The sequence below is a fragment of the Streptomyces sp. NBC_00028 genome (assembly GCF_045041065.1).
Classification (GTDB): domain Bacteria; phylum Actinomycetota; class Actinomycetes; order Streptomycetales; family Streptomycetaceae; genus Streptomyces.
Map to the genome: position 1 here is coordinate 5025474 of NZ_CP108293.1, position 55626 is coordinate 5081099.

The 55626-nt window shown below is 70.6% G+C and carries 57 protein-coding genes and 1 tRNA gene (2 of these 58 running past the window's edge); 21 read left to right on the top strand and 37 right to left on the bottom strand.

Annotation, left to right across the window (positions count from 1 at the left end; genetic code table 11):
* On the top strand, positions 1-734 hold the 3' portion of the coding sequence (locus tag OG885_RS22550) for an ATP-binding cassette domain-containing protein (RefSeq protein WP_405734412.1). It extends 280 nt beyond the left edge of the window; 734 of the gene's 1014 nt are visible here — the last part of the coding sequence; its start codon lies beyond the left edge, outside the window; it ends in the stop codon at positions 732-734.
* Positions 731-1579: an ABC transporter permease gene (locus OG885_RS22555; RefSeq protein ID WP_405734414.1), complete on the top strand. Its 849-nt coding sequence runs from the start codon at positions 731-733 to the stop codon at positions 1577-1579. Before OG885_RS22550 ends, OG885_RS22555 begins: the two co-directional genes overlap by 4 nt.
* A gap of 6 nt (positions 1580-1585) precedes the next feature.
* On the opposite strand, the gene OG885_RS22560 is transcribed toward OG885_RS22555, so the two are convergent.
* From OG885_RS22560 to pdhA, 6 genes are all read right to left on the bottom strand, one after another.
* Complete coding sequence (locus tag OG885_RS22560) at positions 1586-2683, bottom strand: potassium channel family protein (protein WP_405734416.1); 1098 nt, start codon at positions 2681-2683, stop codon at positions 1586-1588.
* On the bottom strand, positions 2680-4086 hold the full coding sequence (locus OG885_RS22565) for a molybdopterin molybdotransferase MoeA (RefSeq protein WP_405734418.1): 1407 nt from the start codon (positions 4084-4086) through the stop codon (positions 2680-2682). Before OG885_RS22565 ends, OG885_RS22560 begins: the two co-directional genes overlap by 4 nt.
* Positions 4083-5000 (bottom strand): NTP transferase domain-containing protein, encoded by a 918-nt coding sequence (locus tag OG885_RS22570; protein WP_405734420.1) that lies wholly within the window; start codon positions 4998-5000, stop codon positions 4083-4085. Before OG885_RS22570 ends, OG885_RS22565 begins: the two co-directional genes overlap by 4 nt.
* Before the next feature lie 812 nt (positions 5001-5812).
* Positions 5813-7156, bottom strand: a complete 1344-nt coding sequence (locus OG885_RS22575; protein WP_405734422.1) for a dihydrolipoamide acetyltransferase family protein — start codon at positions 7154-7156, stop codon at positions 5813-5815.
* Complete coding sequence (locus OG885_RS22580; RefSeq protein WP_405734424.1) at positions 7156-8160, bottom strand: alpha-ketoacid dehydrogenase subunit beta; 1005 nt, start codon at positions 8158-8160, stop codon at positions 7156-7158. Before OG885_RS22580 ends, OG885_RS22575 begins: the two co-directional genes overlap by 1 nt.
* Positions 8157-9287 (bottom strand): pyruvate dehydrogenase (acetyl-transferring) E1 component subunit alpha, encoded by a 1131-nt coding sequence (pdhA, locus tag OG885_RS22585; protein ID WP_405734426.1) that lies wholly within the window; start codon positions 9285-9287, stop codon positions 8157-8159. Before pdhA ends, OG885_RS22580 begins: the two co-directional genes overlap by 4 nt.
* Positions 9288-9477: 190 nt before the next feature.
* Between pdhA and OG885_RS22590 the strand changes: the two genes are divergently transcribed.
* Complete coding sequence (locus OG885_RS22590) at positions 9478-9963, top strand: Lrp/AsnC family transcriptional regulator (RefSeq protein ID WP_387773914.1); 486 nt, start codon at positions 9478-9480, stop codon at positions 9961-9963.
* 17 nt (positions 9964-9980) lie between these two features.
* On the opposite strand, the gene OG885_RS22595 is transcribed toward OG885_RS22590, so the two are convergent.
* From OG885_RS22595 to OG885_RS22605, 3 genes are all read right to left on the bottom strand, one after another.
* Positions 9981-10187, bottom strand: a complete 207-nt coding sequence (locus OG885_RS22595) for a hypothetical protein (protein WP_405734428.1) — start codon at positions 10185-10187, stop codon at positions 9981-9983.
* Between the two features lie 70 nt (positions 10188-10257).
* Positions 10258-10848, bottom strand: coding sequence for a TetR/AcrR family transcriptional regulator (locus OG885_RS22600; RefSeq protein WP_399953158.1), 591 nt, complete (start codon positions 10846-10848; stop codon positions 10258-10260).
* Positions 10845-12362 (bottom strand): 3-hydroxyacyl-CoA dehydrogenase, encoded by a 1518-nt coding sequence (locus OG885_RS22605; RefSeq protein WP_405734430.1) that lies wholly within the window; start codon positions 12360-12362, stop codon positions 10845-10847. The genes OG885_RS22600 and OG885_RS22605 overlap by 4 nt, the downstream gene beginning before the upstream one ends.
* Positions 12363-12534: 172 nt before the next feature.
* Here OG885_RS22605 and paaN point away from each other — a divergent pair, with 172 nt between their 5' ends.
* Complete coding sequence (gene paaN / locus OG885_RS22610) at positions 12535-14226, top strand: phenylacetic acid degradation protein PaaN (RefSeq protein ID WP_405734432.1); 1692 nt, start codon at positions 12535-12537, stop codon at positions 14224-14226.
* On the opposite strand, the gene OG885_RS22615 is transcribed toward paaN, so the two are convergent.
* The 3 genes from OG885_RS22615 to OG885_RS22625 are packed head-to-tail and all read right to left on the bottom strand — an operon-like array spanning position 14223 to position 16956.
* Positions 14223-14996: a TrmH family RNA methyltransferase gene (locus OG885_RS22615; RefSeq protein WP_405734434.1), complete on the bottom strand. Its 774-nt coding sequence runs from the start codon at positions 14994-14996 to the stop codon at positions 14223-14225. The two genes, paaN and OG885_RS22615, sit on opposite strands and share 4 nt — an antisense overlap.
* Positions 14993-16189, bottom strand: a complete 1197-nt coding sequence (locus OG885_RS22620; RefSeq protein WP_405734436.1) for an HTTM domain-containing protein — start codon at positions 16187-16189, stop codon at positions 14993-14995. The genes OG885_RS22615 and OG885_RS22620 overlap by 4 nt, the downstream gene beginning before the upstream one ends.
* Positions 16186-16956 (bottom strand): DUF5819 family protein, encoded by a 771-nt coding sequence (locus OG885_RS22625; protein ID WP_405734438.1) that lies wholly within the window; start codon positions 16954-16956, stop codon positions 16186-16188. The genes OG885_RS22620 and OG885_RS22625 overlap by 4 nt, the downstream gene beginning before the upstream one ends.
* Before the next feature lie 269 nt (positions 16957-17225).
* Between OG885_RS22625 and paaA the strand changes: the two genes are divergently transcribed.
* The 6 genes from paaA (at position 17226) to OG885_RS22655 (ending at position 22040) form a co-directional block, all read left to right on the top strand.
* The gene (gene paaA / locus OG885_RS22630) at positions 17226-18212 is read left to right on the top strand and encodes a 1,2-phenylacetyl-CoA epoxidase subunit PaaA (RefSeq protein WP_405734440.1); all 987 of its coding nucleotides are present in this window, start codon (positions 17226-17228) and stop codon (positions 18210-18212) included.
* Complete coding sequence (paaB, locus tag OG885_RS22635; protein WP_329337005.1) at positions 18209-18496, top strand: 1,2-phenylacetyl-CoA epoxidase subunit PaaB; 288 nt, start codon at positions 18209-18211, stop codon at positions 18494-18496. The genes paaA and paaB overlap by 4 nt, the downstream gene beginning before the upstream one ends.
* A complete protein-coding gene (paaC, locus tag OG885_RS22640; protein ID WP_405734443.1) occupies positions 18493-19227 on the top strand; it encodes a 1,2-phenylacetyl-CoA epoxidase subunit PaaC in 735 nt (244 codons plus the stop codon). The genes paaB and paaC overlap by 4 nt, the downstream gene beginning before the upstream one ends.
* Positions 19221-19742, top strand: coding sequence for a 1,2-phenylacetyl-CoA epoxidase subunit PaaD (gene paaD, locus OG885_RS22645; protein WP_405734445.1), 522 nt, complete (start codon positions 19221-19223; stop codon positions 19740-19742). The genes paaC and paaD overlap by 7 nt, the downstream gene beginning before the upstream one ends.
* Positions 19742-20800: a 2Fe-2S iron-sulfur cluster-binding protein gene (locus OG885_RS22650; RefSeq protein ID WP_405734447.1), complete on the top strand. Its 1059-nt coding sequence runs from the start codon at positions 19742-19744 to the stop codon at positions 20798-20800. Before paaD ends, OG885_RS22650 begins: the two co-directional genes overlap by 1 nt.
* 106 nt (positions 20801-20906) lie before the next feature.
* Entirely contained in the window at positions 20907-22040 is a 1134-nt protein-coding gene (locus OG885_RS22655) for an acyl-CoA dehydrogenase family protein (protein ID WP_405734449.1), read from the top strand.
* Positions 22041-22063: 23 nt separating this feature from the next.
* Here the strand turns inward: OG885_RS22655 and OG885_RS22660 are convergent, their stop codons facing one another.
* The 5 genes from OG885_RS22660 to OG885_RS22680 all read right to left on the bottom strand — a co-directional run bounded on the left by OG885_RS22660 (position 22064) and on the right by OG885_RS22680 (position 25776).
* Positions 22064-22411 (bottom strand): rhodanese-like domain-containing protein, encoded by a 348-nt coding sequence (locus OG885_RS22660; protein WP_405734451.1) that lies wholly within the window; start codon positions 22409-22411, stop codon positions 22064-22066.
* Positions 22412-22458: 47 nt separating this feature from the next.
* Complete coding sequence (locus OG885_RS22665; RefSeq protein WP_399953196.1) at positions 22459-23304, bottom strand: J domain-containing protein; 846 nt, start codon at positions 23302-23304, stop codon at positions 22459-22461.
* A 49-nt stretch (positions 23305-23353) separates the two neighbouring features.
* A complete protein-coding gene (locus tag OG885_RS22670) occupies positions 23354-23827 on the bottom strand; it encodes a hypothetical protein (RefSeq protein WP_405734454.1) in 474 nt (157 codons plus the stop codon).
* Between the two features lie 19 nt (positions 23828-23846).
* Positions 23847-25253, bottom strand: coding sequence for a DUF2252 domain-containing protein (locus tag OG885_RS22675; protein WP_405734456.1), 1407 nt, complete (start codon positions 25251-25253; stop codon positions 23847-23849).
* 160 nt (positions 25254-25413) lie between these two features.
* Positions 25414-25776, bottom strand: a complete 363-nt coding sequence (locus tag OG885_RS22680; RefSeq protein ID WP_405734458.1) for a winged helix-turn-helix transcriptional regulator — start codon at positions 25774-25776, stop codon at positions 25414-25416.
* Positions 25777-25885: 109 nt separating this feature from the next.
* On the opposite strand from OG885_RS22680, the gene OG885_RS22685 reads away from it, so the two are divergent.
* Complete coding sequence (locus OG885_RS22685; RefSeq protein ID WP_405734460.1) at positions 25886-26539, top strand: FMN-dependent NADH-azoreductase; 654 nt, start codon at positions 25886-25888, stop codon at positions 26537-26539.
* A gap of 87 nt (positions 26540-26626) precedes the next feature.
* Here the strand turns inward: OG885_RS22685 and OG885_RS22690 are convergent.
* A tRNA-Leu gene (locus OG885_RS22690) sits at positions 26627-26713 on the bottom strand.
* 489 nt (positions 26714-27202) lie between these two features.
* Between OG885_RS22690 and OG885_RS22695 the strand changes: the two genes are divergently transcribed.
* The 6 genes from OG885_RS22695 to pknB all read left to right on the top strand — a co-directional run bounded on the left by OG885_RS22695 (position 27203) and on the right by pknB (position 35375).
* The gene (locus OG885_RS22695) at positions 27203-28081 is read left to right on the top strand and encodes an FhaA domain-containing protein (RefSeq protein ID WP_405734462.1); all 879 of its coding nucleotides are present in this window, start codon (positions 27203-27205) and stop codon (positions 28079-28081) included.
* 10 nt (positions 28082-28091) lie between these two features.
* On the top strand, positions 28092-28604 hold the full coding sequence (locus OG885_RS22700; RefSeq protein WP_405734464.1) for an FHA domain-containing protein: 513 nt from the start codon (positions 28092-28094) through the stop codon (positions 28602-28604).
* A gap of 95 nt (positions 28605-28699) precedes the next feature.
* Entirely contained in the window at positions 28700-30268 is a 1569-nt protein-coding gene (locus OG885_RS22705) for a Stp1/IreP family PP2C-type Ser/Thr phosphatase (RefSeq protein ID WP_405742822.1), read from the top strand.
* A 16-nt stretch (positions 30269-30284) separates the two neighbouring features.
* Positions 30285-31736 (top strand): FtsW/RodA/SpoVE family cell cycle protein, encoded by a 1452-nt coding sequence (locus OG885_RS22710; RefSeq protein WP_405734466.1) that lies wholly within the window; start codon positions 30285-30287, stop codon positions 31734-31736.
* Entirely contained in the window at positions 31733-33208 is a 1476-nt protein-coding gene (locus OG885_RS22715; RefSeq protein WP_405734468.1) for a peptidoglycan D,D-transpeptidase FtsI family protein, read from the top strand. Before OG885_RS22710 ends, OG885_RS22715 begins: the two co-directional genes overlap by 4 nt.
* Positions 33209-33377: 169 nt before the next feature.
* Positions 33378-35375: a Stk1 family PASTA domain-containing Ser/Thr kinase gene (pknB, locus tag OG885_RS22720; RefSeq protein WP_405734470.1), complete on the top strand. Its 1998-nt coding sequence runs from the start codon at positions 33378-33380 to the stop codon at positions 35373-35375.
* A 139-nt stretch (positions 35376-35514) separates the two neighbouring features.
* Here the strand turns inward: pknB and OG885_RS22725 are convergent, their stop codons facing one another.
* The gene (locus OG885_RS22725; RefSeq protein ID WP_194078696.1) at positions 35515-35808 is read right to left on the bottom strand and encodes a hypothetical protein; all 294 of its coding nucleotides are present in this window, start codon (positions 35806-35808) and stop codon (positions 35515-35517) included.
* A gap of 568 nt (positions 35809-36376) precedes the next feature.
* On the opposite strand from OG885_RS22725, the gene OG885_RS22730 reads away from it, so the two are divergent.
* Positions 36377-36637, top strand: a complete 261-nt coding sequence (locus OG885_RS22730; protein WP_405742824.1) for a restriction endonuclease — start codon at positions 36377-36379, stop codon at positions 36635-36637.
* Between the two features lie 29 nt (positions 36638-36666).
* Here the strand turns inward: OG885_RS22730 and OG885_RS22735 are convergent, their stop codons facing one another.
* From OG885_RS22735 to OG885_RS22760, 6 genes are read right to left on the bottom strand one after another with little or no spacing between them, the layout of a single operon-like run.
* On the bottom strand, positions 36667-37407 hold the full coding sequence (locus OG885_RS22735) for a class E sortase (RefSeq protein ID WP_405734473.1): 741 nt from the start codon (positions 37405-37407) through the stop codon (positions 36667-36669).
* Positions 37408-37421: 14 nt separating this feature from the next.
* Positions 37422-38444, bottom strand: coding sequence for a class E sortase (locus OG885_RS22740; RefSeq protein WP_405734475.1), 1023 nt, complete (start codon positions 38442-38444; stop codon positions 37422-37424).
* Positions 38441-39079, bottom strand: coding sequence for an aminodeoxychorismate/anthranilate synthase component II (locus OG885_RS22745; protein ID WP_329337028.1), 639 nt, complete (start codon positions 39077-39079; stop codon positions 38441-38443). The genes OG885_RS22740 and OG885_RS22745 overlap by 4 nt, the downstream gene beginning before the upstream one ends.
* Positions 39076-39273, bottom strand: coding sequence for a hypothetical protein (locus OG885_RS22750; RefSeq protein ID WP_165951216.1), 198 nt, complete (start codon positions 39271-39273; stop codon positions 39076-39078). Before OG885_RS22750 ends, OG885_RS22745 begins: the two co-directional genes overlap by 4 nt.
* A gap of 16 nt (positions 39274-39289) precedes the next feature.
* Positions 39290-39991, bottom strand: a complete 702-nt coding sequence (locus OG885_RS22755) for a class E sortase (protein ID WP_399953234.1) — start codon at positions 39989-39991, stop codon at positions 39290-39292.
* Between the two features lie 19 nt (positions 39992-40010).
* A complete protein-coding gene (locus OG885_RS22760; RefSeq protein ID WP_405734478.1) occupies positions 40011-40790 on the bottom strand; it encodes a DUF881 domain-containing protein in 780 nt (259 codons plus the stop codon).
* 141 nt (positions 40791-40931) lie between these two features.
* Here OG885_RS22760 and crgA point away from each other — a divergent pair, with 141 nt between their 5' ends.
* Positions 40932-41186 carry a cell division protein CrgA gene (gene crgA, locus OG885_RS22765; RefSeq protein WP_405734480.1) on the top strand — a complete coding sequence of 85 codons (255 nt, stop codon included), beginning with the start codon at positions 40932-40934 and terminating at the stop codon, positions 41184-41186.
* A 254-nt stretch (positions 41187-41440) separates the two neighbouring features.
* Here crgA and OG885_RS22770 read toward each other — a convergent pair whose 3' ends face one another.
* A complete protein-coding gene (locus OG885_RS22770) occupies positions 41441-42328 on the bottom strand; it encodes a rhomboid family intramembrane serine protease (RefSeq protein WP_405734482.1) in 888 nt (295 codons plus the stop codon).
* Between the two features lie 93 nt (positions 42329-42421).
* A complete protein-coding gene (locus tag OG885_RS22775) occupies positions 42422-42955 on the bottom strand; it encodes a peptidylprolyl isomerase (protein WP_405734483.1) in 534 nt (177 codons plus the stop codon).
* A 282-nt stretch (positions 42956-43237) separates the two neighbouring features.
* On the opposite strand from OG885_RS22775, the gene OG885_RS22780 reads away from it, so the two are divergent.
* Positions 43238-43939, top strand: a complete 702-nt coding sequence (locus OG885_RS22780) for a DUF5324 family protein (protein ID WP_405734484.1) — start codon at positions 43238-43240, stop codon at positions 43937-43939.
* A 99-nt stretch (positions 43940-44038) separates the two neighbouring features.
* On the opposite strand, the gene OG885_RS22785 is transcribed toward OG885_RS22780, so the two are convergent.
* From OG885_RS22785 to OG885_RS22825, 9 genes are all read right to left on the bottom strand, one after another.
* The gene (locus tag OG885_RS22785) at positions 44039-44839 is read right to left on the bottom strand and encodes a hypothetical protein (protein ID WP_405734485.1); all 801 of its coding nucleotides are present in this window, start codon (positions 44837-44839) and stop codon (positions 44039-44041) included.
* Complete coding sequence (locus OG885_RS22790) at positions 44839-46431, bottom strand: MFS transporter (RefSeq protein WP_405734487.1); 1593 nt, start codon at positions 46429-46431, stop codon at positions 44839-44841. Before OG885_RS22790 ends, OG885_RS22785 begins: the two co-directional genes overlap by 1 nt.
* 106 nt (positions 46432-46537) lie before the next feature.
* Positions 46538-47236 carry an HAD family hydrolase gene (locus OG885_RS22795; protein ID WP_405734489.1) on the bottom strand — a complete coding sequence of 233 codons (699 nt, stop codon included), beginning with the start codon at positions 47234-47236 and terminating at the stop codon, positions 46538-46540.
* Positions 47233-48201 carry a pseudouridine-5'-phosphate glycosidase gene (locus OG885_RS22800; RefSeq protein ID WP_405734491.1) on the bottom strand — a complete coding sequence of 323 codons (969 nt, stop codon included), beginning with the start codon at positions 48199-48201 and terminating at the stop codon, positions 47233-47235. Before OG885_RS22800 ends, OG885_RS22795 begins: the two co-directional genes overlap by 4 nt.
* 11 nt (positions 48202-48212) lie before the next feature.
* The gene (locus OG885_RS22805) at positions 48213-48917 is read right to left on the bottom strand and encodes a transglutaminase family protein (RefSeq protein WP_405734493.1); all 705 of its coding nucleotides are present in this window, start codon (positions 48915-48917) and stop codon (positions 48213-48215) included.
* A gap of 14 nt (positions 48918-48931) precedes the next feature.
* Positions 48932-50065 (bottom strand): acyl-CoA dehydrogenase family protein, encoded by a 1134-nt coding sequence (locus OG885_RS22810; protein WP_405734495.1) that lies wholly within the window; start codon positions 50063-50065, stop codon positions 48932-48934.
* 41 nt (positions 50066-50106) lie between these two features.
* Positions 50107-50481 carry an ectoine synthase gene (locus OG885_RS22815; RefSeq protein ID WP_194078710.1) on the bottom strand — a complete coding sequence of 125 codons (375 nt, stop codon included), beginning with the start codon at positions 50479-50481 and terminating at the stop codon, positions 50107-50109.
* 40 nt (positions 50482-50521) lie between these two features.
* Positions 50522-50866: an acyl carrier protein gene (locus OG885_RS22820; RefSeq protein WP_405734497.1), complete on the bottom strand. Its 345-nt coding sequence runs from the start codon at positions 50864-50866 to the stop codon at positions 50522-50524.
* Complete coding sequence (locus tag OG885_RS22825) at positions 50863-52335, bottom strand: AMP-binding protein (protein WP_405734499.1); 1473 nt, start codon at positions 52333-52335, stop codon at positions 50863-50865. The genes OG885_RS22820 and OG885_RS22825 overlap by 4 nt, the downstream gene beginning before the upstream one ends.
* A 384-nt stretch (positions 52336-52719) precedes the next feature.
* Between OG885_RS22825 and OG885_RS22830 the strand changes: the two genes are divergently transcribed.
* Positions 52720-54012, top strand: a complete 1293-nt coding sequence (locus OG885_RS22830; protein WP_405734501.1) for an IS701 family transposase — start codon at positions 52720-52722, stop codon at positions 54010-54012.
* Positions 54013-54073: 61 nt separating this feature from the next.
* On the opposite strand, the gene OG885_RS22835 is transcribed toward OG885_RS22830, so the two are convergent.
* Positions 54074-55626, bottom strand: partial view of a helix-turn-helix domain-containing protein gene (locus tag OG885_RS22835; protein WP_405734503.1) — the 3' portion only. 427 nt of this gene lie beyond the right edge of the window; the window shows 1553 of its 1980 coding nt (coding positions 428-1980); its start codon lies off the right edge, out of view — the gene reads right to left on this strand; it ends in the stop codon at positions 54074-54076.

Here is a 55626-nt window from a genome sequence, read left to right on the forward strand (position 1 = left end):
ACGCCTCCGTCGACGAGGACCTCACCGGCCTGGAGAACCTGATCCTGCTCGGCCGTCTCCTCGGCCACCACAAGAAGGCCGCGCGGGTGCGGGCCGGCCAGTTGCTGGAGGCCTTCGGTCTCACGGACGCGGCCGGAAAGCAGGTCAAGCACTACTCGGGCGGCATGCGACGCCGTATCGACATCGCCGCGTCCATCCTGAACACCCCCGACCTGCTGTTCCTCGACGAGCCGACGACCGGGCTCGACCCGCGCAGCCGCAACCAGGTGTGGGACATCGTGCGCGCGGTCGTCGCCCAGGGCACCACCGTGCTGCTGACCACGCAGTATCTGGACGAGGCCGACCAGCTGGCGTCGCGGATCGCCGTCATCGACCGCGGAAAGGTGATCGCCGAGGGGACCAAGGGCGAGCTGAAGGCGTCCGTGGGGGCCGGGTCCGTGCATCTGCGGCTGCGTGATCCGGCGCGGCGGCCGGAGGCGGAGCGGGTGCTGAGGCTCGCCCTCGACACGGACGTACAGCAGGAGCCGGACCCGGTGGCGCTCACGGCACGGCTGTCCGGGGCGGGCGACTCCGCGGCGGAGCAGGCTTCCCGCGCGCTCGCCGAACTGGCCCGGGCCGGCATCACCGTCGACAACTTCTCGCTGGGCCAGCCCAGCCTGGACGAGGTGTTCCTCGCCCTCACCGGACACGACACCCACGAAGTCCCCGACGCGAAGGAAGAGGCGGCGGCATGAGCACCGCGACCACCACCGAGGCCAAGGACCTCGCCCCCGTCAGCGCCGAGTCGCTGGCCGCGCTGCTGGTCGCCGGGGAGCGGCCGCCGCGGCCCAGCGCGCTGTCCGCCTCCCTCACCTTCGGCTGGCGGGCGATCCTGAAGATCAAGCACGTCCCCGAGCAGCTCTTCGACGTGACCGCGTTCCCGATCATGATGGTGCTGATGTACACGTACCTGTTCGGGGGCGCCCTGGCCGGCTCCCCGAAGGAGTACATCCAGTTCCTGCTGCCGGGGATCCTGGTGATGTCGGTCGTGATGATCACGATGTACACGGGTGTCTCCGTGAACACCGACATCGAGAAGGGCGTCTTCGACCGGTTCCGGTCGCTGCCCATCTGGCGGCCGTCGACGATGGTCGGCTATCTGCTGGGCGACGCCCTGCGCTACACGATCGCCTCGATCGTGATGCTCGTCGTCGGCATGATCATCGGCTACCGCCCGGACGGCGGGGTCGGCGGTGTGCTCGCCGGGATCGCCCTGCTGGTCGCGTTCTCCTTCGCGTTCTCGTGGATCTGGACCATGTTCGGGCTGATGCTGCGCACGGAGAAGTCGGTGATGGGCGTCAGCATGATGGTGATCTTCCCGCTGACCTTCCTGTCCAACGTCTTCGTGGACCCGAAGACCATGCCGGGCTGGCTCCAGGCGTTCGTCAACAACAGCCCGATCACCCATCTCTCCTCGGCCGTCCGAGGGCTGATGGCGGGTGACTGGCCGGCCGACGAGATCGCCTGGTCGCTGGGGTGGGCGGGCCTGTTCGTGCTGGTCTTCGGCCCGATCACCATGCGTCTCTACAACCGCAAATGAGGTGCCTCAGTCCTGCGGCAGCGGCCGGACGTCGGGTGCCACCTGCGCACCCGGCGACGCCCGCACGATGGTGATCAAACGGTCGGTCAGCTCCAGCGTCCCGATGGCCGGGTCGTCGTAACCGAGCACCCGATGTCCTCGTACGACACTCACCACCAGGTCGGTGGTCTCGCGCGGGCCCATGCCCACCTCGGCCTTTATGACCGGCCGTTCGATGATGTCGAGGCCGCTGCCCTGCTGGACGAGGTCCTCCATCACCATGCCGGCCGCGGGGCTCAGCACGGACAGCCCGAGCAGCCGTCCGGCCGCGCTCGCACTGGTGATGACGGCGTCCGCGCCGGACTGCTTGAGCAGCGGCGCGTTCTCCTCCTCGCGCACCGCGGCCACGATCTTGGCGCTCTTGTTGAGCTGCCGTGCGGTGAGGGTGACGAGGACGGCGGTGTCGTCCCGCTGCGTCGCGATGATGATCTTCCGCGCCTTGTGGACCTCGGCCCGCTTCAGCACATCGCTGCGCGTCGCGTCCCCGATGACCCCCGCGAAGCCCTCGGCGGTCGCGGCGTCGATCACCTTGGAGCTGGGGTCGACCACGACCACCTGCTCTTTCTTCAGTCCCGTGGCACAGACGGTCTGGATCGCCGACCGCCCCTTGGTCCCGAAGCCGACGACGACGGTGTGCTCACGCAAGGTGGACCTCCAGCGGTTGAGCCGCCATTCCTCCCGGGTGCGTTCGGTGAGGACTTCGAGCGTGGTGCCGACCAGGATGATCAGGAACAGCACGCGCAGGGGCGTGACAACGAAGATGTTGGTGAGCCGGGCGGCGTCGCTGACCGGGGTGATGTCGCCGTATCCGGTGGTGGAGAGGGTGACGGTCGCGTAGTACCAGGCGTCGAGGAAGTCGACCGAGCCGTCGGAGGTGTCGTTGTAGCCGTCGTGGTCGAAGTACACGAGCAGCGCGGTCGCCGAGAGCACCAGCAGCGCCATGAGGACCCGCTTGGCGACCTGCCGGAACGGGTGCTCCACCACCTTCTTCGGGAGCTTCACCCGATGGGTCACGAGATGCTCGTCCGCCTGGCGGGCGATCGCGTCATGGCCCGGAAGTTTCACGTGAAACACACCCCGATCCCGGCGGACGCCCAGGGCAGATCGAGAAGTTCCAGCTCCTGACCCGCCCGCGCACCACCGGGCGGTACGACGGCCAGGGCGTCGGCCGCCGCGATGCCGCGCAGCATGGCCGGACCGTTGTAGTGCAGCGGGACGGCACTGTCACCGCGCAGGACGACGGGGATGAGCCGGGTGTCGTGCGGGTGGCCGTGGACCTCGTCCCGCAGAGGAAGCCCGTACGCCTCCGGAGCGGGATGGGCGGCGAGCGTCCGCAGCAGCGGCTCGGCGAGGGTGAGCAGCCCGGAGACGGCGGCGAGGGGGTTGCCGGGCAGGCCGACGAGGTGCTGGTTCTCCTTGATACGGGCCAGCAGCATCGGATGCCCCGGGCGCACCTTCACGCCGTTGACGAGGAGTTCGGCGCCGATCCGCTGCAAGGTGGGGTGGACGTGGTCGACCGGACCGGAGGCGGTGCCGCCGGTGGTGACGATGAGGTCGGCGTCGGAGCCGGTGATCGCCTTGTGCAGGGCGCTCGCGTCGTCGCCGAGTCGGCGTACGGCGATGACCTCGGCGCCGAGTGCGCGCAGCCAGGGCGGCAGCATCGGACCGAGCGCGTCCCGGATGAGGCCTTCACGGGGCCGGCCCTCGGTGAGCAACTCGTCGCCCAGGACGAGGACTTCGACGCGGGGGCGGGGGACCGCGGTGAGGGTGTCGTACCCGGCGGCCGCGGCGAGCCCGAGGACGGCCGGGGTCACGAGGGTGCCCACGGGCAGGAGTTGGTCGCCGTCGCGGCACTCCTGGCCGCGCGGGCGGATGTCCTGGCCGTGCTTGGTCTCACGGATGGCGTGCAGTCGGCCCTGAGTGTCGGTACGGCCGTGCTCGCTGCGCAGCACCGCGGTGGTGTCCGGCGGGATCCGGGCGCCGGTCGCGATCCGGACGGCCTCACCGTCGCTGAGCGGCTGGGGCTCGGCGTGCCCGGCCAGGACACCCTCGTCCCGTACGTCCCATGGTCCCGGCCCGGCGACCGCCCAGCCGTCCATCGCCGAGGTGTCGAAGGAGGGCAGGTCGGTAAGGGCGTTGAGGGGCGCGGCCAGGGTGAGGCCGAGGGCGGCGTCGAGGGGCACGGAGACGGGGGGGCGGTGGGCGGTCCGACTGCCGGGGCGGGCGGCGCGGGCCGCTCGGGCGGCGATGGCGCGGGCCTCGGGCCAGGGGGTGGCGCGGTGGTGGGTGTCGGGCTTGCCGGGGGCGTCGCTCTGCGTCGGCGCGGTGGGCGGGGGCACCGGCGGGAGTGCCTCGCCCTGGGTGCGGCCCAAGTCTCGGCGGTCGTTCACGAGGGCGAGCACCTCCTCGACGTCCAGGTCCTCGGCGTCCTCGGTCTCGGCGCCGGTCCGGGCGGAGCGGGCGGTCATCCGGCGTCCGTGCCGGAGGCCGTGCTGGTGTCGCCGGGTTTGGGATCGGCTGTCTCCTCATCGGGCCAGGCGAGGGCGAGGGCGGTGGCCTTTCGGGCGGCTTCGGCGACCGCCTCGGGCCCTCCCCCGGCCTGCGCGGCGGCATAGCCGACGAGGAAGGTGGTCAGCGGCGCCCCGGGCCTGGCCACGTTGTGGGCGGCGTCGCGGGCGAGGTCGAGCAGGACGCCGGTGTCGACGTCGAGATCGATGCCCAGCTCGTCCTTGACTGCGGAGATCCATTCATCCAGCACGGGTCCATGCTCCCTGATACGTGCCCTGGCGGCGGCGATGTCGTCCCAGGTGTCGCAGTCGAAGGACGCGACGGGGTCCGGGACACGGGTGAGGTGGAGTCCTGCGGTGAGCCGGCGCAGGGGCAGCCCGGTGAGGCCGTCGTGCGCTTGCGTGAGCGTGGTGAGCTCGCGGCGCAGTGCGGAGGCGCGGTAGGCGGCGACGAGGGGTTGGTCGCGGCCGTCGGCGTCGGTGAGCAGCGCTCCCTCGGTGCCGGCCGCGCGCAGGGCGGTCAGCAGCCGGCGGACGGTGTCCGTCGTGAGGAACGGCAGGTCGGCGGAGAGGACGACGACGTCCCGCGCCGTGGCGTGACGCAACCCGGCGCCTAGCGCGGCGAGGGGGCCGCCGCCGGGTGGCTCCTCGCGCGCCCAGATGACGGGCCGGGCGGTGGGCCGGGGATCGGCGACGACGACGGTGGTGCGGGCGTCGGCACAGGCGGCCAACACTCGTTCCAGCAACGCCCGCCCGCCCACACGCACCCCGGGCTTGTCCACGCCCCCGAGCCGCCGAGCGGCACCCCCGGCAAGCACGACGACGTCGTACCCGAGGTCGGCACCGGGGGAGCCCACGGGCTCGTACGAGGTCACCCTCCGAGTATGCGGTCCGCAGCGATCACAGGGAACGCACGGGGGCTCCGCAATCACAGGGTGCACCGGGGTCGCCTCGCGACCACGGGGTGGGTGTGGGGGCGCCGTGAACCGGAGTGCAGGTGGGGCGCCTCGCGCCCGGGGCGGGAACGGGGTGCCCCGCGAACCGCAGTGCAGGTGGGGCGCCCCGCGCCCCGGGGCGGGAACGGGGTGCCCCGCGAACCGGAGTGCACGTGGGGCGCCTCGCGGCGCGGGGTGCGCGTGGGGCCTCTCGGGGTCCTGAGTGGGCGGGGGGGTGCCTCGCGACCCCGTGTGGGCGTCGGGTGCCTCGCGACCCCATGTGGGCGTCGGGTGCCTCGCGACCCCATGTGGGCGTCGGGTGCCTCGCAACCCCATGTGGGCGTCGGGTGCCTCGCAACCCCATGTGGGCGTCGGGTGCCTCGCAACCCCATGTGGGCGTCGGGTGCCTCGCAACCCCATGTGGGCGTCGGGTGCCTCGCAACCCCATGTGGGCGTGGAGCGGCCCCGTGGCTCCCTGGGGCGCGCGTGGGGCTCCTCGGGGGCCTGAGTGGGCGTAGGTGACTCTTCACCCGGGGTTCGCGTGGGTGACCCCGCACCCCGGGTGCGCTCGGGGCGCGCCTCGCGACGAGGGGTGGCGGGGCGCGCCTCGCGACAAGGGATGGCGGGGGTCGCCTGGCGATGCGGGGCGGGTCAGGGGGCGCCTCGCAGCTGTGGGTGGGTGTGGGGCCGCCCCATGGCCCTGAGCACGCCGGGTCACCGCGCATCGCGGGTGTGCGCGTGGGGCGCCCCGGTCAGAGCGTGCGCAGGAGCACCGCCGGTTGTTCGACGCAGTCCGCCACGTAGCGCAGGAAGCCGCCCGCCGTGCCGCCGTCGCAGACGCGGTGGTCGAAGGTGAGCGACAGCTGGACGACCTGTCGTACCGCCAGCTCTCCCTCGTGCACCCACGGCTTGGGGATGATGCGGCCGACGCCGAGCATGGCGGCCTCGGGGTGGTTGATGATCGGCGTGGAACCGTCGACGCCGAAGACGCCGTAGTTGTTCAACGTGAAGGTCCCGCCGGTGAGTTCCCCGGGCGTGAGACTCCCCGTGCGGGCGGCCTCGGTCAGCCGGGCGAACTCCGCGGACAGCGACTCGGCGTCCCGCGCGTGCGCGTCCCGGACGACGGGCACGACCAGGCCGCGCTCGGTCTGGGCGGCGAACCCGAGGTGCACCTCGTCGAACTGGACGACCTCCCTGGCCGCCATGTCGACCGTGGAGTTGAGCTCGGGGTGGCGGGCGAGGGCCGCCGTGCAGATGCGGGCCAGCAGGGCGAGCAAGGAGATCTTCGGTCCCCCGGCCGCGTTCATCGCGGCACGCGCGCGCATGAGTTCGGTCGCGTCGGCGTCCACCCAGCAGGTGGCGTCCGGGATCTCGCGCCGGCTGCGGGACAGCTTGTCGGCGACGGCACCGCGGATGCCCTTGAGGGGGGTGCGGATGCCTCCGGCGGCGGGGCCGGTGAGGGCCGTCGGCGTGGGCGTCGGTTCCGGGGCGTGCGCCACGGCCGTCGGCTGGGAGGCGGGACGCCCTTGGGTCGTGGCCGCCTTCAGCGCGTACTCCACGTCCGCCCGCAGGATCAGCCCCTCGGGTCCTGACCCGGTCAACTCCCGCAGATCGAGGCCGTTCTCCCGGGCGAGCCTGCGCACCAGCGGCGAGATCACCGGAACCGGCCCCTCCACCACGTCGGGAACCGCAGGGCGCCCGTTCGCCGCCTTGGGCGCCGCAGGCGTCCGTACCCTTCTGCGCCGCGCCGGTGCCTCCGAGGTGCCGTATCCCACCAGCACGTTGCCGGACCCCTCGGTCTTCACGCCGGCGTCGGCTTCCTCCGCCGAACCGCCGGAGGCGGAGGCAGGCGCCCCCACCGCGACCGTGATCAGCGGCGCCCCGACGGGCAGTTCCGTGCCCTCCTCGCCGAAGCGGGCCGTGACGACACCGCCGTAGGGGCAGGGCACGTCGACCAGCGCCTTGGCGGTCTCGACCTCGACGACCGGCTGGTCGACGGCGACGACGTCACCGACCTCCACCAGCCAGCGGACGATCTCCGCCTCGGTGAGCCCCTCCCCGAGGTCGGGGAGCTTGAACTCCAACACCTGTGCCATCAGCTCTCGGCCTCCCACTGCAGACGCCCCACCGCGTCCAGGATCCGGTCCACGCCGGGCAGGTGGTGACGCTCCAGCATCGGCGGCGGGTAGGGAATGTCGAACCCGGCCACGCGCAGCACCGGCGCCTCCAGATGGTGGAAGCAGCGCTCCGTGACACGGGCCGCGATCTCCCCGCCCGGGCCGCCGAACCCGCCCGACTCGTGTACGACGACCGCTCGTCCGGTCCGCCGTACCGAGGCGCAGACCGTCTCGTCGTCGAACGGCACCAGGGAGCGCAGGTCGACGACTTCGAGGTCCCACCCCTCGGCCCGGGCCGCCTCGGCGGCTTCGAGGCAGACGGGTACGGACGGCCCGTACGTGATGAGTGTGGCGCTCCGGCCCGAGCGCCGCACCACCGCGCGGCCTATCGGCTCAACGCTCTGCGGCTCGTCCGGGTTCCAGGAGTCCTTCGACCAGTACAGGCGCTTGGGTTCGAGGAAGACGACCGGGTCGTCGGAGGCGATCGAGGCGCGCAGCAGGCCGTAGGCGTCGGCGACCGTGGCGGGCGTGACGACATGGAGTCCCGGGGTCGCCAGGTAGTACGCCTCGGAGGAGTCGCTGTGGTGCTCGACACCGCCGATGCCGCCGCCGTAGGGCACCCGGATGGTGATCGGCAGGGGCATCGCGCCGCGCGTGCGGTTGCGCATCCGGGCGACATGGCTGATCAGCTGCTCGAACGCGGGGTAGGCGAACGCGTCGAACTGCATCTCCACGACCGGCCTGAGCCCGTACATCGCCATGCCGACGGCCGTGCCGAGGATGCCGGCCTCGGCGAGCGGGGTGTCGGTGCAGCGGTCCTCGCCGAACTCCTTGGCGAGGCCGTCGGTGACGCGGAAGACACCGCCGAGGGTGCCGACGTCCTCGCCCATGACATGGACGGTGGGGTCGGCGGCCATCGCGTCGCGCATCGCGCGCGTGAGGGCCTGCGCCATGGTGGCGGGCTTCACCGCGACGGTGGTCATGGAGTCTCCCCCTCTGCTTCGAGCTCGGCCTGCAACTGGGCCCGCTGCTCGCGAAGTTGCTGGGTCTGCTCGGCGTAGACGTGGTCGAACAGGTCCATGGGGTCGAGCGCCGGGTCCTGGTTCATGCGCTCGCGCAGGTCGGCGGCCATGGTCTCGGCGGCGTCGCGGGCGGCCTGTATGCCGGCGTCGTCGAGGAGCCCGCGCGTGGTCAGCTCGTGCTCCAGGAGCTTGATCGGGTCGTGGTCGCGCCAGGCGTCGACCTCCGTGTCACCGCGGTAGCGGGTCGCGTCGTCGGCGTTGGTGTGGGCCTCCACGCGGTACGTGATGGCCTCGACGAGGGTGGGTCCGCCGCCCTCACGCGCGCGGCGTACGGCGTCGGCGAGGACCTCGTGCACGGCCGCCGCGTCGTTGCCGTCGACCAGCCGGCCGGGCATGCCGTAGCCGACGGCCTTGTGGGCCAGCGACGGGGCCGCGGTCTGCTTGGCGAGCGGGACGGAGATGGCGAAGCCGTTGTTCTGGACGAGGAAGACGACCGGCGCCTGCCAGACGGCGGCGAAGTTCAGCGCCTCGTGGAAGTCGCCCTCGCTGGTGCCGCCGTCGCCGACCATGGCGAGCGCGACCACGTCGTCGCCCTTGAGGCGGGCGGCGTGCGCGAGGCCCACCGCGTGCGGGAGCTGGGTGGCCAGCGGGGTGCACAGGGGCGCCACACGGTGCTCGTGCGGGTCGTAGCCGGTGTGCCAGTCGCCGCGCAGCAGCGTCAGCGCCTGCACGGGGTCGAGGCCCCGGGCGACGGCGGCGAGGGTGTCCCGGTAACTGGGGAAGAGCCAGTCACGGTCCTGAAGGACCAGCGCGGCGGCGACCTCGCAGGCCTCCTGGCCGGTGCTGGAGGGGTAGACGGCGAGGCGGCCCTGCTTGGTGAGGGCGGTCGCCTGCGCGTTGTACCGACGGCCGCGCACCAGTTCTCCGTAGAGGCGGCGCAGCAGGCCGGGATCGGCCTTCCCGGCGGCCTCTGTGCCGAGGACGCGGTACGGCTCCGCGTCGGGCAGCAGCGGCGCGGGGTCGGTACGGGGCTGCCAGGCGGGCGGCGGTGATGGCCGGTACGCGCCCCGCTGCTCCATGACCGTCATGACGGCACCTCCTCGTGGGAGCGGCTTCAGACGCGTCACGGGTTGTGATGCGCCTCACCTACCGATTGTTCGGTCGTCGGCACATTTTGGCTACAGGCACCCTCAGGCTGTGGACAAACGGTTCTCCACAGCCTGCAATGAACGCAGTACGTCCATGGTAGGGAGGCGGGGGGACATGGCACCTGAACAAATGGCCGAAGGCCCGGAGGGCGGCACCCCCCTGCCACCGCCGCGCCCCCTCGACGCCATCGACCAGGACATCCTGCAGATGCTCCAGGTCGACGGCCGCGCGTCGATAAGGTCGGTCGCCGAACGGGTCCACGTCTCCCGCGCCAACGCCTACGCGCGTATCAACCGCCTCATCGAGGACGGCGTCATCCGTGGCTTCGGCGCCCGCGTCGACCACGAACGCGCGGGTCAGGGCACGTCGGCGTACATCACCCTGAAGATCGTCCAGAACACCTGGCGCACGGTCCGCGAACAGCTGCGCCAACTCCCCGGCGCCTCCCACATCGCTCTGGTGGGCGGCGACTTCGACGTGCTGCTCCTGGTGCACACGCCGGACAACAGATCCCTGCGCGAGCTGGTCCTCACCCGTCTCCAGGCCATCCCGGAGGTCCTCAGCACACGCACCCTGCTGGTCTTCGAGGAGGAGGACCTGGAGCCGCAGGGCTGAGCGGCCGGGCCGAGCGGTCAGGCCCCGGACGTCGCCCCGATGGCGAGCATCACCCACAGCATCGGCAGGAGCGCGCCCGCCCAGTAGAGGACGCCTCCGAAGGCGCCGGTCTCGTGATGGGACGCGAACCAGCGGTACTCCAGGACGAGGAAGGGCAGGCCGAGCAGGGAGGCGACGAGCGGCGCCTTCCACCAGGTGAGGTGGCGATGAGCGGTCCGGATCATGTGCCCAGCTCATCAGCTGAGGCCCAGCCCGGCATCCGGAGCCGTACTCACCCCGCGCACGCGCAGGTACTCAGGCGCCCCGCCGCAGCCCCCCGAACACCAACTGCACCACCGCGTCGGCCACTTCCCGCTCGTTCATCCCCCGCCCGTCCGGCCGGTACCACTCCACGATGGAGTTGATCATCCCGAAGACGAGCCGGGTCGCGAGGCGTACCTCCACGTCGGCGCGTACGTCGCCTTCCGCGGCCGCCGCCTTCAGCAGTTCGGCGACCCGGTGGTCGAAGTCGCGGCGGCGCTCCAGGGCCCAGCGCTCGGTGCCGGTGTTGCCGCGGACGCGCAGCAGCAGGGTGACGTAGGGGAGTTCGGCGATGAGGACCTCGACCATGCGCCGGACCACGTACTCCAGGCGCTCGGCGGCGTGGCCCTCGCGCGCGTGCTCCTCGTCGAGGATGCCGAACAGACCGTCCAGCGCGCGGCTGACCGCCCTGCGCAGCAGTTCCTCCTTGCCCGCCACATGGTGATAGATCGAGGACTTGGAGATCCCGGCCGCCTTGGAGAGGTGCTCCATGGAGGTGCCGTCGTAGCCGCGCTCGTTGAAGACCTGCACGGCGACGGACAGCAGCGTCTCGGGGGTGTACGTGTCGCGCTTGGCGGTGGTCATGACGTACTGCCCTCCCTCTTGTCGGTGGCGTACGCGTGGCGGTACAGCGCGAGGGACGGGGCGTAGCGGCCGCTGGGGTCGCGCAGGTGCAGGTCGTCGAGGAGGGCGTAGGCCCAGTTGCGGCCGAGCCTGCGGCTCCATTCGAAGGGGCCCAGCGGGTAGTTGACGCCGAGTCGCATCGCCGTGTCGATGTCCTCCTCCGTGGCCACGCCCTTGGCGACCGCGTCGTGCGCGAGGTCGACGATCCGGGCGACCGTGCGGGCGACGATCATGCCGGGGACGTCGCCGATGACGCTGACGTCCTTGCCGAGCGCCTGGAAGAGGCCGATGGCCTCGGCGAGGGTCTTCGGGGCGGTGTCCTGGGAGGCGGACAGGGCGATGCGGGTGGCGCGGCGGTAGTCGAGGGCGAGGTCGAAGTAGACGACGTCCCGGAACTCCACCGACGTCTGCCCGTCGGCGAGCGCCAGCTGGCCGCCGCTGGGCAGCACCAGCCGCGTCCCGTGGTCCTCCTCGTCCTCGCGGACCTGGATGCCGGCCTCGCGGATCAGCGCGAGCAGTTCGGAGGCGGGACCCAGGTCGCCCTCGGCGACGACGTACGCGGGTGCCTGGGCCGGTTCGGCGGTGTGCGGCTCGGCCGGCTCGGCCTCGGGGCCGTGGTCGTACCAGCCCTGCCCGCTCTTGCGGCCGAGGCGGCCCGACTCGACCAGTCGGCGCTGGGCGAGGGACGGCGTGAAGCGGACGTCCTGGAAGAAGGACTGCCAGACCGAGTGGGTGACGGACTCGTTGACGTCCTGCCCGATGAGGTCGGTGAGCTCGAAGGCGCCCATCTTGAAGCCGCCCGACTCGCGCAGCACCGCGTCGATGGTGGCGGGGTCGGCGCCCTGGGCCTCGTAGACCGCGAAGGCCTCGGCGTAGTACGGCCGGGCGATGCGGTTGACGATGAAGCCGGGGGTGTCGGCGCAGGCGACCGGCGTCTTGCCCCACGCGCGTGCCGTCTCGTACGCGCGCGTGGCCGACGTGACGTCGGTGGCGAAGCCGGAGACCACCTCGACGAGCGGCAGCAGCGGGGCCGGGTTGAAGAAGTGCAGGCCCACGAGGCGGCCGGGGTTGCGCAGGGCGCCGCCGATGGCGGTGACCGACAGGGACGAGGTGTTGGTGGCGAGCAGACAGTCCTCGCCGACCACGTCCTCCAGCGCGCGGAACAGCTCCTGCTTGACGTCGAGCCGCTCCAGGACCGCCTCGACCACCAGGGAGCAGTCGGCGAGGTCGGAGAGCTCGGCCGCGGCCGACAGACGCGCGCGAGCGGCATCGCGGTCGGCGGCGGAGAGACGGTCCTTCTCGACGAGCCGGTCGAGGCGGGCGCCGATCGCGTCGGCCGCGTCCTGGGCCCGCCCTGGGGCGGCGTCGTACAGCCGTACGAGGTGGCCGGCGACCAACGCGACCTGGGCGATGCCCTGGCCCATGGTGCCGGTGCCGACGACGGCCACGGGGCTGCTGAGGTCGAGTGCTGTCATGTGCGCGATCCTCCCGCACGGGGTTTTCCACAGATGCGGCGGACCCCCTTGTCCCGACCGATCGTTCGGTTACTCTAACTCTGACTGGCCGTTCCTGCCCATGGTTCCGACCATGGTTGTGCCCAGGTCATGAGCTCGACGAAGAGTTCTCCAGACGAGGAGTTGGTCCCGCATGGCCGCCGAACTGACCGCCCACGAGCTGATCGCCCAGCACCGGCCCACCCTCGACCAGGCGCTGGAAGCGATCCGCACGCGCGCGTACTGGTCCCCGCACCCGGAGCACCCCAAGGCCTACGGCGAGAACGGCAGCCTGGACGCGGCGGCGGGCAAGGCGGCCTTCGACGCGCTCCTCGGCACCCGCCTGGACCTCGGCCAGCCCGGCACGGACGGCTGGGTGGGCGGCGAGGTCTCCCCGTACGGCCCACAGCTGGACGTCGAGTACCCGCACGCGGACGTGGACGTGCTGCTGCCCGCCATGAAGGCGGGCCAGAAGGCCTGGCGGGAAGCCGGTGCGGAGATCCGCGCGGTGGTCTGTCTGGAGATCCTCAAGCGCATCAGCGACCGGACGCACGAGTTCGCGCACGCGGTCATGCACACCTCCGGCCAGGCCTTCATGATGGCGTTCCAGGCGGGCGGCCCGCACGCGCAGGACCGCGGCCTGGAGGCGGTGGCGTACGCGTACGTGGAGCAGGTCCGCACCCCCGACACCGCGGAGTGGAGCAAGCCCCAGGGCAAGCGCGACCCGCTCGCGCTGACCAAGCAGTTCACGCCGGTCGCGCGCGGGATCGCCCTGATGATCGGCTGCAACACCTTCCCGACGTGGAACGGCTACCCGGGCCTGTTCGCGTCCCTGGCCACCGGCAACGCGGTCCTGGTCAAGCCCCACCCGCGCGCGGTGCTGCCGCTCGCGCTCACGGTCCAGGTCGCGCGCGAGGTGCTGGCCGGCGCCGGCTTCGACCCGAACCTGGTGGCGCTGGCCGCCGAGCGGCCGGGTGAGGGCATCGCCAAGACCCTCGCCACGCGCCCGGAGATCCGGATCATCGACTACACCGGCTCGACGTCGTTCGGCGACTGGCTGGAGTCCAACGCCCGCCAGGCGCAGGTCTACACGGAGAAGGCCGGCGTCAACACGGTGCTCGTGGACTCCACGGCGAACTACAAGGGCATGCTCTCCAACCTGGCCTTCTCGCTGTCCCTCTACAGCGGCCAGATGTGCACCACCCCGCAGAACTTCCTGATCCCGCGCGACGGCATCCGCACCGACGAGGGCCCCAAGACCTTCGACGAGGTCGCCGCCGACCTGGCCCGCTCGGTCGACGGCCTGCTCGGCGACGACGCGCGCGCCAACGCCCTGCTCGGCGCGATCGTCAACCCGGACGTCAAGGCCCGCCTGGAGGCCGCGGCCGGGCTCGGCGAAGTCGCCCTCGCCTCCCGGGAGATCGCCAACCCGGAGTTCCCGGACGCGGTCGTGCGCACGCCGGTCATCGTCAAGCTGGACGGCGCCAAGCCGGACGACGAGGCCGCCTACATGAGCGAGTGCTTCGGCCCGGTCTCCTTCGCCGTCGCGGTCGACTCGGCGGCGGACGCGGTGGAGCTGCTGCGGCGCACGATCCGGGAGAAGGGCGCGATGACGGTCGGGGCGTACACGACCGACGACGAGGTCGAGCAGGCGGTCCAGGAGGTCTGCTTCGAGGAGGCCGCGCAGCTGTCCCTGAACCTCACGGGCGGGGTGTACGTCAACCAGACGGCCGCGTTCTCCGACTTCCACGGCTCGGGCGGCAACCCTGCGGCCAACGCGGCCCTCACGGACGGCGCGTTCGTCGCCAACCGCTTCCGGGTCGTGGAGGTACGCCGGGAGGCCTAGATCCCGCGCTGGAAGTCCGCCGTGAGGCTCCAGTGGTACAGCGTCATCCCCACGCTCGTCGCGAGGTTGTAGCTGGAGACCTGGGGCCTCATGGGCAGGGCCACCAGATGGTCGGTGCGCGCGCGCAGCTCGGCGGAGAGCCCGCTGCGCTCCGAGCCGAACGCGAGGACGGCGTCGTCCGGAAGCTTCACGCCCCGGATGTCGTCGCCCTCCGGATCGAGGGCGAAGAGCGGGCCCGGGGGCAGCTCCTCGACCGCCACCCGCTCCACCGCCGTCGCGAAGTGCAGCCCCGCGCCCCCGCGCACGACCGTCGGATGCCAGGGGTCGAGCGTGCCCGTGGTGACCACACCGGTCGCCCCGAATCCCGCCGCGAGCCGGATCACGGCTCCCGCGTTGCCGAGGTTGCGCGGGTTGTCGAGAACCACCACGGGCGCGGGGCGGGGAACGCGCGCCAGCGCCGCCAGGTTCGCCGCGCGGGACGGCCGTACCGCCAGGGCGGCCACGCCGGTCGGATGCGGGCGCGGCACGAGCCTCTCGTACGTCCCCTGCGCCACCTCCGTCAGCAGCGCCTCCAGCGTCTCGCGCACGTCGGCGGCCAGGTCGGCGGCGAGGGCGAGCGTGGCCGCACGGTCGGTGGTGACCGCCACCGGCACCTCGGCCCCGAAGCGCACCGCGTGCTTGAGGGCGTGGAAGCCGTCGAGCAGGACGGCGGAGTCGGCGAGCCGGTGCCAGACGGCCACAGGGCCTGCGGGGTCGGCGGGGTCGGTCATGCCGTGAAGCCTACGTGCGTCTCCTCGGCGCTCTCGGGGGCGCGGGGCTGCGGCAGCGTCGTACGGCCCCGCCCGGCCTGGACGCGCTTACGCGCGCGTGCCGCCCAGCCGCCCAGCCGGCGCAGGAACGGCGTCGGCAGGAACACCGCGTCGGCGGCGATCATCGCGAGCGAGAAGAACGGCAGCCCGAGGACGACGGCGATCACCGCGTGCTCGGTCATCATGGCCGCCAGCAGGACGTTCTTGACCCGCCGGTTGAACAGCGTGAACGGGAAGGCGACCTGCACGGCGACGGTGCCGTACGTGATGAGCAGCACCATCGTGGAGCTGGCGGCCAGCGCGTCGGCGAGGCCGGGCCAGGGGGAGAAGTAGTCCAGGTGCAGCGGGTAGTAGACGGCGGTGCCGTCCTGCCAGCGGGAGCCCTGGATCTTGTACCAGCCCGCGGTGGCGTAGATCAGACAGGCCTCGGCCATGATCACGAGCAGGGCGCCGTTGTGCACGAGGTTGCTGACGACCTCCAGCAGGATGCGCGGCTGCTCGGTCCGCGCCAGCCGGCCGACCGCCCACCACACGCCCAGCGACAGCCAGAGCGCCCACAGCAGCGAGGGGACGAACGGGTCGCCCTCGAAGAGCCTGCCCGCGCCCGTCGCCGCGATCAGCACCAGCCCGAGCACCACCCACAGGACGGGCCCGACCCGGTCCGGGACGTGCTCGCCACGCGTGCGTGCCCGGCGCTCGTCCAGCGACCACACCTGGCCGCAGCGGGTGAACACCAGGTAGAGGCACATCAGGTGCAGGACGTTGTCGCCGCCGTCGCCCATGAAGATGCTGCGGTTCTGCAGCGAGAGCACGCCGACCATGAAGAGCACGGACATCGTGCGGGTGCGCCAGCCCACCAGCAGCAGGGCGCTGGAGAGCACGGCGAGGGCGTAGACGAGCTCGAACCAGACCTGCCCGTCGGACCACATCAGCGCGGTGAACGCGCCGTTGCCCGCGATCAGCTGCTCGGCGAGGTCCCAGCTCCAGGGGCCGTCGGGGCCGTACAGCTCACCGCGGTGCGGCAGCTCGCGCAGCAGGAAGAGCAGCCAGGTGGCGCTGAAGCCGATGCGGACCACGGCGGCCTGGTACGGGCCGAGGGCCGACTCGGTGACCCGGGCGATGGCCCGGGAGAGTGCCAGGGAGAGCCGGTTCACCGCTCGCCTCCCACCTGGTCGGCCCGCGTGACCGACCACCAGGGCAGTTCGCGGTGGGCGGGCTTGTCGGAGACCTGTTCCTGGCTCCACTCGGGGGGTCGCACGTTCGTGGACACGGACCGGACCTGCACCCGCTCGACGCTTTCGCCGGGCCCCGCCGCGTCGTCCCGGTCGAGGCGCATGACCACGATCCGGCGCAGATACGTCTCCGACAGCGCGCCGCGCAGCCCCACGGGCCGGTTGTCGGCGCCGTGGGTGGCGGAGAAGAAGTCCCAGGCCCGGCGCAGCTCGTTCTGCTGGGTGTGGCTGGGCAGCGGATTGCCGTCGATGGCCCGGCCGTCCTCGGCGGACAGGTCGTACCAGCCGGTGGTCCGGACGGTGCCGTCCGCGGCCAGGATCTGGGCGCGCACCTGGACGGCGATGTTCTGCTGGAGCGGGTTCGGCGCGAACAGCTTCCAGTTCTGCTCGAACTCCGGGTAGATCCAGTCGTCGATCGCCCTGCCGTGCTGCTTGGTGACCGCGTTCGCGGGCGCGACGTGCAGGAACGTCATCCCGAGGTGCACGCAGACGGTGATCGCCACGATCGCCAGGGCCAGCGCGGCCCCGATCTGGTAGCGGAGGGACAGCGCGGCGACGCCGGTCCGGGGGTCGGCCGGCGCGGGCGGGGGGTGCGGCAGCAGCAAGGGGACCGGTTCGGCGGGAGGCACGGGGGCACGCGGCTCGTCGGCCCCCTGCCGGGCCTCCGAGCCTGTGTCGAACGCGTCCATTCCGCCCCGTTTCCCGATGTCCGGTCCCTGCCCCGGCCGCCCGCGCTCGCCGCGCAGCACGGCACTCGCAGGCGAACGGTACTCAGGCCCGCCCGTCGGGCACAGCCCATCGGCCGACCCGTGTCGCTCGGCCCCTGTCGTCCACAGGGACCCCGGCAGGTTATCCACAGCGGTTGACACCTTACGGCGCCCGGCACACCATGGATGCGACGAACCGAACGATCGGTCGGGAGCAGGTTCCGGGCAGCGACCGGGGTCGAGGGGGCCACATGGCAACAGCAGCACAGGCGTACGACAGGACGGACGCCGCCGGTCAGGACGGATACGAGCGCGCCTTCGACGCCGCCGTGGCCGCCGACGAGCGCATCGAGCCGCGCGACTGGATGCCGGACGCCTACCGCGCGACGCTGGTCCGCCAGATCGCCCAGCACGCCCACTCCGAGATCATCGGCATGCAGCCGGAGGCCAACTGGATCACCCGCGCGCCGAGCCTGCGCCGCAAGGCCATCCTGATGGCCAAGGTCCAGGACGAGGCCGGGCACGGCCTGTACCTCTACAGCGCCGCCGAGACCCTCGGCACCGGCCGTGACGAGCTGCTCGACAAGCTCCACTCCGGCCGCCAGAAGTACTCCTCGATCTTCAACTACCCCACCCTGACCTGGGCGGACGTCGGCGCGATCGGCTGGCTCGTGGACGGCGCCGCGATCACCAACCAGGTCCCCCTGTGCCGCTGCTCCTACGGCCCCTACGCGCGCGCGATGGTCCGTATCTGCAAGGAGGAGTCCTTCCACCAGCGCCAGGGCTACGAGCTGCTGCTGGCTCTCAGCAAGGGCACCCCCGAGCAGCACGCGATGGCGCAGGACGCGGTGGACCGCTGGTGGTGGCCGTCGCTGATGATGTTCGGCCCGCCCGACGACGAGTCGGCGCACTCCGCGCAGTCGATGGCCTGGAAGATCAAGCGGCACTCCAACGACGAACTGCGCCAGCGCTTCGTCGACATCTGCGTCCCGCAGGCCGAGTCGCTCGGCCTGACCCTCCCCGACCCGGACCTGAAGTGGAACGAGGAACGGGGACAGCACGACTTCGGCCCGATCGACTGGACCGAGTTCAAGAACGTCCTCAAGGGCAACGGCCCCTGCAACGAACAACGGATCACCCAGCGCAGGCAGGCCCACGAAGAGGGCGCCTGGGTACGGGAGGCGGCAGCGGCCTACGCCGCCAAGCACGGCACCGGGACGGGAGAGCAGCAGGCATGACGAACACCGACTGGCCCCTGTGGGAGGTCTTCGTGCGCTCGCGCCGCGGCCTCTCGCACACCCACGCCGGCAGCCTGCACGCCCCGGACGCGGAACTCGCCCTGCGCAACGCCCGCGACCTGTACACCCGGCGCGGCGAGGGCGTCTCGATCTGGGTCGTCCCGTCGACCGCGATCACCGCGTCCTCCCCGGACGAGAAGGACCCCTTCTTCGAGCCGGCCGCCGACAAGCCGTACCGCCATCCCACGTTCTACGAGATCCCGGACGGGGTGAAGCACCTGTGACCGCCGATGTGACCCTCGACGCGACCACGCACGCCGCCGCCCTGGCCCTCGGTGACGACGCGCTGATCCTCTCCCACCGCCTCGGCGAATGGGCCGGCCACGCGCCCGTGCTGGAGGAGGAGGTCGCCCTCGCCAACATCGCCCTGGACCTGCTCGGCCAGGCCCGCGTGCTGCTGTCGATGGCCGGCGACGAGGACGAACTGGCGTATCTGCGCGAGGAGCGTGCCTTCCGCAACCTCCAGCTGGTGGAGCAGCCGAACGGCGACTTCGCCCACACCATCGCCCGCCAGCTGTACTTCTCCACCTACCAGCACCTGCTGTACGCCGAACTGGCCGCTGGAGAGGGCCCGTTCGCACCGCTCGCGGCGAAGGCCGTCAAGGAGGTCGCCTACCACCGCGACCACGCCGAGCAGTGGACCCTGCGGCTCGGCGACGGCACCGAGGAGAGCCGGGAGCGCATGCGGCGGGCGTGCGACGCGCTGTGGCGGTTCACCGGCGAGATGTTCCGGCCCCTGGAAGGCCTCGACGTCGACGGGACGGCCCTCGACGCGGCGTGGACCGCCTCCGTCACGGCCGTCCTCGGCCGCGCCGGTCTGACGGTCCCCGACGGACCGCGCACGGGCGCGTGGACGGCCGGAGCGGGCCGGCAGGGCCTGCACACCGAGTCCTTCGGGCGGATGCTCGCCGAGATGCAGCATCTGCACCGCAGCCACCCGGGGGCGTCATGGTGACCGCGACCCCGCTGGAGGCGGAACTTTTGGAGATCGCCGGCGCGGTCCCCGACCCCGAACTGCCGGTGCTCACCCTCCAGGAACTCGGCGTCGTCCGCGCGGTGCACGCCCGCGGCACCGACTCCGTCGAGGTCGAACTCACCCCCACCTACACCGGCTGCCCGGCCATCGAGGCCATGTCCCTCGACATAGAGCGCGCCCTGCACGCCCACGGCATCCAGGACGTCACCGTCCGCACGGTGCTCGCGCCCGCCTGGTCGACGGACGACATCACCCCCGAAGGCCGCCGCAAACTCCAGGAGTTCGGCATAGCGCCCCCGCGCGTGCAGCGGGCCCCGGGCCCGGTGCCCCTGTCCCTGGGCACCACCCGCACCCTCACCGCGCCGCCCGTCAACTGCCCGCACTGCGGCTCGGCCGACACCGAACTGCTCAGCCGCTTCTCCTCCACCGCGTGCAAGGCGCTGCGCCGCTGCCTCGCCTGCCGTGAACCGTTCGACCACTTCAAGGAGTTGTGATGGCCCGCTTCCACGCGCTCCCGGTGGCGGCGGTCGACCGGCTCACCGACGACTCCGTGGCCCTCACCTTCACCGTGCCGCCGGAACTCGCCGAGGAGTACCGCCACGCCGCGGGCCAGCACCTCGCCCTGCGGCGCCGGGCCGACGGCACGGAGATCCGCCGCACCTACTCGATCTGCTCCCCGGCCCCGGCCGACGAGGCTCCCCGTCAACTCCGGGTCGGCGTGCGGCTGGTGGAGGGCGGCGCGTTCTCGACGTACGCGCTCAAGGAGATCAACGTCGGCGACGAGGTGGAGGTGATGACCCCGGCGGGCCGCTTCACGCTCGCCCCCGCGCCCGGCCTGTACGCCGCGGTCGTCGGCGGCAGCGGCATCACCCCGGTGCTGTCGATCGTCGCGACGCTGCTGGCGCGCGAGCCGAAGGCCCGGTTCTGTCTGATCCGCAGCGATCGCACGGCCGCCTCGACAATGTTCCTGGACGAGGTCGCCGACCTGAAGGACCGCTACCCCGAGCGGCTCCAGTTGGTGACGGTGCTGTCCCGGGAGGAGCAGCAGGCCGGCCTGCCATCCGGGCGGCTCGACCGGGAGCGGCTGACCGGACTGCTGCCCGCGCTGCTGCCGGTGGCCGATGTGGCCGGCTGGTTCCTGTGCGGGCCGTTCGGTCTGGTGCAGGGCGCGGAGCGGGCCCTCAAGGAGCTCGGTGTCCCGCGCGCCCGCATCCACGAGGAGATCTTCCACGTCGACGCGGGCGCCCCCGCCGCGCCGACGACTCCCGCGCCCGCGCACAGCACGGTCACCGCCCGCCTCGACGGCCGCGGCGGCACCTGGCCCGTCCAGGACGGCGAGTCCCTCCTGGAGACGGTCCTGCGCAACCGCCCCGACGCCCCCTACGCCTGCAAGGGCGGGGTGTGCGGCACCTGCCGGGCCTTCCTCGTCGCCGGTGAGGTCCGTATGGACCGCAACTTCGCGCTGGAGCCGGAGGAGACGGAGGCCGGCTATGTGCTGGCCTGCCAGTCCCACCCGGCGACGGAGAAGGTGGAGCTGGACTTCGACCGGTAACCGTAAGGCCGGTAACCGTAAGGGCGGCGCCGCCCCGTTCCCTTCTTCTAGAACCTGTTCTATCTTGACGCACCGTCAGACCAGTGGCCGTCGGGAGGACAGGACCGTGGACTTCACCTTCACCGAGGAGCAGCAGGCGGCGGCCGAGGCGGCACGCGGGGTGTTCGCCGGGGTCGCGCCGGACGCGGTCCCCAGCCCCGCGCTCGCCGTGGGCGCCGTCGCCGACACCTTCGACCGCGCGCTGTGGAAGAAGCTCGCGGACGCGGACCTGCTCAGCCTGCTGCCGGACGCCGAGCACGGTGGGGCGGGCCTGGACGCCGTCGCCCTGTGCCTGGTGCTGAGCGAGTCGGCGAGGGTGCTGGCCCGGGTGCCGCTGCTGGAGAGCAGCGCCGCCATGGCCGCCGTACAGGCGTACGGCAGCGAGGAGTTGAAGTCCGCCCTGCTGGAGCGGGCGGGCCGCGGTGAAGTGGTCCTCACGGTCGCCGCGAGCGGCCGCACCGGCCACGACCCGGCCGAACTCGCCGTGACCGCACGGCAGGAGGGCGCCGAGTGGATCCTCGACGGACTCCAGACGGCGGTGCCATGGGCGTACGACGCCGACCTTGTCGCCATACCCGCCCACACCGCGTCCGGTCACACGGTGCTCGCACTGGTGGAGCCGGGGGGTGAGGGGGTGGCCCTCGCCGAGCAGTTCTCCACGACGGGGGAGCGGCTGGGCGAACTGCGCCTGGACTCGGCGCGGATCCCGGCGCGGGACGTCCTCGACGCGGACGGCGCGTGGGAGTCGCTACGCCGGCTGCTGACCGTCGGCACGTGTGCGCTGGCGCTCGGGCTCGGTCGCCAGGTGCTGCGAATGACCAGCGCATACACGGGCAAGCGGGAGCAGTTCGGGTTCCCGGTCGCCACGTTCCAGGCGGTCGCCGTGCAGGCCGCCGACCGCTACATCGACCTGAAGGCCATGGAGGCCGCCCTGTGGCAGGCCGCCTGGCGGCTGGGCTCCGGCACGCACGGGACGCTGCCCGTCTCCGCCGAGGTGGCCGTCGCCAAGATCTGGGCCGCTGACGGCGTACGACGGGTCGTGCAGACGGCACAGCATCTGCACGGCGGCTTCGGCGCCGACGTCGACTACCCGCTGCACCGCTACCACGCCTGGGCCAAGCATCTGGAGCTGTCCCTCGGCTCGGCCGCGGCCCACGAGGACACCCTCGGTGACCTGCTGGCGGCCCACCCGCTGGGCTGACGCGCCCTCGGGGCCCGGGTCGGTTACAGGACGAAGGCGGGCGAGCCGTTGTCCGTCACCATCGGCCGGCCCGCGCCTTCCCAGGCCAGCATGCCGCCGTCGATGTTCACCGCGTCGATGCCCTGCTGCACCAGATACTGCGTGACCTGCGCGGAACGGCCGCCGACGCGGCACATCACATAGGCGCGCCGCCCCTCGGCCACCGCCTCGGTGACCTCGCCGAAGCGGGCCACGAAGCCGCTCATGGGTACGTGCAGTGCGCCCTCGACATGCCCGGCGGCCCATTCGTCGGCCTCACGGACGTCCAGGACGAGAGCGTCGGCCGGCACACCGGCGACGTCGACCGAGGGCAAAGCAGCTCCGAAACTCATGAGCCCGAGGCTACCTGAGCGCTCCCGTCCCCCAGCCGCCCCGCCGGCTACTGCCCCCGCAGCTCCACCAGCTCCCGCTCCCGGTCGGCGACCTGCGTCAACAGCTGCTCGGCGATCTCCTCCAGGAGGCGGTCGGGGTCGTCCGGGGCGAGACGCAGCATCGCGCCGATCGCGCTCTCCTCCAGTTCCCTGGCGACGACGGTCAGCAGCTCCTTGCGCTGCGCGAGCCATTCGAGGCGGGCGTAGAGCTCCTCGCTCTCCGACGGCTGCTGCTCCGGCGGCTTGGGGCCGGCCGCCCACTCCTCGGCGAGCTCGCGCAGCAGCGGCTCGTCGCCTCGCCCGTAGGCGGCGTTGACGCGGGTGATGAACTCCTCGCGCCGGGCCCGCTCGGTCTCGTCCTGGGCCAGGTCGGGGTGGGCCTTGCGGGCCAGCTCGCGGTAGAGCTTGCGGGCCTCGTCGCTGGGGCGCACCCGCTGCGGGGGCCGCACCTGCTGGTCCGTGAGCATCGCCGCGGCCTCCGGGAACAGCCCGTCGCCGTCCATCCAGCCGTGGAACAGCTCCTCAACGGCCGGCATCGGCATCACCCGCGCCCGGGCCTCGTCCGCCTTGCGCCGGTCCTCGGGGTCACCGCTGCGGGCGGCCCTGATCTCGGCGATCTCCGCGTCCAGCTCATCGAGCCGGGTGTACATCGGCCCGAGCTTCTGGTGGTGCAGCCGGGAGAAGTTCTCGACCTCGATCCGGAAGGTCTCCACCGCGATCTCGAACTCGATCAGCGCCTGCTCGGCGGCCCGCACGGCCCGCTCCAGCCGCTCCTCGGGCCGCGCCGCACCATCCTCGGGCACCGCCCGCGTCCCGCCGGCGACACCACCCTGCTCAGCTTCCGGGGTCGTCACCCGACCAGCGTAGGCCACGCCCACAGCGACACCCCCGCCACGGTGTACGTCAGCCCCTGCACGCGTCCGGACAGTCCGCCGGCACCCACCGCGCCACCAGATCCCGGCACACGACGACCAGCGTCCCCGGCCGGCACGCCATCTCGTGCGTGCAGCCGTTCTCGTGCGGCAGCACCTCGTCGAGGATCACGTCGCCCAGCGCGGCCACGTCACAGACGTCCAGGACGTCCACCTGGAACCGCGAGACGCCCACGTACCGCACGAGCAGGTCCTCGTCGTGTTTCCAGCAGTTGTGCCGGAAGCGGATCTCGATCTCCTCGTCCCCGACGCGCCGCACCCGCTGCGGCTCGAGGTCCTTCACGCACCGCTTGCCGGTGAAGTCGTAGTGCCCCGGGTCGGTGGCGAAGGCGCGGGCTCCCGGCGGCAGGTCATCCGCCAGCTCGGGCAGCCGCGCGAGGTAGGGCCGCGGATCGATGATGCCGGTGACGTCCCCGTCCCGCCCGTCGAGATCGACGTACTTCATCACCGGCCCCCGAAGCCCCTCAGACCCCCATCTCCGCGGCGATCCGCCCCGACCGCACCGCCGCCACCAGCTCCGCGTGGTCCGCCTCCGTGCGGTCGGCGTAGGTGACGGCGAAGGTCGCCATCGCCTCGTCCAGTTCCTCGTTCTTGCCGCAGTACCCGGCGACGAGGCGCGGGTCGGCGCTGTGGGAGTGGGCGCGGGCCAGGAGGGCGCCGGTCATCCGCCCGTAGTCGTCTATCTGGTCGGCGGCGAGCGCGGCGGGGTCGACGCTGCCCTTGCGGTTGCGGAACTGCCGTACCTGGAAGGGATGGCCCCCGACCGTCGTCCAGCCCAGCAGGATGTCGCTGACGACCTGCATGCGCCTCTGCCCGAGCACCACCCGGCGGCCCTCGTGCCCCTCGGCGGGCGTCTCGAAGCCGGCGGTCACCAGGTGCGGCAGCAGCGCCGAGGGGCGGGCCTCCTTCACCTGGAGGACCAGCGGTTCGCCGCGGTGGTCGAGGAGCAGGACGACGTAGGAGCGGGTGCCCACACTGCCCGTGCCGACGACGCGGAACGCCACGTCGTGCACCGCGTGCCGGGCGAGCAGTGGCAGGCGGTCCTCGGAGAGCGTGTCCAGGTACTCCTCCAGGGCGCCGGCGACAGCCGCGGCCTCCGCGTCCGGCACCCGCCGCAGCACCGGCGCGGCGTCCACGAAGCGGCGCCCGCCGTCCTCGGTCGGCTCGGTCGACTTCGCCGCGAACCGCCCGCTGGTGTTGGCCCGCGCTTTCTCCGAGACCCGTTCCAGCGTGCCGACCAGGTCGTGGGCGTCGCTGTGGGAGACCAGCTCCTCGTCCGCGATGGCGTTCCACGCGTCCAGCGCCGGGAGCTTGGCCAGCAGCCGCATGGTGCGGCGGTAGGAGCCCACCGCGCCGTGCGCCGCCTGACGGCAGGTGTCCTCGTCGGCGCCCGCCTCCCGGCCCGCGAGCACCAGCGAGGCGGCGAGCCGCTTGAGGTCCCACTCCCAGGGGCCCGGCACCGTCTCGTCGAAGTCGTTGAGGTCGATGACGAGGTCGCCGCGCGCGTCCCCGTACAGACCGAAGTTGGCCGCGTGGGCGTCGCCGCAGATCTGGGCGACGATCCGGGTCATGGGGGTGCGTGCCAGGTCGTACGCCATGAGACCGGCCGAGCCGCGCAGGAAGGCGAAGGGCGTGGCCGCCATCCGTCCGACCCGTATCGGGGTGAGTTCGGGCAGGCGTCCGCGGCTGGACTCCTCGACCGCGCTCACCGCGTCGGGACGCGAGCCGTCCAGGTCGAGCGCGGCGTGCGCGCCGCGCGGGATCCTCGCCCGCAGCGACTTGCCCTCGTCCTTGGGCGACCCCTGCGCGGGCCAGGCGGCGAAGCCTCGCGCGAGAGGCAGCCTGCGCCCCGTCTCCGAGGAAACCTCCACAGCAGCTTCCGTACCGACCTCGGTCACACCGACCGCCTCCCCCGAACACGCACGCGCCCGAACATCAACTCGTGCAGACCGTACAGCCGGTGGCCGAAACGCGTCAGACCCTGTGGACAAGTCCACAGCTGTGGAAAATCCACCCGGCTTCGACTGCCGCTCAGCAACGGCCCCCTGGCTCCCACTCCGGCAGATGGCGCTTCGCCCACCGCCGCAGCTCCGCGAACGCCGGCTCCAGCGCCGCCCCCGCCTCCGTCAGCCGGTACGACACCCGCAGCGGCGGCCCCTCGTCGACCTCGCGCACGACGAGCCCCGCGGCGGCGAGCTCGGTGAGGCGGTCGGACAGCATCCGTTCGCTGATGCCGGGGATCGCCCGGCGCAGATCGACGAAGTACGCCGGCCCCGGGGTGAGGACGGCCACGATCGGCCCGGTCCAGCGCTTTCCCAGGAGTTGGAAGACGCGGGTGATCCCGTCGTCGACCTTCCTGCACGCCTCGGTGCCGTGACTCTCCTCGACCGTCATGCCCTTCAGGTTACTGCGCCCCCGTACAGGGATGAAAAAAAGTAAGCTCCTGTGTTATTACTAGTCGAGTACGAAATATTAGCCACGCACTACCGCTCAGGAGCTCCCCATGGCCACGCTGCTGCACATCGACTCCTCCGTGTTCCCGCACGGCGCCTCCGCCTCCCGCACCGTCACGGACGCCTTCCGCCGAACCTGGGAGGAGCAGCACCCGCAGGGCACGGTCATCTACCGCGACCTCTCCGCGGACCCCGTGCCGCACATCACCGCCGACGCCCACAGCGCCGGCTTCTCCGATCCGGCGTCGCACACCCCCGAGCAGGCCGCCGCCTTCGCCGCGCGCGTGCGGCTGATCGAGGAGCTGGAGGGGGCGGACGCGGTGCTGATAGGCGCCCCGATGTACAACTTCGCGATCCCCTCGACCCTGAAGGCCTGGCTGGACAACGTGATGCTGGCGGGCCGCACGTTCATGGCGGAGGACTCGAAGATCAAGGGCACCCCCGTCACCGTCGTGGCCAGCCGCGGCGGCTCCTACGCGCCCGGCACCCCGCGCGAGGACTACGAGTACGTGCAGAACTACCTTCAGGCGGTGCTCGCCGACTCCCTCGCCCTGGACCTCGACTTCATCGTCCCGGAGCTGACCATGGCTCCGCAGAACCCGGCGATGACCGAACTGGTCCCCCTCTACGAGACCTCCCGCGAGCGCGCCCTCCAGGACGCCGAGACCAAGGCGAAGGCCGTCGCCGAACGCCTGGCCGCCTAGGTTCACATCGTGTGATTGTCCTCACCACGAGGCGCACGTCGGGGACAACGAGAAAGCCCCCAGGTCCGAGACCTGGGGGCTTTCATCTGGTGCGCGAGGGGGGAGTTGAACCCCCACGCCCTTGCGGGCACTGGAACCTGAATCCAGCGCGTCTGCCTATTCCGCCACCCGCGCATTGGGTGTGTCCTCGGGCCCTGCTCCCTTTCGGGCCTGGCGCCTTCCGACACCCAGAACATTAGCACGCTGGCAGAGGTGGATTCACATCCCTTTCCCCAGGGCAGCAGCCGACCAGGAGCTTCACCGAACGGCACCGAACCCCCGCCCCTCCGGCTACGTATCAACGTCGACCGGTTCACGTATCAACCTCGTACCGGTCCCGTCCGTCTCCCCAGGAGCCGGTCGGGGTCCACAGTCAGGTGCGGGACACTGGTCCACGGCCGCCTCTACGATCCTTGACAAGGAGGAGTCGGCCGCGGGAGTTCGAAGAGGAGCTCCACAGGGAACTTCGGAGGCGTCGACACCCGTCGACGGTGCCGACAGGGGGAACCAGCCGATTCACCGGCGCGTGGATACGATCAGTAAGCAGTACCAGGTGCAGTACCAGGTAAGGCAGTACCCGCTCTGCGGGGTGCAGGACGGCAGCAACTACGGAGGAGGTGCCCCATGGGAGTCCTGAAGAAGTTCGAGCAGCGTCTCGAAGGTCTGGTCAACGGCACCTTCGCCAAAGTGTTCAAGTCCGAGGTCCAGCCCGTGGAGATCGCCGGCGCGCTCCAGCGCGAGTGCGACAACAACGCCACGATCTGGAACCGCGACCGCACCGTCGTACCCAACGACTTCATCGTCGAGCTGAGCACACCGGACTTCGAGCGGCTCAGCCCCTACTCCGGCCAGCTCGGCGACGAGCTCGCCGGCATGGTGCGCGACTACGCCAAGCAGCAGCGCTACACCTTCATGGGCCCGATCAAGGTCCACCTGGAGAAGGCCGACGACCTCGACACCGGCCTGTACCGCGTGCGCAGCCGAACGCTCGCCTCCTCCACCGACCAGCAGGCCCCCGGAACACCGGGAGCGCCCGCCGCACCGGCCGCCCGGCCCGCGGCGCCGAGCGGCTACGGCTACCCGCAGTCCGCCGCGCCCGCGAGCGCCCCGCCCATGCCGGCCGCACCGCCCCCCGGCGGACGCCCCGGAGGCTACGGCTACCCGCAGCCCGCCCAGGCCGCGCGCTCCGGCGGACCCGTCGGCGCTCCGGCGCCCGGCAGCCGTACCCGCCACTGGATCGAGATCAACGGCGCCCGCCACCAGATCTCCCGCGCCACCCTCGTGCTGGGCCGCAGCACCGAGGCCGACGTGCGGATCGACGACCCCGGCGTCTCCCGCCGGCACTGCGAGATCCGAACCGGAACGCCCTCGACCGTCCAGGATCTCGGATCCACCAACGGCATCGTGGTGGACGGACAGCACACCACCCGCGCTACGCTCCGCGACGGCTCGCGGATCGTCGTGGGCAGCACCACCGTTATCTATAGGCAAGCCGAAGGGTGAAGCGGGGGCAATGTCAGAGCTGACCCTCACGGTCATGCGGCTGGGTTTCCTGGCCGTACTGTGGCTGTTCGTGATCGTGGCCGTGCAGGTCATCCGCAGCGACCTGTTCGGTACGCGCGTCACCCAGCGCGGCTCCCGGCGCGAGGCCAACCGGCCCCAGCAGGCCCAGCGGCAGCAGGCGCCGCCGCCGCAGCGCCAGCAGAGCGCCGGCGGCCGACGGGGCCGTAACGCCCCCACCAAGCTGGTCGTGTCCGAGGGCATCCTCACCGGCACCACCGTCGCGCTCCAGGGCCAGACCATCACGCTCGGCCGGGCGCACGACAGCACCATCGTGCTGGACGACGACTACGCCTCCAGCCGTCACGCGCGGATCTACCCGGACCGGGACGGCCAGTGGATCGTCGAGGACCTCGGCTCCACCAACGGCACATACCTGGACCGGAGCCGGCTGACGACCCCCACACCGATTCCGCTGGGCGCGCCGATCCGCATCGGCAAGACCGTCATCGAGCTGCGGAAGTAGTGCTACATCATGAATAGGCGCGAGCGGAGCGAGCACGCAGCGGCCCCCACCCCGGGCCCCGGCGCGCTCCCGACCGGAGGGTGGGCACCGTGCGGATGTATCCGGAGCCGACGGGCGAGGTGCGCATGAGTCTGTCACTGCGCTTCGCCGCCGGATCGCACAAAGGCATGATCCGGGAGGGCAACGAGGACTCCGGATACGCCGGACCCCGACTGCTCGCCATCGCCGACGGCATGGGCGGCGCCGCCGCCGGTGAGGTCGCCTCCTCCGAGGCCATCTCCACCATCGTCGCCCTCGACGACGACGTCCCCGGCTCCGACGTCCTCACCTCCCTCGGCATCGCCGTGCAGCGCGCCAACGACCAGCTGCGCTCCATGGTGGAAGAGGACCCGCAGCTGGAGGGCATGGGTACGACGCTCACGGCCCTCCTCTGGACGGGCCAGCGCCTCGGACTCGTCCACGTCGGAGACTCCCGCGCCTACCTGCTGCGCGACGGCGTCCTCACCCAGATCACCCAGGACCACACCTGGGTGCAGCGCCTGGTCGACGAGGGCCGCATCACCGAGGAAGAGGCCACCACCCACCCCCAGCGCTCCCTCCTCATGCGGGCACTGGGCAGCGGCGAGCACGTCGAGCCCGACCTCTCCATCCGCGAGGTCCGCGCCGGCGACCGCTACCTCATCTGCTCCGACGGCCTCTCCGGCGTCGTCTCCCACCAGACGCTGGAAGACACCCTCGCCAGCTACCAGGGCCCGCAGGAGACCGTGCAGGAGCTGATCCAGCTCGCCCTGCGCGGCGGCGGCCCCGACAACATCACCGTCATCGTCGCCGACGTCCTCGACCTCGACACCGGCGACACCCTCGCCGGCCAGCTCTCCGACACCCCCGTCGTGGTCGGCGCCGTCGCCGAGAACCAGCTCCAGCTGCACGACAACGGCATCATGCAGACCCCCGCCGGACGCGCCTCCGGGCTCGGCCGCCAGGTGCCGGGACAAGGCGGCGGAGGCGGCGAGTTCGGCCCGCCCGGCTCCGGCGACGTGACCGGTTTCATCTCCACCGACGGCTTCGGCGGCTACTCCGACGACGACTTCGTCAAGCCCCGCAAGGGCCGCAAGTGGCTGAAGAGATCCCTCTACATCGCACTCGCCCTCGGCGTCATCGGCGGCGGCCTCTACGGCGGCTACCGCTGGACCCAGACCCAGTACTACGTGGCCGCCAACGGCGACCACGTCGCTCTCTACCGCGGCATCAGCCAGGATCTCGCCTGGGTCTCGTTGTCGAAGGTGGAGAAGGACTACCCGAAGATCGAACTCAAGTACCTGCAGCCGTACCAGCAGGAGCTCGTCGAGAACACCATCGCGGAGGGCGGTCTGAAGACCGCTCAGAAGAAAATCGACGAACTCTCCGTGCAGGCCTCCGCGTGCCGCAAGGTGGCCGAGGCGCAGGCGACCGAGAGCGAGAAGAACTCCAAGACCGGTGAGGGCGAGGCCGGCGGGACCACGGGAACCACCCGCTCCTCCCTGACGTCCAAGGCGTCGCCCAGTCCGACCACCTCGACCTCACCGTCCCCGAACGCGTCCGCAACCCCGACCGCGCCCACTCCCACCCCCGGCCCCACGCTCTCCGACGAGGAGAAGCAGGTCGCGGGCAAGTGCGGTACGTGAGAGGCCCCGTCACACGATGAGCAGTACCACCAACTCGCCGACGCACCACACGTCCACGATCGGCTCGATCGGCACGCCGAGCCGGCGCAACACCGAGCTCGCGCTGCTGGTGTTCGCCGTCGTCATCCCGGTGTTCGCCTACGCCAACGTAGGCCTCGCCATCAACGACGAACTCCCCGCCGGTCTGCTGGGCTACGGCCTGGGTCTCGGCCTGCTGGCCGGCGTCGGCCATCTCGTCGTACGCAAGTTCGCACCGTATGCGGACCCGCTGCTGCTGCCGTTGGCGACGCTGCTGAACGGGCTGGGCCTGGTGGCCATCTGGCGACTGGACCAGTCGAAGCTGCTGCAGCAGATCGGACAGGCCGGCGGCAAGGCGACCAACCAGCTCATCTACACCGCGCTGGGTATCGCCCTCTTCATCGCCGTGCTGGTCTTCCTCAAGGACCACCGGACCCTGCAGCGCTACACCTACATCTCCATGGTGGGCGCGCTGTTCCTGCTGCTGCTTCCGCTCGTCCCGGGCCTCGGCGCGGACATCACCTACGGCGCCAAGATCTGGATCCAGGTCGGCAGCTTCACCATCCAGCCCGGTGAGTTCGCCAAGATCGTGCTGGCGATCTTCTTCGCCGGCTATCTGATGGTCAAGCGCGACGCCCTGGCCCTGGCCAGCCGCCGCTTCATGGGCCTGTACCTGCCTCGCGGACGCGACCTCGGCCCGATCATCGTCGTCTGGATGATCTCGATCCTCATCCTGGTCTTCGAGACCGACCTCGGTACATCCCTGCTGTTCTTCGGGATGTTCATCATCATGCTGTACGTCGCCACCGAGCGGACCAGCTGGATCGTCTTCGGCCTGCTGATGTCCGCGGCCGGCGCCGTCGGCGTGGCCAGCTTCGAACCACATGTCCAGACCCGTGTCCAGGCCTGGCTCGACCCGATGCACGAGTACCTCCTCAGCCGCAACGGCAGCAACGACGGCATCGTCCACTCCGAGCAGGCCATGCAGGCTCTGTGGGCTTTCGGCTCCGGCGGCACCCTCGGCACCGGCTGGGGCCAGGGGCACTCCGAGCTCATCCGCTTCGCCGCCAACTCCGACTTCATCCTCGCCACGTTCGGCGAGGAACTGGGCCTGGCCGGCGTCATGGCGATCCTGCTGATCTACGGCCTGATCGTGGAGCGTGGCGTCCGTACCGCCCTCGCCGCCCGCGACCCCTTCGGCAAGCTGCTCGCCGTCGGTCTGTCCGGTGCCTTCGCGCTCCAGGTCTTCGTCGTCGCCGGCGGTGTGATGGGCCTCATCCCGCTGACCGGTATGACGATGCCGTTCCTGGCGTACGGCGGATCCTCCGTCATCGCCAACTGGGCGCTCATCGGCATTTTGATCCGCATCAGCGACACCGCTCGTCGCCCGGCTCCCGCCCCCGCTCCGAACCCCGACGCCGAGATGACCCAGGTGGTCCGCCCGTCATGAACAAGCCCCTGCGCCGGATCGCACTCTTCTGCGGGCTCCTGGTCCTCGCCCTGCTCGTCCGCGACAACTGGCTCCAGTACGTCAAGGCCGACGACCTGCGGACCGACACCGACAACCGCCGTGTGGCCATCGAGCGGTACGCCACCCCGCGCGGCGACATCATCGTCGACGGCAAGGCCATCACTGGTCACGCCGAGACCACCACCGGCGACTTCAAGTACAAGCGGACCTACAAGAACGGCGCCATGTGGGCACCGGTCACCGGCTTCGTCTCGCAGTCCTACGGCGCCAACCAGCTCGAGTACATCGAGGACGGCATCCTCACCGGCAACGACGACCGGCTCTTCTTCCGCAACACCCTCGACATGATCACGGGCAAGCCGAAGGAGGGCGGCAACGTCGTCACCACCCTCAACGCCGCCGCCCAGAAGGCCGCCTACGAGGGTCTCGCCAAGCGCGGCAAGGGCGCGGTCGTCGCCCTGGAGCCGTCCACCGGCAAGATCCTGGCGCTGGCCTCCTACCCGTCGTACGACCCGGGAACGATCGCCGGCGGCGGCGACTCGGACGCGGCGGCCTGGAAGAAGCTCGACAAGAAGAACAACCCCGACGACCCGATGCTCAACCGGGCCCTGCGCGAGGTCTACCCGCCCGGCTCCACCTTCAAGGTCGTCACCGCGGCGGCGGCCCTGGAGAACGGCCTGTACGGCGACGCCGACGAGAAGACGAAGTCCCCGCTGCCCTGGGTCATGACGGGCACCCGGACCGAACTGAAGAACGAGGGCAACATCCCCTGCGAGAACGCCACCATGCGTGTCGCCCTGCAGTGGTCCTGCAACACCGTCTTCGGCAAGATCGGCGCCGACCTCGGCAACGACAAGATGCTGGACGAGGCCAAGAAGTTCGGCTTCGACGAGGAGCAGTTCACCCCCGTCCGCTCCAGCGCCTCCGTCTTCTCCGACGACATGGAGCCCTCGCAGGTCGCCCTGTCCTCCATCGGCCAGTACAACACCGCCGCCACCCCGCTCCAGATGGCCATGGTCGCCTCCGCGGTCGCCAACGACGGCAAGCTCATGAAGCCGTACATGGTCGACGAGCTCCAGGCCCCGAACCTGGACACCATCGCGAAGAACGACCCGGCCGAGCTCAGCCAGCCGCTGTCGCCGGAGAACGCGCAGGTCCTGCAGTCGATGATGGAGACCGTGGTCGAGAAGGGCACCGGCACCACCGCCCAGATCGGGAACGGCGTCACCGTCGGCGGCAAGACCGGTACCGCCCAGCACGGCGAGAACAACAGCAAGAACCCGTACGCCTGGTTCATCTCGTACGCCAAGCTCGCCGACGGCAGCAAGCCGGTCGCCGTGGCCGTGGTCGTCGAGGACGAGAGCGCGGTCCGCGAGAACATCTCCGGCAGCGGTCTCGCGGCACCGATCGCCAAGAGCGTCATGGAGGCGGTCATCAACTCCAAGAAGTGACCCCCATCACGTCCCCTTCACATCGGTGCACGTTGCGATACCGGTCCTGTATCGGGTGACGGGCTTGGCCAGGTCACACAAAGCCAGCCGGGTACGGTAGGCCCGGACGGCAGCCTCCGACCGCACACCAGTGCCGGTCGGGACCGACGGAGAGGGCTGGTAGGTAGCTATGGAAGAGCCGCGTCGCCTCGGCGGCCGGTACGAGCTGGGCCAGGTGCTCGGCCGTGGTGGCATGGCGGAGGTCTACCTCGCGCATGACACCCGGCTCGGCCGCACCGTGGCGGTGAAGACGCTGCGCGCGGACCTCGCACGCGACCCGTCCTTCCAGGCCCGGTTCCGCCGGGAGGCCCAGTCGGCCGCCTCGCTCAACCATCCCGCGATCGTCGCGGTCTACGACACGGGCGAGGACTACATCGACGGGGTCTCGATCCCGTACATCGTCATGGAGTACGTCGACGGCTCCACGCTGCGCGAACTCCTGCACTCCGGCCGCAAGCTGCTGCCCGAGCGCGCGATGGAGATGACGATCGGCATCCTCCAGGCCCTGGAGTACTCCCACCGCAACCAGATCGTCCACCGCGACATCAAGCCGGCCAACGTCATGCTGACGCGCAACGGCCAGGTCAAGGTCATGGACTTCGGCATCGCCCGCGCCATGGGCGACTCCGGCATGACGATGACCCAGACGTCCGCGGTGATCGGCACGGCGCAGTACCTGTCGCCGGAGCAGGCGAAGGGCGAGCAGGTCGACCAGCGTTCGGACCTCTACTCGACCGGCTGCCTCCTCTACGAACTCCTGACGGTCCGCCCCCCGTTCGTGGGCGACTCCCCGGTGGCCGTGGCCTACCAGCACGTCCGCGAGGAAGCACAGCCCCCGTCGGTCTTCGACCCCGAGATCACGCCCGAGATGGACGCGATCGTGCTCAAGGCCCTGGTCAAGGACCCGAACTACCGCTACCAGTCCGCCGACGAGATGCGCAACGACATCGAGGCGTGCCTGGACGGCCAGCCGGTCGCGGCCACGGCGGCGATGGGTTCGGTCGGCTACGGCTACCCCGACGACCAGCCGACCACCGCGCTCCGCTCGACGGACGCCGGCGCCACGTCGATGCTCCCGCCGATGAACCCGGACGACCCGAACTACGGCGGCTACGACGACCGCCCCGACCGCCGCCGCCAGAAGAAGAACAACACCTCCACAATCCTGCTGGTCGTGGCGGCAGTCCTGGTCCTGGTCGGCGCGATCCTGATCGGCAAGTGGGCGTTCAGCGGCAACAACGCCGCCGACGACAAGGTGGCGGTGCCGACGTTCATCGGCGAGACGCTGGACAGCGCCAAGACCATGGCGACGAACAGCGATCTGAAGCTGAGCACTTCCGAGAAGACCTGCGAGAACCAGCCGAAGGGCAAGATCTGCTCGCAGGACCCCAAGCCGGGCACCGACGTCGAGAAGCAGTCCACCATCAACCTGGTGGTCTCGACGGGCGCCCCGAAGGTGACCGTGCCGAGCGTCATCGGTGACCAGTTCGACGACGCCAAGACGAGGCTTGAGGGCGACGAATTCGGGCTCGTCGTCAAGAAGAAGGAGAAGGAGTCCACGGAGGAAACCGGCTCCGTTCTCGACCAGACTCCGGTCTTCGGCAAGGAAGTCGAAAAGGGCACGACGATCACCCTCACGGTCGCGGTCGAGGTCCAGAAGTCCACGGTGCCGGACGTCGCGGGCAAGACCTGTGACGAGGCCAAGGCCCTGATGACGTCCAGCAACCTCACCGGCAACTGCGTCACCGACACGGAGACCGACGACGACAACCTGGTCAACAAGGTCATCAGCACCGACCCCGGCATCGGCAACTCGGTCGACAAGGGCTCCACGGTGACGATCCACCTCGGCAAGAAGACCGAGAAGACCAAGGTCCCGAACGTCGTCGGACAAACGGTGCAGCAGGCCAAGCAGACTCTGCAGTCCCAGGGCTTCACCAACATCCAGTTCGCCAACGGCAGCGACCAGGGCGACAACGCGTTCGTCACCGACCAGGACCCGGATGCCAACAACGAGGTCGACGACCCGGCCGGCACGACCATCACGCTGACCACCATCGGCACTGGTGGAAACAACGGCGGCGGCAACAACGGAGGCACCAACTTCTTCGGCGGTACGACCGGATAGGCGCCCGGCACGGAGAAATATGCCTCCACGTATCTGAAAAGTCCCGGAACCAGAACGGTTCCGGGACTTTTCACTGAAGCCCACAGATTTCTTCAACTACCGGGCTGACTCCTTGATGCTCGCCCGAGCTGACAGCTGCTCAGGACCAGTCCCTGCAGTAGTTGAGCTTCTCGTCACCCTCGAAGCGGGCCACCTCAACACCGGTGGCCTCGATGCCGTATTCGTCCCGAGCAGTGGTGCTGAGAGTGAGGGTTTCACCCTTTCCGGAGGTGAGGGAGTGCCACTTCCACGTCACCACCGCCGAGTTCCCGACCTCCTTGGTGATGAGGCGAACCCGCACGTGGTGTCCGTCGGCGAGGGTGTCCGTGACCGACAGCGAGATGCCGAATTCCAGGTACGGCCAGATCTCCCCAGAGGGGTAGTCCGCCGACATGCCGCCACTCGCGCCCGTTGTCGAGCAGCTAGCAGTCGCGTCCGCGGCGGACGCCTGACCGGTAAATGCGACCGTGAGTACTGCCGTCGCGGCGCAAGCGGTAGCCATGCGCGTGCGAGTTCTCATATCGCTTCTCCTCTACCTTGCTGGTGGCCCAATCCCTCTCGGACGCCCCCCAGTGATCAGCAATGATGATCACCTAAAAGCTTGGGCAAGGACAACCAAAAATCAAACAGTTGACCGATATTGGGCTACCCCATTCACACCGAGCGAATGGCTCAAATCCATGGACAGTGCACAGAAGGCTCCCTTTGTACGAACAGCTAGCCTCCACCTCATGGACACATTCATGTCGATTTGAAGTAGATGGCCCCTTCGAGAGACAACCCGAGACCACTCGGCAGCGAGGGGACGAGAGACGTTAACTACCCGGCCACCGGCCCCACATGGTGGTGACTGAAAATGATCTACTGAAGGGTGTTGCACAATGCCGTGAAGAACCACATGGTGACGGGGCCAACAGCGACGTCGTCGTACGAGGGGCTGCGGAGACCGAGGCGTCGGCGTCATCGGCCGTACAGCCGACGGGAGGCGCGTCGCCGTCCAGTGCAAGAGGTTCGCGCCAGGCCTCTCCATCACCAGCTCTGACATGCAGAAGTTCGTCGGGGCGGCCAAGGTTCTGCACGTCTCGGAAGTAGCCCTCTTCGTGGCGACATGCGCCTTCACCCGGGAAGCGCTGAAAGTCGCCACCGCCGGCGGCGTCACCGCCGTACAGCGCGGCATGCTGGAGGAGTGGAGCACCGGAAAACCGCTTCAGATTCTCCTGTAGCCCCGCCTGAGCTCCTTCAAGGAGCTCAGTCAGCGCAGCTCCTTCGGCAACGTCCGCTCCCCATCCACCTTCTCCACCCGCACCAACTCCCCCCACACCACATACCGGTACCGCGACGTGTACACCGGCGTGCAGGTCGTCAGGGTGATGTACTTGCCGGCCTTCTTCTTGCCGGACTCCTTCGGGATGGCGCCCAGGACCTTGACGTTGTACTTCGACGTCTCCGGGAGGATCGCGTACGCCTTGTAGACGTACCACTTGTCCTTCGTCTCGAAGACGATCGGGTCGCCCTTCTCGATCTTGTCGATGTTGTGGAACTTGGCGCCGTGGCCGTCGCGGTGGGCGGCCAGCGAGAAGTTGCCGTCCTTGTCCGACGACGGGAGCGTGGCCTTCACCGGGTCCGTGTAGTAGCCCGCCACACCGTCGTTGAGGATCTTCGTCGATGTGCCCTTCTCGACCAGGACCTCGCCGTTCTTCATCGCCGGGACGTGCAGGAAGCCGATGCCGGCGCCGGTGTCCAGGGCTCCCGGCCCCGTGTTCTGGGCCCAGTTGTCGCGGACCTTGTCGGCCTGTTTGTCGGCCGCGCGATCCGCGATGACGTTCGTCCACCAGAGCGAGTACACGACGAAGAGGCCCAACACCAGGCCCGCGGTGATGAGGAGTTCACCGAAGACACTGATCGCCATCGCGATCCGGCCCATACCGCGGCGCCGACGCGCAGCGGAAGGGGGCGTGTCGGTGTGCTCCTGGTGGTCGGTGGTGGCTGCCACTTGGTCATCTGCCCTTAATTGACGAGCGCATCCGGCTTGCCCTTGCTGCGCGGCCGTTCCTCGACCATCTTGCCCCAGACGATCAACCGGTACTTGCTGGTGAACTCCGGCGTGCAGGTGGTGAGCGTGATGTAGCGACCCGGCTCCGTGAAACCCGAGTTCGGCGGCACCGGGTTCAGCACACTCGTGTTGCTCGGCGACGTCACCGGAAGTGACGACGTCATCTTGTACACGAAGTAGTCGTCCTGAGTCTCGACGACGATCTCGTCGCCCTTGCTCAGACGGTTGATGTAACGGAACGGCTCGCCATGCGTGTTGCGATGGCCCGCCAGCCCGAAGTTGCCGCTCTTCGCGCTCGGCATCGCCGTCTTCAACGCGCCCTCGGAGTAGTGACCCACCATGCCCCGGTCGAGCACCTTCTTGTTGCTGACGCCCTCGGCTATCGGCACGACCACGTCCAGCTTCGGGATGTGGAGGAGGGCGAAACCCTGCCCGGGCTCGAACTCCCCCGGCGCCCGCTTCCCGCTCTCCCACTCCTCCTGGAGGTTGCTCGCCTCCTTGCCGGCCTGCGCATGCGCCCGGACGTTCGTCCACCACAACTGGTACGTGACGAACAGCAGCATCAGCACGCCGGTGGTGATGAACACCTCACCGATCGCCCGGCTCGCGAGCACCCCGGGACTGGGCTTGCGGGCCTTCGCCCTACGGCGGGCCTCGACCCGGGAAAGCGGGGAGGAGGACTCCTCCGGCCCTTCCTCCGAGACGGCCGGCTCCGCCGGTCTGCCCCCGTGACGCCCGCCACGCCGCTTGGCGGCCTTTCTCCGGGCCGCACGGCCGCCCGGAGTGGTTCCGGATGCTGCTGATGCAGATGAGACGCCAGAGGGCGACGTAGGCTCATCTATTCGCTCCGGCAGGTCGGAGAGCCTGAGTGCCACCGTCTCTTCGTCGACGGGCGGCACATAAGGCTCGTAGGACTCGTACGGCTGCTGCTCCCCGTACGAGGCCTCCGACTCGCGCTCGGGGCGCAGCGCGGTCACGCCGTGGCCCTGCCCACCACCGGGGCCAGCCCCGCAGATCGCGCCACCGCACCCTGGTCGCCGCACTCCACCAGCCAGTTGGCCAGCATCTGGTGACCGTGCTCGGTGAGCACCGACTCGGGATGGAACTGGACGCCCTCGACGGGCAGTTCGCGGTGGCGGAGGCCCATGATGATGCCGTCGTGCGTCCGGGCCGTGACCTCCAGCTCGGCCGGGACCGTCTCCGGCTCCGCCGCCAGCGAGTGATAGCGGGTGGCCGTGAACGGGGTCGGCAGGCCCGCGAACACACCCTTGCCCTCGTGCTCCACCAGCGACGTCTTGCCGTGCAGCAGCTCAGGCGCCCGGTCCACGACCCCGCCGTACGCCACCTGCATCGACTGCATGCCCAGGCAGACACCGAACACCGGCACCCCGGTCGCCGCACAGTGGCGGACCATCTCGATGCAGACGCCCGCCTCCTCCGGCGTGCCCGGACCCGGCGAGAGCAGGACACCGTCGAAGCCGTCCTGGGCATGCGCCGTCGACACCTCGTCGTTGCGCAGCACCTCGCACTCGGCGCCCAGCTGGTACAGGTACTGCACCAGGTTGAAAACGAAGCTGTCGTAGTTGTCGACGACGAGAATCCGCGCACTCACTGGTTGTCCACCGTCACATCGTTGAAGGGCAGCAGCGGCTCCGCCCACGGGAAGACGTACTGGAAGAGGACATAGACCACAGCAAGCGCCAGCACGAGTGAGAGCAGCGCCTTCACCCACGCGTTCCCCGGCAGATGCCGCCAGATCCAGCCGTACATGCCGTCCCTTCCGTCGCACCACGGCACCAGACTCACGCCGTACCGCACCAGACTAACGGCGCAGGGCCGCTGGTTTCCCTGCCTCCACAGGCTGTGTGGAGTCCAGATGTGCCCACACGATCAGGCGGTGGCTGTGACCCCACTCCGGATCGCACGTGGTCAGGGTGAGATAGCGGCCCGACCTCTTGTACCCCGACTTACGTGGCACAGGATCGATCACCTCAACGTCCGTGGGAACGGTTTTGTAGGGCCCTTTGTCGATCCGATACGTGAACCAGGTCGTCCCGTCCGTCAGCACCACCGCGTCCCCGCGCCGCAGCTTCGGAAAGTCCTTGAACGGGTCGCCGTACGTCCGCCGATGCCCCGCCACCGAGAAGTTGCCCTCCCCACCCAGCTGCGCCGTGCGCGCGTAGTGACCGAGGCCCTTCTTCAGCGTGCCGACGCCGGTGCCCTCCAGCACCGGCTTGTTCCACGTGAAACCAAGACGCGGGATGTACATGATCGCGAAGGCCTTGCCGTTCTTGTACGGCGCCGGGGCGGGCGGACTCGCCGACGACGGGGAACCGCCCGTGCCCTTCGGCTGCTCGACGCTCCCCTTCGACCACTGCTCCTGGAGCTGGTCGATCTGCTCACCCATGACGTCGTCGGCCTTCACGCCGGTCCAGAAGAGCACGTAGACGACGAAGAGGACTATGACCGCGCCGACGGTGATGCAGAGTTCGCTGAGGGTCCTGATGACGAGACGTACACGCACCGGCGGCTCCCGGAGAGACCTACTCCACAGGCTTGGCGTACTGCAGATCCACTGTGCCCGAGTAGCCGGGCAGAGTCACCGTGCCGTCGTCCTCGACTTTCCATCCGAGGCCGTAGACGTTGACGTAGACCATGTAGTTCTGGATCGCCTTGCTGGCGGCCAGCGACTGCCTCAGCTTCTCCGGGTCCCCGACCGCCGTGATCTTGTACGGCGGTGAGTAGACCCGGCCCTGGAGGATGAGCGTGTTGCCCACACAGCGCACGGCGCTGGTGGAGATCAGCCGCTGGTCCATGACCTTGATGCCCTGGGCGCCGCCCTGCCACAGCGCGTTCACCACGGCCTGGAGATCCTGCTGGTGGATCACCAGGTAGTCGGGCTGCGGCTCCGGATAGCCGGGGAGCTTGGCCGTCGCGTCCGGCGGGGCGTCGTTGAGCGTGACGCTGACCGCCTCGCCCTTCAGCTTCTGGGTGCCCGCCTTCTTCTCCAGCGCCGTCAGCTTCTCGTCCTCGGCCCGCGTGGAGCCGTCGTCCCGCTCGGCCAGCGCCTCCACGTCGTCCCGCAGGGCACCGTTGGACTCGTCGAGCTGTCCGTTCTTGTGGCTACGCTCCAGGATCAGGTCGGAAAGCTTCAGCAGCGAGGCATCCGTGCGGATATTGGTGCCCTTGGCCGTATTGAAGCTCGTGAAGAAAATGAGGCCGGCGAGCGCGAAGACGGCCACCGTGAGCAGCCGGACGGGCCGGAAACGTCGGCCGCGGACAGGGGTGGATTCCATCCCCTGGGGGTTGGCAGAATTGCTCAACGTACCCTTATCTCCTTCGGCGCCGCGGAAGCACTACGCTAACGGACGCCCGGGGGAGCACTAAGTGTCCCCTTGTACGCTGCCCCGAGCCCGACCCAGCTACCTGCGCGGCCACGCAGCGCATCGACAGGAGAGACCCTCGTGCCGAAGTCACGTATCCGCAAGAAGGCCGATTACACGCCGCCGCCGGCGAAGCAGGCGACCAGCATCAAGCTGAACAGCCGCGCCTGGGTCGCGCCCGTCATGCTGGCCCTGTTCGTCATCGGGCTGGCCTGGATCGTCGTCTTCTATGTGACGGACGGCTCGCTGCCCCTCGACGCGTTGGACAACTGGAACATCGTGGTGGGCTTCGGCTTCATCGCCGCCGGATTCGGCGTCTCCACGCAGTGGAAGTAGCTCTACCCAGGGCTGTTCACTGAGTTATCCACAGATCGAAAAAATATCCACAGGCTACCTGGGGACAAAAGAACGACGATCTGTGGATAACTCACAGAGGGTTGACGCCGGTACGACTGCCACACCGGCCCCCGTATACCTGTTCGCCCCCTGCCTGACCTGCGGAAACACGGGTCAGCGACAGGGGGCACAGTTGTTCGCGCACACTGTGCACAAGATTCGCAACCCGCTGTGGACAACCGGGCTGTTCGCGCTCAGGTGAGCTGCGTGGTGCGCACCAGCGTCATGACGACCACCGCGACGAGGACCAGCGCGCAGGTGCCGTACTGGACGAGGGCGCGGCGCTCGCGCGGGGCGTGGACCATGGCGTAGCCGATGACGACGCCGCCCACGAGGCCGCCGATGTGGGCCTGCCAGGAGATGTTCGACCAGCCGAAGGTGAAGATCAGGTTGATCACCAGGAGGGCGATGACGGGTCGCATGTCGTACTGGAGTCGGCGCATGAGGACGGCCGTGGCGCCGAAGAGGCCGAAGATCGCGCCGGACGCGCCGAGCGAGGGCTGGTTGGGGGCGGCGAGCAGGTAGGTGAGGGCGCTGCCGGCGAGGCCGGAGAGGAAGTAGAGCGCGAGGTAGCGGGCGCGGCCGAGCGCTGCTTCCAGGGGGCCGCCGATCCACCACAGGCTGAGCATGTTGAAGATGATGTGGATGTAGCTGCCGTGGAGGAACATCGGGGTCAGCAGCCGGTACCACTGGCCTTCGGCCACGCCTTCGACGTCGCCGAGGACGGGGACGTAGGCGCGTCCGATGAGGTCGAAGCTGTCGGTGAAGCGGTCTCCGACGGAGAGCTGGACGAAGTACGCGGCGATGCACAGGCCGATGAGGATCTTGGTGACGAGCCGTGGGTCGGTGGTGATCGTGCCGCCGGCGAGTGTGCGGGGTGTTGCCGCGTCGGGGGCGTGGCCGGTGCCGGAGCCGCCGCGGACGCAGTCGGGGCATTGGAAGCCGACGGAGGCGCTGACCATGCATTCGGGGCAGATGGGGCGTTCGCAGCGGGTGCAGCGGATGCCGGTCTCGCGGTCGGGGTGGCGGTAGCAGCCGGGCAGGTCCTGTTCCTGCTGTGGGCTGCCTGGCGCCTGGTCCATGAGGTCGTCCCCTACGTCGTCGTATGCGAGGTCGTATGCAATGAAACCGCCCCGTCCCTCCTTACGGATGGACGGGGCGTTTGGTTCCCGGTGTCAGCTCTGGCGGGTCTCCACGACGACCGACTGGATGACGACGTCGTTCACGGGGCGGTCGGTGCGCGGGTTGGTCTGGGTGTCCGCGATGGCGTCGACGACCTTCTGGCTGGCGGGGTCGGTGACCTCGCCGAAGATGGTGTGTTTGCGGTTGAGCCAGGTCGTGGTGCCGACGGTGACGAAGAACTGTGAGCCGTTGGTGCCGGGGCCGGCGTTGGCCATGGCCAGGAGGTAGGGCTTGTTGAAGGAGAGGTCGGGGTGGAACTCGTCCTCGAACTGGTAGCCGGGGCCGCCGGTGCCGTTGCCCAGCGGGTCACCGCCCTGGATCATGAAACCGCTGATCACCCGGTGGAAGACCGTGCCGTCGTAGAGCCTGTTGGAGGACTTCTCGCCGGTGGCGGGGTGGGTCCACTCCCGCTCGCCCTGGGCGAGTTCGACGAAGTTGCGGACCGTTTTGGGGGCGTGGTTCGGCAGCAGCCGGATTTCGATGTCGCCTTGGTTGGTCTTCAGGGTGGCGTAGAGCTGCTCGGCCACGGTCTGCCTTCCGTTGTCCTCGTGTGACCTCCCGATCCTCGCACGGTCCGGGCTGTTCGGCGCCCGTCGGCTCGGTGGAGGTCCCGTTCAGGGGTCGTGGGCGGAAAATGGGACGAGTCATCTCGGGCCGGGCGCGCTCCTCGGCGATCCGTGGCATTGTCGACGGCAAGCTCCCGTTGCCCCGTATGCCCGCCCTCACATGCCTGTCCGTCAGTTGGCATGCATGATCCGTAAAAGGGTGGAAAGTCGAATTACCGTACGCCACCGAGGAGGAGGATTCCCGTGACCCGCATCGACAGCGTGCGCGCCGCGACCGGCTCGGCGAAGGACAGCGTGCTGCACGCCGCGGAAGTGGTGGCGCCCTACGCCGACACAGCCAAGGACAGGGCCGCGCACTACGCACAGGAGGCGCGCGTACGGCTCGCGCCGAGGGTGTCGCAGGCGGCCGAGCAGGCCCGTGTTCAGTACGACGCGCATCTCGCGCCGCGGCTGGAGCAGGCCCGTACGCATGTTCCGCCGAAGGTCGACCAGGCTGCCCATGAGGCTGCTGAGCGCACCCGGAAGGCGGCCCGGCAGGCCGCCGACTACTCACGTCCGAGGATCGAGCAGGCCGTGGCCGCGGCCGGTCCGGTGAGGGACGAGGCCGCTTCCCGCAGTGTGGCCGCGCTGGCCGCACTGCGAGGGCAGGTATCGCCGAAGGAGATCGAGAAGCTGACGCGTAAGCATGCGCGGCGGGCGAGGGCCGGCCGTCTTGCGAAGGCGTTGGCGGTGACCGGGCTGATCGTGGGCGGTGCCTTCGCGGCCTGGAAGTGGTGGGACAAGCAGGCCAACCCGGACTGGCTGGTGGAGCCGCCGGCCGCGACCGAGGTGCCCGAGTCCAACGGGCTGACGTCGGTGGACGGCAGCGGTCAGTCCGTGCTCGACCCTGAGGTGCAGGCCAAGCAGGCCGAGGAGGAGGCCGCGCATCGCGACGAGCAGCGGTGACGTTGACGTCCGGCGATGTGAGTGGTCGGCGAAGTCCGGCGCTTTGAATTGCTGTGGGGCGGGAGGCCTGAACCGGGCCTCCCGCCCCACAGCGATGTTTCACGTGAAACGTCGGCCGAAGAGGCTCCCGGCAGATCCCGGGTGCGGGGCGCTCTCGGGTGCGGTCAGCTGGAGTCCGTACCAGAGGACCGCCTGGTTCGAGGTGATGACCGGGACGCCGAGTTCCTGTTCCAGGGGGACGACGGCGCCCCGGGAGGGGAAGCCGCTGCCCGGTACCAGGACGCTGTCGGGGCGGGGGGTGTCGGGGTCGTGGAATGCCTTGACGACCTGCTGATGGACCTCGGTGGGGTCGATCGTCCAGTGGGCGCCCTCATCGAAGGCGTTGTAGCGGGCTGTGCCGTCCCACTCCGGGCCCAGCTGGAACTGGACGAGACGGGTCTCTTCGATGCCGACCTCGCCGAGGTACGCCTCGGTGGCCCGGAAGGTGGGTTCGGTGAACCAGGGCGGCATGACGAGCAGGGGGCGGCGTATGCCGGACGCCTGGAGGGCGGCGGTGATGGCTGTGGCCGCTGTGTAGACGCGGACGCCGTGGGAGTGGGCGCCGGCCGTCTCGATGAACTCGGTGTCGAAGGCGGGTCCGCCGAAGAAGCTGCTCGATCCGAAGCAGAGCGCGATGCTGTGCGCGCCCAGTCGGCCCAGCTGGTCCAGACCCCGGACGACGTCGGGGGCGTGGGCGAGGGCCCCGGCGGGGCTGCCGACGTATTCGGTGTCGGCGGGGCGTGGGCATTCGAAGCGGGCGGTGTGGATCGAGACGTCGTCGGGGGCCATGCGCCAGATCTCGGTCTCGGGCACGGGGTCGTTGTGGATGACGAGGATGCCGAGGCGGGCGGCGGTGGCCATCAGAGGTCACCTGCCGGGGCGGGGGTGGCGGTCGGGAGGGCTTGTGCGGCTTCCGGGTCGACTCCCGCAGTCTCCGGGTCGACTCCCGCGGTCTCCGTGCCGGCTCCCGCAGTCTCCGGGTCGACTCCCGCAGCCGCCGTGCCGGCTCCCGCAGCCTCCGTGCCGGCTCCCGCAGCCGCCGTGCCGGTTCCCGCAGCCTCCGTGTCTGCTTGGGTCGTCGCCGCGAAGCCGATCCACGCGATCACCGCGCCGGCCAGGGCGACGCCGCCAGCCAACAGGAACGCCGTACGGAAGGCGCCGTCACCGGGGTCGGTGCCGAGGACGAGGACCAGGGCCGCGACGCCGAAGGCGCCGCCCGCGTACTGGGTGGTGGTCATCAGGGCACCGGCGACGCCCTGGTTGCGGTCGTCCACATCACGGGTTCCGCCGACGAACATCGAGGTGTAGATCATGCCGTGGCCGAGGCCGCTGATCACCAGGCCGGGCAGGAGCGCGGCGAGGTAGCTGTGGTGGGTGGCGGAGACGCCCAGCAGGGCGAGGCCGAGGGCGCCGACGGTGAACGCGAGGGCCAGGGAGCGGCGGACGCCGAGGGGACCGACGATCTTTCCGGCGATCATGTTGCCGAAGGTGATGCATGCGGCGAGCGGCAGGAAGGCGATGCCCGCGGCGAGCGGGGCGTAGTCGCGGCCGTCCTGGAGGAGCAGGGTGACCAGGTAGAACTCGACGCCCGCGACGCTCGCCATGTAGAGCGCGGAGGAGCACATGCCCATGACGAGGCTGCGGGTGCGTCGCAGTACGGGGTCGACGAGGGGTTGGGTGCTGACGCGCTCGCGTCCGGCGAACAGCGCAAGCAGGAGGGCTCCGGCGAGGAAGCTGCCCAGGGTCAGCGGGTCGGTCCAGCCGGCGTCGGCGGCGAGGGTGAGGCCGAAGACGGAGACCAGGACCGTGGCGGTGCACAGCACGGCGTTGAGGACGTTGAGTGTGGTGGTGCGGCCGTGCTCGGACCTGCCCGGCAGGAACTTGGGGGCGGCGAGCACGCACAGTACGGCGAAGGGCAGGTTCACGAAGAACGTCCAGCGCCAGGAGAGGCTGGTCAGCAGGCCGCCGATGACGACGCCGGCGGCGAGGCCGCTGGCGCCGACCGTGCCCCAGACGGCGAGTGCCCGGGTGCGTTCCTTGCCGGCCGGGAACGTGGTGTTGACCAGGGCGAGGATCGAGGGCTGGAGGCAGGCCGCGGCGATGCCCTGGAGGGCGCGGGTGATCAGCAGCAGTGCGGCGTTGGCGGCGAGGCCGCCCAGCAGTGAGGCGACGCCGAAGAGGACCAGCGCGGCCATGAACAGCTTGCGCGCGCCGAGCCGGTCGCCGAGTCGGCCGCCGACGATCAGGAAGCCGGCGAAGAAGACGGAGTAGGCGCTGACGACCCACTGCTTGGCGGTGCCGGACAGGTCCAGGTCGGCGCTGATGTCCGGCAGGGCGACGAAGATGACGGAGAAGTCGAGCGCGATGAGGAACTGGGCCGCGGAGAGGGTGATGAGCCCGCCGAGGAGTCCACGGGACGCCGCCGGCGTGGGGGGTGTGGTGGGTAGGGGCATGGTGGGGTGACCGCCTGGTTCTGTAGTCGTGCCGTCAGGTGCGCTGTCGGCGGCGCCGTCTGTCGTGCCGTCAGGTGTTATGCCGACGACATCGTTCGTCGTGGCGTCAGAGGTGGGGGGCGTGGTGAGCTCGTGCGGGGGCGAGTGCCTGGGCCAGTTCCTCGACCGTGTCGGCCACCGGCCCGGCGCCCGCCTCCGTCAGTTGCGTGCGCGTGGCGACGCCGTAGGTGACGCCGATCGCGGGGATGCCGGCCGCGGCGGCCATCCGCATGTCGTCGACGGCGTCACCGACGACCACGCTTCGGCCGGGTGCGACGGCGACGGAGCGGGCCGCGAGGAGGGCCAGGTCGGGGTGGGGTTTGCCACGTGGGGCCATGCCGTGGCAGACGACGGCGTCGAACGCGTCGAGGAGGCCCGCGGGTTCGAGGAGTTCGAGCGCGCTGGCCCGGATCTTGCTGGTGCAGATCGCGATCCTGCGGCCCTCGGCCCTTAGCCGCCCCAGGAGTTCGGGTACGCCGGGGAAGACCAGGTCGGCGGCCTTGGGGACGACCTCCTCGCGGAACAGTTCCCGGAACAGGGCGACCGCCGCGGTCACGTCGGGGTGCTCCTCGGGGAGCCCGGTGAGTTCGGCGAAGACGGCGCCGAGCGGTTTGCCGACGGTGGCGCGGATCCGGTCCGCGGGGACGTCGGGTCGGCCGGTCAGCTCCAGCACCCGGGCGAGGACGCCGGCGATGGCGCCGGGGGTGTCCAGGAGGGTGCCGTCGAGGTCGAAGAGGACGGCGTCGGGGGTCTCGTGGGGGGTCATGCGTCCGCCTTCGCCTGAGCGGCCAGTTCGAGGGCGAACTGGCCCGCGAACTGCCCGGCGAGGCTCGCGGTGGACAGCAGGACGGCGCGGTTGGCGGCGGAGGTGCGGCCCGCGGTCGCCTTGGAGATCGCCTTGAGGAGGTAGGGGGTGATGGCGGGGCCGCTGACGCCCGCCGCCCTGGCCTCGGCGGTGGCGTCGGCGAGGGCGGCCTCGATGTCGGCGGAGGGGATGCCGTCCGCCTCGTGGATCGGGTGGGTGATCAGGGGCGAGGTGGCGTTGCCGGCCCGCCAGTGGGCGAGGACGACGGCGGCGATCTCGCGCAGGTCGTCGAGGCGGTGCGGGTTGGGGATGCCGCTGCTGACGCTGAGATAGGCGGGGAAGTCGTCGCAGCGGTAGCCGAGGACCGGGATACCGGCCGTCTCCAGCCACTCCAGGGTCCACGCCGGGTGCAGCATCGACTTGGCGCCCGCGCAGACCACGGCCACCTTGCTGCGGGTGAACTGCACGAGGTCGGCGGAGATGTCGAAGGTGTCGGGGGCGTCGCGGTGCACCCCGCCGATGCCGGCCACGGCGAACACCCGGATGCCGGCCAGTTCCGCGGCGACCAGGGAGGAGGAGACGGTGGTGGCGCCGGAGCCGCCGCGGGCCAGGGTGATGCCCATGTCCCGGGTGCTGACCTTGGGTACGGCCGGGTCGGCGGCGAAGAGTTCGAGCTGGTCCTTGGTCATGCCGACGCGTATCCGGCCGTCGAGCAGGGCGACCCGGGCGGGCACGGCGCCCTCGGCGCGGACGGCGGCGTCGATGTCGAGGGCCAGGTCGAGGTTGGCGGGGTAGGGCAGGCCGTGTGGGATGGCCGAGGACTCCAGGGCGACGACCGGGCGGCCCTCGTGCAGGGCCTCGCGGACCTCCTCGTCGATGTCGAGGAGGGTGGGGTCGGCGGCGAGGGCGGTGGCGGAGACGGTCATGTGGGGGCTCCTCAGCTGTTCGGGGCGGACGACGAGGCGGCGTGTACGTCGGCTTCGAGGGCGAGCGAGCCGCCGGAGACCGTGCCGGTGCCGGTGCCATCCAGGAAGCGGGGGTGCGCGCCGCGCATGGAGGCGAGTACGAACTCGTAGGGCAGGTCGTCGAAGGAGCCGTGGTCCTTGAGGAACTCCATGGCGGCGCCGCTGCCGTGCGGGTGGTAGAGGCTGTCGGTGCGCCCGTCGAACTCCAGGGGCTGCATGCCGTACAGCTTGCAGAGCACCTTGTTGAAGACGGGGGTGGCCTTCACCCAGCGGCCGTCGAGGTGGATCTGGGTGAGGCCGTGGAAGAAGATGTCGCCGCCGATGTGCTCGATGAGACGGGGCGAGGCGAGGTGGTTGCGGACGTCGCCGTACACCAGTTTCGAGGGGATGCCGAGGGCGCGTACGGCGGCGGCGAACAGGGCCGACTTGTGCAGGCAGAAGCCGGACCTGGCGGTGGCGGTGCTGGAGGCCTTGAGGCCCTCGCGGGACAGGTCGGCACCGTAGACCTCGTAGTGGACGGTGTCGCGGACCGCATAGTACAGCTTCACGGCGTTCTCGCGGCGGTCGGCCGAGCGGTCGTCGATGACGGCGTCGATGAAGGTCTGGACGGCGTCGGACTCGTAGTCCAGGAACTCGGTGGGCGCGGTAAGGCTGCTGGTCACGTCAGTGGTGGTCATGACTGGTTCCCTGGTCAGAGGCCGAGAAGGCTGGCGATCCGGGTGCGCTGGATCTCACTGGTGCCGGAGTAGATGGTCCCGGCGACGGAGTCACGCAGTCCGCGTTCGACGCCGTGGGCGGTGAGGACCCCGCGGCCGCCGTGGATGCGGACCGCGTCGAGGGCGTTCTGCACGTTCGCCTCCGATACGACGGTCTTGGTGGCGGCGAGGTCCAGCGCGGCGTCCTTGCTCGCCTCGACCTTCGCGCCGGTGTCCCGCAGCCATTTGCGTGCGGTCTCGGTCCGGATCTTCATGGTGGCGATCTTGTGGGAGATGGCCTGGTACTTCCCGATGGGTTGGCCGAACTGCGTGCGGTCCTTGGCGAATCGGACCGTCTCCTCCAGCCGTCGGGTCATCTCGCCGAGCGTGATGGAGAAGGCGAAGAGCACCTCGCGCTTCATGACGTGGTCGAGGACGAGGAACCCGGCGCCCTCCCCGCCGACCCGCTGGGCGGCCGGCACCCGAAGTTCCTCGAAGGCGAGGGTGCCGATCGGGCTGGTGCGCAGCCCGATCTTGTCCATGGCCGGCCCGACGACCAGGCCGGGCGTCCCGGCCTCGACGAGGAGACAGGTCAGCCCGAACGGGCCGGGGGCGCCGGTGCGGACGTAGAGAAGGAAGACGTCGGCGACGGGGGCGTTGGTGATGAACATCTTCGCGCCGCTGACGACGTAGTGGTCGCCGTCGCGGACGGCGGTGGTGGAGATGTTCATCGCGTCGGAGCCGCCGGACTCCTCGGTGATGGCGTGAGCGGTGATCAGATCGCCGGAGACGATCTTCGGGAGGTAGCGCTCCTTCAGGTCGTCGTCGCCGAACCGCTGGAGGGGTGTGCCCACGGACACGATCTGGGTGGAGGCGGAGAAGGACAGTCCGGAGTCGTGCGAGACGCGGCCCAGTCCTTCCAGGGCCCGCATGGTGTCGGTCAGGGACCGGCCGTGGCCGCCGTACGCGGGGGCGAAGGGGGTGCGCAGGAGGCCGGAGTCCTGGACGGCCGACCACTTGTCCCGGGGAAACTCGGCCCTGCTGTCGAGTCCTTCGAGATCGGCGTTGAGGCGGTCGGCCCAGGGGGCCATCAGATGGAGGAGGTCGGTGGGGGGCGGTTGATCGGACATGGGCTGCTCCTTGAACAGTCGAACCGTCAGTACGCGGGCCGTCAGTACTGGGAGAAGCCGTCCTCGGACAGGGTGTGCCGTTCGTCGCCGACGATCGGCGGGTTGAAGACCGAGACCAGGTGCAGGTCCTCGTAGTCGGAGGCTATGAGGTAGTGCGGGTCGTGCTCGTTGAGGACGTAGATCGTGCCCGGCATGATCTTGTGCCGGGTGCCGTCCTTCTCGACGACCTCGCCGGAGCCCGCGACGCAGTAGCAGGCCTCCAGGTGGTTGCGGTACTGCAGCGCGCTGGTGGTGCCCTGGCGGACCAGGGTCACGGCGAAGGCGAAGCCCATCCGGTCGGCCTCGACGAGGAGCCGGTGGCTGGTGCCGTTGCCCCACTCGACGGGGGCGACTTCGTCAACGGTGCGCGTGAACACAGGGATTCTCCTCGGATTCTCGGTGGGGGGTGGTGCGGGGTCAGGCCGCGGTGGGTGCGGCGTGACGGACGATCAGCTCGGTGATCGCGGCGATGCTGCGGAAGTGCTCGGGCCTGATGTCCAGGTCGTCCACCGGCACCTGATAGGCGGTCACGATGTGGGACACCAGCCGGACCAGGCCGAGGCTGTCGATGACCCCGGCGGCGATGAGGTCGAAGTCGTCGGTGAGGTCGGAGGCGTCCTCGCCGGCCAGGTACTCGGCGGCGATGTGGGCGCGCAGCTCGTCGGCCAGGATGTGGGGGGCGTGCGGGGCCTCGTCGGCCAGGATGTGGGGGGCGTGCGGGGGCTGGGCGCCCGTGTCGTGGGGGGTCTGGGCGGTCGTCATGCGGTCGCGGTCTCCTTCATACGGTCGTCTCTGATCCGGTTGCGGTCCGGCTTGCCCGTGCTGGTGCGGGGCAGCGGCTGGTCGGTGATGTGGACGGAGGAGGGGATGGCGTGCCGGGGCAGCCGGGCGCCCACGTGGCTGCGCAGGCCGAGGCCGGTCAGCGCGGCGGCGGGGTGCCGGGTCACCCGGGCGTGCAGACGGGCCCCCGCCTGGTCGTCGGGCAGGGCGACGACGACGGCCTCGCTCACGTCGGGGTGGGTGGTGATGACGGCCTCCACCTCCTGGAGGTTGGTGCGGATACCGCGCACCTTGACCTGCCAGTCGGCGCGTCCTTCGAGGTGGACGAGGCCGTCCGGGGCGCGGGTGACGAGGTCGCCGGTGCGGTAGTAGGTGTGGCCTGCGAGCTCGGTGAACGCCCGCTCGTTCAGGGCGGTTCGGAGGTAGCCGTCGGTCTGGAAGGGCGTGGAGACGACGAGTTCGCCGGTGCCCGGGCCGTCCAGCGGGGTTCCGTCGGGCGTGAGCACGAGAGCGTGTACGCCCGGCAGGGGGCGGCCGATCGGCATCCGCTCCTGCAGGCCCGGGGTGCGGGGGACCTCGTACACGAACGAGTCGTTGGTCTCCGTGCAGCCGAACACGTTGTGGAACCGCGCCTCGGGATACGCCGCGAACACCGACGGCAACAGGTCGGCCGGCATCGCCTCGCCGGTGAACACGGCCTGCCGGACGGTGGGGTGGGAGGGGCCCTGCGCGAGGAGCCGGTGCAGCATCGGTACGCCCTGGACGAAGGTGACGTGCCGTCCGCTCACCAGGTCCGTGAGGCGCCCGGCATCGGCGGCCTGCTCCTTGCCGACGAGGACGACCTCGGCGCCGAGCCGCAGGAAGGTCCATACGTCCAGCAGGGCCAGGTCGAAGTTGAGGGGGGCGTAGGAGAGGGCGACGTCGTCGGCGGTGAGGTCGAAGGCGTGGGTCGCCCAGTCGGCGAAGGCGGTGAAGCCGTCGACGGGGACGGGCACGATCTTCGGGGTTCCGGTGGAGCCGGAGGTGGTGAGCAGGAGCCGGGTGCGGGCCGGGTCGGGGATCGCGAACCCGGCCGCCTCGGTCTCGTCGCGCGGCAACGGTTCGGCGGACAGCGTGCCCTGCTCGTCCACGCCGAGCAGGTGGGCGGCGCGGGCCTGTCGGCTCAGCCGGGCCAGCGCCTCGACGCCGAGGTCGGGTGAGGGGACGAGGGCGACCAGGCCCCGGCGGAACACCGCCAGCAGCAGGGCGACGGTCTCCGGTGACTTGTGCGCCGGGACGCAGACGGTGGCGCCGGGCGTGAGCTCCAGCCGGTCCAGGTGGTCGGCGAACGCGGAGGTCAGGGCGTCGAGTTGGCGGTAGGTGACGCTTCGGTGGCAGCAGGACAGGGCCACGCGGTCGGCGCGTTTCTCACGGTGGGCGCCGACGGCGTCGGCGAGGTGGAGTGACGGCATGAACGGCCCCCGGACGGTAGGGAAGGGAACCCGGCGCGATCCGGTCGCCCGCTGTCGAGGCGACCCGCTGCCGAGCGCTGATCATGACCATCACTGTGTGGAGCGGGCCGGGGGTGTCACAAGCACGGCCCGCGATCCTCATCAGGTCTGCGGGAATCCGTCAGGTTGCCCTCGGGCGAGGGGGCAGTCGGTCCGGCGGATGGTGGCCGGACCACCTCTCGACGTGCGCGCCGATCCCTTACGTCCGTCGTTCGACGGCCCGGGGTGGTGGTCCGGTCACCATCCGCCGGGCCGACGGGGTTCCCTCGGCACCTCCTCCGGGCGCCCGGCCGCTCGGCAGGGTGGGAGGCGTCAGAGGTCAGCGCGTGAGAGGCAGGCGTCACCGTGAGCAGAGCCGTCTTCAGCGAAGCCGTCGTCAGCGAAGCCGTCTTCGGCGAGGCAGTCCTCAGTGGATCCGGCTTCAGCCGGCCCGGCTTCGACGGACCCGGGGCGGACCTCGGCTGGGCCGACTTCCACCAGCCGGTGGACGTCGTCGCGGAGCTGTCCGCCGAGCTGTTCCCGCGGGTGCTGCGGCGCAAGGACCAGCGCTGGTGGGCCGAGCAGTACGTGCGCGGGCTGCTCGCCGCGGACGGTCGCAAGTCGGTACGGCGGATCGCCGCCGCGGTCGGCGGCGGGGCGGCCGAGCAGAGCCTGCACCACCTCATCGCCGCCTCCACCTGGGACTGGTCACCGATGCGGGCGCGGCTGGCCCGCCATCTCCAGGACGCCGTCGCCCCGTCGGCGTGGGTGGTGCAGCCGATGGCCATTCCCAAGGTCGGCGAGCACTCGGTGGGCGTCGGCCGGCAGTTCGTGCCGCGCGCGGGCCGGCCCGACAGCGGACAACAGGCGTTCGGCCTCTGGTTCGCCACCGAGCGCACCAGCGCGCCGGTCAACTGGCGGCTGCATCTGCCCGGCGGCTGGATCCGCGACGCGGAACGGCGCCGACGGGCGGAGATCCCCGAGGGCGCGGGCGAGGAGAGCCTGGAGGAGTGCGCGGCCTCGGTCCTGAGGTCCACGCTCAAGTGGGAGCTGCCGCGCCGGCCCGTGGTCCTCGGCGCGGCGGGCCCGGACCTCGGCGCGACGATGCGGCGCTACCGGGAGGCCGGCGTCCCGCTGCTGGTGCGGGTCTCCGGCGGCACCGCGCTGGCCGTGGCCGGGCCGTCGCTGCCCGGCTTCGGCGCGGGGCTGCTGGCGGCGCAGCGGATCGCCGACTCGGTGCGGGCCCTGCGCCGCCCCGTCCAGTGGGCCGATCCGCTGGGCGGCCCGGCGACCGTACGGAGTTCGCTGGTCGTGGGGGTCCCGGTGACGCTGCCGGACGGGGGGCGGCCGGGGCTGCTGCTGGGTGAGTGGGCGGACCCGCGCCGGCCGCCGACGGAGTTCTGGCTGACCGACCTGGACCGTCTGCCGGTCCCGGCACTGCTGCGACTCGCCAAGCTGGCCCGCCGCGTGGCCCGGGACTGCGCCACGACCGGCGAGCAGGTCGGGCTGCGGGACTTCGTCGGCCGCTCCTTCAAGGGCTGGCACCGCCACACCACCCTGGCCTCCGTCGCCTACGCCGCCCGCACCCTGGACACCTCCGGCGCCCACGCCGCCTGCGCCCCGGACACCTCTGGCGGCATCACGGCACGCAGCGCGTGAAAGCGGTCGTACGCCCTACGGCACGCAGCGCGTGAAAGCGGTCGTACCCCCGTACCCCCCCCTACGGCCCGCCCCCGCCCAGCAGATGCCGTGTGCGATGCAGCCGCAGCGCCAGCTGCACCTCCAGCGCCTGTGCGGGCTCCTGCCAGTGAGGGCCGAGCAGATCGGTGATCCGCTCCAGGCGCCGGGAGACCGTGTTCGGGTGGACATGCAGCAGCTCCGCCGCGCGCGTGGGGCTGCTGCCGGAGGTGAAGTACGACTCCAGGGTCCGCAGCAGCTCGGTCGACTGCTGCTGGTCGTACTCGAGTACGGGTCCGATCGCCGACCCGACGAACCGCTCGACGTCCTGCTTCTCCGACAACAGCAGCCCCAGGAAACCGAGTTCCCTGGGCGAGGCCGTGCCGCCCGTGCCGTCCAGGACGGTGAGGGCGTCCAGGCACCGGCGGGCCTCCTGGTGGACGCGCCTGACGTCGTCCGGCGCGATGGTGGGCCCGGCCGCGCCCCCGGTCACCGGATGCCCGAGCACGACGGAGAGTTCCCGCTGTACGGCCTTGGCGGCACCGGAGGGGTCGTCGCCGGGCAGCAGTAAGACGATGTGGCCGCCGTCGACGTACTTGAGCCCCGAGAGCCGGTGCGCGCACGCCGAGGCCCAGGCGTTGGCCCGGCTCTGCGAACCGCCCTCCGGCCGGACGACCACGACCACGTGCGGCTCGGCGAGGTCGACCCCGAGGCGGCGGCCCCGGGACGCGAGCTGGGCGGGCGGCAGTTGGGAGACATGGAGCAGGTCGTGCAGCAGCTCGTCCCTGACCTGGCCCTCGGCCACCGCGGAACTGCGCTGCATCAGCAGCTGTACCGCGACGGCCTGCGCGACCAGGCCCAGCAGCTGCTCCTGCGCCTCGGACGCCGGCCGCGTGCCGTGCAGCAGCAGGGTGCCGAGGCTCTCCGTGCCGCCGGTGACCGGGCAGGCGGCGAGCATGCCGCCGGTGCCGTCGTCGCAGCGCACGGGGCCGTCGGCGGCCTGCGCGTCCAGGCACAGACGGTCGACCGGGGAGCCGTCCACACGGGCGTCCCTGCCGTTGTCTATGCGGGTAGATTCGAGGCCCGACAAAAAATCCGGGAAGCCTTCTGTACACGCGAGATCCTTGCCGACCGTGCCGCGCACGAGCAGCGCGCCGCCGAGTTCGGCGGACGCCCGCTCCAGCAGGGCGGGCAGTTCGCTGCCGCCGAGGGCCAGGTCGATCAGGCTCCGGTGGATGCTGTGCAGCCGGCGCACGGTCGCGGAGGAGTCCTTGGCCTGCGAGACGTCGCCCGTCAGCTCCGCGACCTCGGTCCGGGTCCGCTCCAGCAGCCGGGTCCGCTCGATGGCGACGGCCGCGAGGTCGGCCAGCGAGGCCATCAGCGAGATCTCGTTGGGCAGGAAGTGCCGGATGTTGCGGTCGGCGACGTACAGCACGCCGAGCGTGGAGTGCTCGTGGCGCAGCGGGACGGCCATGATGGCCCGCAGACCCTCGGAGCGGACCACGTGGTCGATGGTCTCGTTGTGGACGAAGCTCTCGTCGTGCAGGTAGTCCGGGGTCCAGAACGGGGCGGACCGTTTCTGTGCGTGCGCTCCGA

Coding starts and splice junctions, on each gene's coding strand:
- OG885_RS22580 (WP_405734424.1), bottom strand. CDS start 8,160: ATGACCACCGTCGCGGTGAAGCCCGCCACCATGGCGCAGGCCCTCACG.
- OG885_RS22590 (WP_387773914.1), top strand. CDS start 9,478: ATGGCCGAAGGCCCGGAGGGCGGCACCCCCCTGCCACCGCCGCGCCCC.
- OG885_RS22820 (WP_405734497.1), bottom strand. CDS start 50,866: ATGACGACCGCCCAGACCCCCCACGACACGGGCGCCCAGCCCCCGCAC.
- OG885_RS22555 (WP_405734414.1), top strand. CDS start 731: ATGAGCACCGCGACCACCACCGAGGCCAAGGACCTCGCCCCCGTCAGC.
- OG885_RS22825 (WP_405734499.1), bottom strand. CDS start 52,335: ATGCCGTCACTCCACCTCGCCGACGCCGTCGGCGCCCACCGTGAGAAA.
- paaD (WP_405734445.1), top strand. CDS start 19,221: ATGGTGACCGCGACCCCGCTGGAGGCGGAACTTTTGGAGATCGCCGGC.
- pknB (WP_405734470.1), top strand. CDS start 33,378: ATGGAAGAGCCGCGTCGCCTCGGCGGCCGGTACGAGCTGGGCCAGGTG.
- paaB (WP_329337005.1), top strand. CDS start 18,209: ATGACGAACACCGACTGGCCCCTGTGGGAGGTCTTCGTGCGCTCGCGC.
- OG885_RS22605 (WP_405734430.1), bottom strand. CDS start 12,362: ATGACAGCACTCGACCTCAGCAGCCCCGTGGCCGTCGTCGGCACCGGC.
- OG885_RS22715 (WP_405734468.1), top strand. CDS start 31,733: ATGAACAAGCCCCTGCGCCGGATCGCACTCTTCTGCGGGCTCCTGGTC.
- OG885_RS22600 (WP_399953158.1), bottom strand. CDS start 10,848: ATGACCACCGCCAAGCGCGACACGTACACCCCCGAGACGCTGCTGTCC.
- paaN (WP_405734432.1), top strand. CDS start 12,535: ATGGCCGCCGAACTGACCGCCCACGAGCTGATCGCCCAGCACCGGCCC.
- OG885_RS22625 (WP_405734438.1), bottom strand. CDS start 16,956: ATGGACGCGTTCGACACAGGCTCGGAGGCCCGGCAGGGGGCCGACGAG.
- OG885_RS22710 (WP_405734466.1), top strand. CDS start 30,285: ATGAGCAGTACCACCAACTCGCCGACGCACCACACGTCCACGATCGGC.
- OG885_RS22680 (WP_405734458.1), bottom strand. CDS start 25,776: ATGACGGTCGAGGAGAGTCACGGCACCGAGGCGTGCAGGAAGGTCGAC.
- OG885_RS22660 (WP_405734451.1), bottom strand. CDS start 22,411: ATGAGTTTCGGAGCTGCTTTGCCCTCGGTCGACGTCGCCGGTGTGCCG.
- OG885_RS22790 (WP_405734487.1), bottom strand. CDS start 46,431: ATGCCCCTACCCACCACACCCCCCACGCCGGCGGCGTCCCGTGGACTC.
- OG885_RS22800 (WP_405734491.1), bottom strand. CDS start 48,201: ATGACCGTCTCCGCCACCGCCCTCGCCGCCGACCCCACCCTCCTCGAC.
- OG885_RS22685 (WP_405734460.1), top strand. CDS start 25,886: ATGGCCACGCTGCTGCACATCGACTCCTCCGTGTTCCCGCACGGCGCC.
- OG885_RS22575 (WP_405734422.1), bottom strand. CDS start 7,156: ATGGCACAGGTGTTGGAGTTCAAGCTCCCCGACCTCGGGGAGGGGCTC.
- OG885_RS22810 (WP_405734495.1), bottom strand. CDS start 50,065: ATGTCCGATCAACCGCCCCCCACCGACCTCCTCCATCTGATGGCCCCC.
- OG885_RS22695 (WP_405734462.1), top strand. CDS start 27,203: ATGGGAGTCCTGAAGAAGTTCGAGCAGCGTCTCGAAGGTCTGGTCAAC.
- OG885_RS22805 (WP_405734493.1), bottom strand. CDS start 48,917: ATGACCACCACTGACGTGACCAGCAGCCTTACCGCGCCCACCGAGTTC.
- OG885_RS22785 (WP_405734485.1), bottom strand. CDS start 44,839: ATGGCCACCGCCGCCCGCCTCGGCATCCTCGTCATCCACAACGACCCC.
- OG885_RS22565 (WP_405734418.1), bottom strand. CDS start 4,086: ATGACCGCCCGCTCCGCCCGGACCGGCGCCGAGACCGAGGACGCCGAG.
- OG885_RS22700 (WP_405734464.1), top strand. CDS start 28,092: ATGTCAGAGCTGACCCTCACGGTCATGCGGCTGGGTTTCCTGGCCGTA.
- OG885_RS22615 (WP_405734434.1), bottom strand. CDS start 14,996: ATGACCGACCCCGCCGACCCCGCAGGCCCTGTGGCCGTCTGGCACCGG.
- OG885_RS22670 (WP_405734454.1), bottom strand. CDS start 23,827: ATGAAGTACGTCGATCTCGACGGGCGGGACGGGGACGTCACCGGCATC.
- OG885_RS22705 (WP_405742822.1), top strand. CDS start 28,700: ATGTATCCGGAGCCGACGGGCGAGGTGCGCATGAGTCTGTCACTGCGC.
- OG885_RS22770 (WP_405734482.1), bottom strand. CDS start 42,328: ATGGACCAGGCGCCAGGCAGCCCACAGCAGGAACAGGACCTGCCCGGC.
- OG885_RS22595 (WP_405734428.1), bottom strand. CDS start 10,187: ATGATCCGGACCGCTCATCGCCACCTCACCTGGTGGAAGGCGCCGCTC.
- paaA (WP_405734440.1), top strand. CDS start 17,226: ATGGCAACAGCAGCACAGGCGTACGACAGGACGGACGCCGCCGGTCAG.
- OG885_RS22795 (WP_405734489.1), bottom strand. CDS start 47,236: ATGACCCCCCACGAGACCCCCGACGCCGTCCTCTTCGACCTCGACGGC.
- OG885_RS22725 (WP_194078696.1), bottom strand. CDS start 35,808: ATGTCGGCGGACTACCCCTCTGGGGAGATCTGGCCGTACCTGGAATTC.
- pdhA (WP_405734426.1), bottom strand. CDS start 9,287: ATGACGGTCATGGAGCAGCGGGGCGCGTACCGGCCATCACCGCCGCCC.
- OG885_RS22650 (WP_405734447.1), top strand. CDS start 19,742: ATGGCCCGCTTCCACGCGCTCCCGGTGGCGGCGGTCGACCGGCTCACC.